We start from the raw sequence: 57375 nt of genomic DNA on the forward strand, positions 1-57375 counted from the left end.
ACGGGCGGAACACAATCCGGCCAGCTTGCGCAACCACTGCACGCTCGCGAGATTGACTCCGCCCTCGCCCTGGACGGTTTCGACGATCACGGCGGCCGGGCTGTCCAGGCCGGAGGAGGCATCGTCGAGGACGCGCTCCATCCATTCGAACGAATCGTCGTCCGCGCCGGACAGATACCCGTCGAAGGGCATCGAGGTGGCGTGCTGCAGCGGCACACCCGCACCTGCCCGCTTGGCGGCATTGCCGGTGACCGACAGGGCGCCCAGCGTCATACCGTGAAAAGCGTTGGTGAAGTTGAGGATCTCGGTGCGGCCGGTCACCTTGCGGGCCAGTTTGAGCGCGGCCTCCACCGCGTTCGCGCCGGTGGGTCCGGGGAACTGCACCTTGTAGTCCAGGCCGCGCGGCTTCAGGATCCGGTCGCGCAGCGACTGCAGCAGATCTCGCTTGGCGACGGTGGACATGTCGAGCCCGTGGGTGAGGCCGTCGCCTGCGATGTACTCGAGCAGCGACTGCTTCAGCACGGGGTTGTTGTGGCCGTAGTTGAGCGCGCCCGCGCCGGCGAAGAAATCCAGGTACTCCCGGCCGGACTCGTCGCGGAGCCAGGCGCCGGACGCGGTGTCGAAGACCGTCGGCCAGGAACGGCAGTAGCCGCGCACATTCGACTCGAGATCCGCGAAAACCGTCATATCGGGGCTAGTCATCGCCATTCCTCCTGAGTGGTGACCGGTGCGATGCGGTACAGGTCCTCGGGCTGATGCCCGCCGGGAAACTGATCCGCCGTGAACAATGTGGTGCGGGTCAGGGCCGCGCCACGACGGCGGGCCAGCGAGGCGAACATGGCGACCGAGGCCGGATTGTCGGGGGCAATGGTGGTCTCGAGCTGCGTGACTCCGCGCGCCGCGGCACTTTCCAGCAGCGCGTCGAGCATGTCGACGCCCAGGCCGTGCCCACGATGGGGCTGATCGACCGCCACCTGCCAGACGAACAGGATGTGCGGCCATGCGGGCCTGGTGTAGCCGATGACGAATCCGGCTATCTCGCCGTCTATTTCAGCGACGATCGAGGTATCCGCGAAATCGCGGCACCACAGCAGATAGGCATAGCTGGAGTTGGTGTCGAGGACCCGGGAGTCCTCCGCAATGCGCCACATTGGTGCGCCGTCGGCGAGCACGGGCTCCCGGATCTGGATGGTTTGCTGGGATATCGCGTCAAATTTGCTGATTTGGATCTGCATGACCACTTCAGCCTGACGGTGAAGTTTTGAGGTCTTCCATGCGAACTCATTGCGATCTCATGACGATCCCATGACTCCGCGGGCCTCACACACCCGCGAATACGCCTATCGCGGCATATCGAGGCGATATCCGAGACCGCGCACGGTCACCACGATGCGCGGCTCCGACGGGTCCGTCTCGATCTTCGTGCGCAGCCGGCGCACATGGACGTCGACCAGCCGCTCGTCACCGAAGAAGCCTTCGTCCCAAGCTCGTTCGAGCAGCAGGGTGCGGCTGAGCACCCGGCCGGGATTCGCCGCGAGTTCACACAGCAGGCGAAACTCGGTGATGGTCAACGGAATCTGCTCCTCGCCCCGGCGCACCACGCCGCCGTCCGGTGAAAGCACCAGCGGCGCATCATCATCGGCGTCCAGGACGATCTCCACCGGCGGCTCGGCCGCCGGATCCTCCGGCAGCCCGCCCAGGTGCGGCCGCCGCCGCAGCGCCCGCATGCGCGCGCTGATCTCCTTGAGCTCGAAGGGCTTGGTCACGAAGTCATCGGCGCCCGCCTCCAGCGCCGCGACCACATCATGGGTGTCCGCGCTCGCGCTGACCACCATGATCGGCACCTCGTGGGCGCGCCGCACCTCGCGAATGCACGTGAAGGCATCCATCTCGCCCACCAGCAGGTCCACGATCATCACATCCGGCGCGCCGTGATTGCGCAGGCGCTCCAGGGCCACCTCGGCCGCGCCTGCCTCGGCGACCTCGTAGCCCTCCCCTTCCATCGCCGCCCGCAGGGCGCTGCGGACCCGGTAGTCGTCCCCCACGATCATCAGGCTCGCGCCCATCATCCATATCCTTTCGTCCGAAGGACGCCGCGAACACGTCCAGCGGACAATCACCGAGCTGCGGTGATCGCGTTCGACTAGGTCGAATACCCGAACCTTAGTTGAACGAAACATCTGGCCATCCCAGGTATGCGAGCTGATAGCTGATGCACATCACTCCGATTGCTACCGGTCAGGCGGGGGAAATACCGAATGGCACCGCCATGATTCCGCATTTGCGCACGTCAAAGCCACTTCGGTCGCATTTGCGACATTGTGAGAACCTGCACAGAGGTTTCGCCGAATCAGGGGTTCGCCGGGCGATCGTGGACCTCGATGTCGATGACCGGGCCCTGGGCGGGGTTCAGCCAGCGCATCACGCGGTCCAGATCCGCGCCTGGAAGCGCTACGCAGCCCGCGGTCGGGGTGCCGTCTCCGACATGGAGGAAGTACGCCGAACCCGCGCCGGCGACGACCGGGGAGCGGTTGTAGTCGATGACGACGGCGTGATCGTAGGCGGGACCGGCCGTGCCCAGGTCCTCACCCGCGGATTCATCGAACGGGCAGGTGCCGGGGGCGCAGGTGTAGTGGGTGTTGTAGAACGGCGATTTGGTATCGGAGACCCACCAATCCGATGTTGTCACTCGGCGATACGGGAGCCTGGTGCCGTTGCTGGGAGAGATGCCGAAAGCCTCTGTCAGCGTCCAGATTCCGGCCGGGGAGCGGGTGGCCGATTCGCTGGTGGCGCCGATGCCTTGCGCGCCCACGTCGGCGTGCAGGGGGCCGATCGCTCGAACCCATTGTGTGCCATCGCGATCCCAGGCGGTAAGAGTGGCTGTGGTGGCAGTGGGGGAATCGGCGGTGACGGTGATGAGCTGATTGGCCGGACCGGTGTACGTGGGCTGTTCCACCGGAGGCTCGGAGTGCTTCTGAGCGCAGCCGGCCACAGCCAGGGCTATGACGGCCAGGGCTGCGATCGCTGGGCGGGGACGGGTTCGACGCATCGTGGTTGCCAGTTTGCCTGAGGTGGCGTGCTCGGGTCGCATGAAACCCGGGGTGGAATTCGGGTCGCTCGGCCTGTCGGCAGGGGTCAGGCGAGGGAGTGTTCTTCGATGGGGGTCGAGAGGGAGGTGCCGTTCAGGTCCAGGTAGAGGTGGCGGTCCGTGACCGAGAGGGTGAGGGTGTTGCGGCGGTCGAGGAGAGCGGTGGCGGCGTCGATGAAGGAACGGTCGAAGGCGTAGAGAGGAATCTGGTCGGCCTGGTGGATGCGTTTGCCGGCGAGTTGGGCGAGGACCTTGGCGGGGTCCCGGTGGGTGTAAATGGCTACACGGTCGGCCAGTTTGCTGGCGCGGTGGATGCGGTCGGCGTCCGGGGCGCCCACGTCGATCCAGGTGGTGAGGCGGCCGGTGAGGTCGCGGATGAGAACCGGCGGCTCATCGGTGGAAGAGACCCCACCATCACTGAACGCGATTCCCTCTTCATACTCCAAGCAATAGGCCAGGATCCGAGTCACCATGTACTCCCCGGTCTCGGAAGGATGCCGCGCAATCCGCAACTCCAACTCCTCGTAGACCCCCCGATCCACATCAGCCAACTGCACATTCACGTTGTAGAGAGTCGCGTTCAGGGCCATAGTCCCTGCAGCCTAAAGCCCACCCCCACCCTCGCCGACAACCGGTTCAGATTCCACCCACGACGAACCACGGCCAGGACTCCACCCACAGCAGACGAACGATCCCGACTCGACTCACCGGAGACGAGCGATTCGGACTCGACCGCAGACGAGCGATTCGGATTCTCTTCGTGGGTTGTCTCTAAAAGGCGATACGTGCAGTCCGTGGGCCGGAAAATACGTCACGGCTCCCAACCGGGCGTCAGCCCAAGTCCGGTAGGGCACGCAACGCAACCACACTTCCCGCTTCCCTGCGCACGCCAGCAGGACACGAGCAGCCGGGTGTCATGCAACCCGAGGACCCCACCTCGAGCAACTGGAAACGATGGAGCTGGCGACCAACTCCCCAACGTGATGTCTCTGATTGACCCGAGCAGTGCCCGAAGGATCAATCCTCTTGGGCGCAATCCACCCGCACCGCCCGCGATACGGCGAATCCTTGCCCATCACAACAGTTTTCCAACCATCGACGCTGTCATTGACCAACGCATGGCAGTGGTCGCAAGCCAGAGCAAGGTTGTTCAGGTCGGTGAGTCCACCATCAGCCCAGTCGACGATGTGGTGCGCCGCGCACATCGAGGCAGGCGCATCACACCCCGGACGAGTGCATCCCCGATCACGAGCAATGAGCGCGAGCCGCTGAGCCGGGCTGGCCAGTCGGCGAGACCGTCCCAGGTACAAGGGCATTCCCTCACCATCGAGCACCACCAGCACCGGCTTCGTGCCCCCGGCCAGCTTCAACGCCTCATTGATCGAGACGTGCCCACCCGACGCGGTGGTGGCCACCCCCGCCCCACGCTCGAGATCGGCCAGGCTCATCGTGATGATCGCCTCCACCGGCAAACCCCGGTGGGAGCCGAGCTTGCCCGGGGCCACACCCGGCTGCAACAACGCGAACAGCGCATCGTGAGTACGCTGCGCCGAGTCACGACGGTCGCGGCGCGCCGCGGCCTCCAGCACATCGGTGTCGATGGATCCGACACCGGCAGTGGGGCTTTCAGCGTCCTGGATATTGCACATGCCCGGCCGTCCGAATTTGGCCAGCACCGCATCCAGCAAGGCCCGCAGCTCGGGAGTGATCCACCCCTCGATCCAGGACATGCCATTCACGCCCGGACGGCACACCACGATCCCGCGCCGCCGCTTCCGATCGGCATCGCTGGTCAGCGTCCCATCCGGGTCGACCCGGGCCAGGATCTCCCGCCCGATCCTCGGCAGATCGTCCGGCCAGCCTTCGCGGGAATACTCGACGAGAATCCGCTCGGTCGCGTCGCGGGTGCCCGCATCGATCTCCTTGGGCAGATGCGTCATAACCTCCACGATGTTCCGCACGTGATCGCGTGAAATATCTCCCGCCTCATAGGCTTCCGCCGCCACCGCCAACACCGGCGGCCGCAGATGCCCCGTGAGCTGCCGGAACTCCCCGCACTGCCTGGTGATCTTCACCCGCACCGACGCGTCATACCGCGACAACCCCAGCGTCTGCCGCAGAAACGGCACCGGATCACCGGCCCCGCTGCGGTCCGGCAGCGACCGATCCATCGCCTCGATGATCAGCCGTGAATCCAGTGCCGACAGCTTCCTCTTGCAGCTCTCCAACCGCTGCATCAACTCCACGACATCGTCATCGGAGAATTGATTCATATCCCCGTGCAGCAGCGAACCCGAAAGAGACCGCACCGCAGCATCGACATCAGCGATGCCACAGCTGTCGAGTGTCTCCCCCTTGATTCCCATGCACTAATTCTACCGCTCTCCACCTATCCATTAGTACCGAATTCCATTCTGATACAAGGCTTTTCAATCCCCATCGCCAAAACGACCGGTCGCTAACGCCGCATTCCGAAGCCGAGCCGGAAACCCCGGCCCCAGCCGAGCGGAAATGTCCTCGTGCCGCAACGGCTCCCGGCAATGCGAGCACACCACCTCGGCGTGCGTATCGTGGTCACACGCCGTGTGATGCAGAACCACCGGTTCCCCGGATTCCGGAGCCAGGTACCGATCCCCCCACGCCATCATGGCCGCGATGACGGGAAAGAAATCGCGCCCCTGATCGGTCAGCCGGTATTCGTGGCGAACCGGCCGCTCCTGATACGGAACCTTGGTCAACAGACCCGCGTCCACCAATCGGTTCAAACGCTGGGTGAGGATATTGCGGCTGAGACCGAGGGTGGATTCGAAATCGTCGAAACGCTTGGCGCCGTAGAAAGCTTCGCGGAGGATGAGCGGCGTCCACCAGTCGCCCAGCAGGTCGACGGTGCGGGCGACGGTGCACGGCCAGTTCGCGAAACTCGTTCGTTTCATGCGGTCACGGTATCCAGGCGGGCGGGGACGTACTTGTGCCAGGGGGTGCCGACCCATTCGTCCCGGTCGTCGAAGGAGGTCAGCTCGTTCGGGGCGGTGCCGGTGGTGACGGAGGTGCCGTCCGGGGCGGCGACCGAGAGCCCGAAACCATTGGGCAGCGACAAGTGCCCCGGGCGCATGCGGTCGGTGGGCTCGACCGGGACCTGCGCGGTGCCGCGCCGGGTCGTCACCTGGACCAGGTCGCCCGCGGTCAGCCCGAGCCGCTCGGCATCGCCGGTGCTGATGCGCAGGGTGCCCGCCGCATCACGCTTGCGCCAGGCCGGGTCGCGGAAGATGGTGTTGGCCGTGAAGGCCCGGCGCTCACCGGCCGAGAGGATGAACGGCCAGTCCGCACTGTCGTCCTCGGTCGGCACGGGCAGGGTGGCGATCACCTCCAGCAGCTCCGGAATCTCCAGCCGGATCACCTTGTCGCGCACCCGGTTCCAGGTCTCCGCGTAATCGTCCTCGGAGATCACGATGCCGTGCTCGCCCGTCAGGATCGCCTCGAACAGCCGCTCGCCCGCCTCCAGACCCGTTCCGTACCCGGCACGTTCGACGCTGGCCGGGAACTTGCGCACCATGTTGTAGGCCGCCGCCCACAGCAGTGCCGCCGAGGCCGCACCGTCGGGCAGCGTCTCCCCCAGCGTCCGATACAGCAGCACGGGAGCGAGTTTCGACCGCGCCGGATCGCCGAGGATCCCCAGGAAGGCCATGGCGAACGCCTCCCGCCCCTGCGCGAGCGCGGCCCGCAGCGGCGCGTAGTCCGCCTCGCTCAGCACACCCGCGGCCTCGACCAAGCGAGCGTGGATCTCGGGCTCGGGCAGCACGCCCGCCGGTGCGGGCAGCACCGGGTGCCGCAGGTGGAAGATATTGCGCGGGAAGTCGAAGTTGAAGAACGTGGCCTCGTACTTCTCGAACTGGGTGGGCGCGGGCAGCACATAGTCGGCCAGGCGCGCGGTCTCGGTCATGGCGACGTCGATGACCACCACCAGTTCCAGCGCTGCCAGTGCCTCGCGCATGCGGGCCGAATCCGCCAGGGAGTGCGCCGGATTCGCGCTCTCGATGAACATTGCGCGGTAACGCGCCGGGTGGTCGGTGAGGATCTCCTCGCTGATCACATTGCACGGCACCAGACCGCTCACGATCTGTGCGCCGGCCACCGGGCTCTTGGGACCCTCGCCCGCCGGATGCCCGCGGTCGTGGCCGAGATTGCTCAGGCCGGTGAAAGCGTATTGGGTGCCCGGCTTTCCGACATTGCCGGTGAGCAGCCAGACCAGCTTCTCGACATAGCTGACCACCGTCGAATACCGGTTCATCTGCACGCCGAGGTCCTCGAGCGCGGCGACCGAGTTCGCGCGAGCCAACCGGTGCGTCGCGGCGGTCACCAGATCCAGGTCGACATCGGCGATGGCGCAGTACTTTTCGATCGGCACCGCTCGCAGCACCGGCAGTACCGCGTCCAGGCCGCTGGTGTGCTCGGCCAGCCAGTCCTCGTCGATCAGGTTGTCGCGCACCAGGATCGCGGCCATGGCTGTCAGCAGGTACACGTCGGTGCCCGGCCGCAACTGCAGGTGGAAGTCCGCCAGCTCGGCGGTCTCGGTGCGCACCGGGTCGAGCACGATCATCGACCGTGCCGGATCCTTGGCGATCTCCTTCAGCACCGTGCGCGCCCGCGGAAACCCGTGCGACTGATACGGATTCTTGCCTATGAAGAACGCCACCTCCGCATGCTCGACGTCCGCGCGCATCGGGTAGCCGGTCATCCGCGCGCCCACCCAGAAGTCACCGGTCTTCTCCTGCGCCAGCGCGCTGGACCGGTACTTCATGCCGAACGCGGCCATGGTCGCCGGGGCGTACGCGCCGCCCAGGTGATTGCCCTGCCCGCCACCGCCGTAATAGAAGATCGACTCACCGCCGAAGTGGTGCCCGACCTCCAGCAGCTTGGCCGACAGCTCGGAAATCGCGGTCTCCCAATCGATTTCCTCGAAGCTGCCGTCCGCACGGCGGCGCAGCGGCGAGGTCAGCCGGCCGGTGTGCCCGTTCTGGTAGCGGTCCAGCTGCAGGGCCTTGTTGCAGGTGTAACCCTCCGACGCCGGATGCAGCTTGTCGCCGCGGATCTTCTCGAAGGACCGGCCGTCCGGCCCGAGCAGCACCTGGATGCCGCAGTTGCACTCGCACAGGATGCACGCCGTAGGCCGCCACTCCGTCATGTGAGGAGCGTAACTCGAGTCAGTTCACTAGCGCTACTAACTAGAGGTCCCTGGCCGCTTCTTCTACAGGTCCTTGACCAGGATTCCGAAGGAGTGGGCGAAGACCGGGGCCAGCTCGAGCAGCTGCGTATTGGTGACCAGCGCACCCGACAGCGACTCGACCCCGCTGGAAATGCCGATCGACCGGGCCTCACGCAGGTCGACCTTCTTCAACTTGGCATTGCGCAGCGACAGCCCGGAGATCTCCGAGCCCGGGAAGGTCACCGAGGTCAGCTTCGCCTCGCTGATATCCACGTCCCGCAGCACGCAATCCACGAACGAGACATCGGTGAGCACCGCACCACGCAGATTCACCGAATCGAACTTGCAGTTGTGGAAACTCACCCGCCGCAGCGCCGACCCGAACGCCTCCACCCCCGACATGGCCGCGAGCACGAATTCCGCATCCATCCAATTGGTTTCGGAGAGATCGGTCCGAATCCAGCGGGTACTGCCCAGCCAGACATCGTTGAATCGCGAATACCGGAAGAAACCGCCGGTCACCGTGGTGGCCGAGATGGCGCACTCGGTGAAGGTCACGCCGCGCAGTTGCGGGTCGTCGAGTGACAAGCCGTCGAAATGGGCACAGTCGTAAGCACCCTCATCGAGCAGCGTCTCCTGCGGTTCCAGGAAACGCGCGAAAGGCAGGTCGGCCAGCTCCCGTGGCATATCGGTTCCTTACCGGGTCGAGGTGAAGATCGGATCGGCACAACGCTCCCGACCGTACTCGAGGCTCACGACAGCCCGGCCACCCATCCGCGCGACCGACCTGGCCTTCGGCCTGCTACTCCTGCCCGGTTCGCGGGGTCAGCACGGCATTCGGCGGTGTACAGTCGCCGGCCGCCAGGGTGGCGAGGAGCTCGCGCAGAGTATGACGCTGGCCGGGCGAGAGGGCGGCGAAGATCTCTTCGGCGGCGTCACGGCGAGCGTCGGACATCCGAGCCAGTACCCGGCGGCCCGCCGCGGTCGGGGTCACCAGGGTGGCGCGGCGGTTGGCCGGATCCGGTTCGCGGGCAACCAGTCCAGCGGCGACCAGCGCGTCGACGACGGTCGTGGCCGAGCGCGGCACGATGCCGAGGTGCTCCGCGAGGGCGGACATGCGCAGCGGTTCGTCGCCGTGCTCGTCGGCACGGCCGATGATGCGCAGCGCGCGGGCCTGGGCCGGGGTGAGGCCGAGCGGCGACAGCCGCGCCGACTGCGTGCGGCGCAATCGTTTGGTGGTGCGCAGGAAGAGTTCGGCGAGGTCATCGTCGGGAGCGACACGCCTCTCGCCCGTAGCACGCGGCTCGTCTGCAGGGCTGCTCGACATGATCCAGAGCATAACTCATTGTCCTCGGAACAATTATGATCCAAACTCAGTTATAGCGCCTGACTCCCTGCGAAAGGAGGCGCTGATGGCTTCACAACCTGAACTTCGCCGGATCGTCCGGCTCTTTCATCCGTATCGCGGGCGCTTGGCCCTGGTCGCGGCCCTGGTGGGTTTGGCCTCGCTGGCCGGTCTGGCTTCCCCGTTCCTGCTGCGCGGCATCATCGACGACGCCCTGCCGCACGGTCGCACCGGACTGCTGACCGCGCTGGCCGTGGGCATGATCGCGGTCGCCGCGTTGAACAGTGTGTTCGGCGTCTTCCAGACCTATATCTCGACCGCGGTCGGCCAGGACGTCATGCACGATCTGCGGTCGGCCGTCTACGCGCGGCTGCAGTCCATGCCGCTGTCCTTCTTCACCACCACCCGCACCGGCGAGGTGCAGTCGCGAATCGCCAATGACATCGGCGGCATGCAGTCCACGGTCACCTCGACCATCACCTCACTGGTCTCCAACTTCACCTCCGTCGTCGCGGCGGTCATCGCCATGTTCGCGCTGGACTGGCGGCTCACGCTGGTCTCGTTGGTCATGCTGCCGCTGTTCGTGTGGATCAGCCGCCGGGTCGGCTCCGAGCGCCGGCGCATCACCGCGGAGAAGCAGCGCAAGCTGGCGGGCATGTCGGCGATCGTGGAGGAATCGCTGTCGGTGAGCGGGATCCTGTTGTCGCGCACCATGGGTCGCTCGCCCGCGCTGGTCGAGGATTTCACCCGGGAATCGCGGGGGCTGGTGGATCTGGAGATCCGCTCCAGCATGGCCGGGCGGTGGCGGCAGTCGACCATCTCGATCGTGATGGCGGCCATGCCGGCGGTCATCTACTGGGCGGCGGGCATGACCGTGGCCCAGGGGCATCCGCTGGTGTCGATCGGCACGCTGGTCGCGTTCACCACGCTGCAGAGCGGCCTGCTGCGGCCGACCGTCATGCTGCTGTCGACCGGCGTCGATATTCAAAGCTCGCTGGCGCTGTTCGGGCGGATCTTCGAATACCTGGATCTGCGACCGGACATCGAGGAGCACGAGCAGCCGACGCCCCTGCTGGAGCAGGTGACGGGCGCCGTACGGTTCGAGCGCGTCGGGTTCGCCTACAACGCGGATCGGAACGTACTGAGCGACATCGATATCGAGGTGCCCGCCGGGTCGAGTCTGGCGATCGTCGGCGAAACCGGCTCGGGGAAGACGACTCTCGGGTATCTGGTGGCGCGGCTGTACGACGTGACGTCCGGCCGGGTCACCGTCGACGGCGTGGACGTGCGGGAGCTGTCCTTCGCCGACCTGTCCGCGGCGGTGGGCGTGGTGTCGCAGGAGACCTACCTGTTCCACTCGTCGGTCGCCGACAACCTGCGCTTCGCGAAACCCGATGCGACAGAGGCGGAATTGCATGCCGCGGCCCGGGCCGCGCAGATCCACGACCACATCATGAGCCTGCCCGACGGGTACGACACCCTGGTCGGCGAGCGCGGCTACCGCTTCTCCGGCGGGGAGAAGCAGCGGCTGGCGGTGGCGCGGGCCATCCTGCGGAATCCGCCCATCATGGTGCTCGACGAGGCGACCAGTGCGCTGGACACCAGGACCGAGCGCGAGGTGCAGGCGGCGATCGACGCGCTGTCCGCGAATCGCACCACCATCACGATCGCGCACCGGCTGTCCACGATCCGGGACGCCGATCAGATCGTGGTGCTCGATCAGGGTCGCGTGGTGGAATTCGGTACGCACCGGGACCTGGTGGAGCGCAACGGTTTCTACGCCGATCTGCTGGCCCGCGACACCTTCGACGATGTCATGGCCGAGGCCGACGTGGTCGGCGCGCTCGAATCCTGAGCCCGGACAGCGGAAAGCCCTGCCGTCCACGTTGACGACAGGGCCTCTTTCTCTCCCTACCAGCCGATATTTCCGCCGAGAGGGACGTTCACCCAGCTGGGCGCGTTCGGGTCGAGGTCGATGTGCTGGGGCAGCAGCTCGCTCTCGTTCAACAGCGGGCGCAGCGGCAGGCCACGCGGGAAGTTGAACGCGAAGACGTCGATGCGCAGGCGGTGGCCCGGCTGCAGGACGGCGTCGGTGGCGGTCAGGCCCAGATCGACGGTGGTGGGCTGGCCGGGGACGAGCGGCTCGCGATCGGCCAGGGTGAGGACCGGGTACGGGTCGGTGTAGTCGCCGTTGGCCGAGCGGGTCGCCTTGTCCTCGTCCACCTTTCGCAGCGACGCGGTCAGCTGGCCGGAGGTCAGCACCGTGGACCTGCCGTCGGGCGCGACGTCGTTGAGCGTCGCGGTCCAGTAGCCGTCCGTGGCGTCGAGCACCGTGTTGAGGTGCACGTTCACCGGCCCGGAGACGAGGGTGGCGTCGGCCACCGGTTGGCTGGTGAAGGTGAGGCCGTTGAGTTCCATCGGCCGCGCGTCCTTGGCGCAGGCGTCGAGGACGGCCGTGACGCCCGCGGTGATCTGCGCCGAATCGCGTGAGCACAGGCTGTTGATGCCGGGCGCGACGGTGAGCCGCTCCGGCCCGGCGGGATCGGCGACCAGGCTGCCGTCGTGCACGCTCATCGGAGCGGTGCCGCTGGGCGCGCCGGACAGGTACAGGCGGCGGTAATCGACGTCGCTGCGCGGGAATTGGTCCGTCGTGGTCCAGGAGCCGCCCTGCTGGAACAGCGTCACCGGGCCGTAGCCGTCGATGCCGTTGTCGATGCCCTTGAGCCACCGGTCGAACCAGGCGCGCTCGAGCACATCCAGGCGCGGCGGGGCCCCGGGTGCGCCGAATCCGCTGCCGGGATCGGCGTGGTAGGTGTCGCCCATGATCAGCTGCTTCTGCCCGGGCGGCAAGGGAATCGCGTCGTAGATGCGCGGTTCGGAGTAGGTGAAGATGTCGTGCCAGCCGCCGTAGACCATGGTCGGCACACGCACCCGGTCCGGATGCCCGAGCCAGGCGGTGCGCAGGCTGCTGTCGGGTTCCAGGATGCTCTTCAGGTTGTCCGGGATCTCCGGGATGGACTGCACGGTCAGCGCCTGAATGATGTAGTCGAAGAAGGTGAACGGGCTCTGCAGGCGGTCGGCGAGCCATTTCCAGTCGAAGGCGCCGGAGAAGATCGAGATCAGATCCGGGAGGAGTTTGAGGCTGTCCACGCCCAGCAACCACGGTGGGATGAAACCGAATCCGAGTGCGCCGCCGGTGGCGAGCACATCGCGCACCAGGTCGCTGCCGGGCTCGACCGGGAAGATGGCCTTCAGCGCGTCCGGCTGGTGTTCGGCGGCCTGCACCTGATTGATCGCCGAGTACGAGATGCCCGACATCCCGACCTTGCCGTCCGACCACGGCTGCTGGGCCGCCCAGTTGATCACCTCGACGCTGTCGAGCTGCTCACGCTCCTGGAAGACCTGCCAGACGCCCTCGGAGAAGCCGGTGCCGCGCACGTCGGCCACGACCTGGGTGTAGCCGGACTGGACCAGCTTCCGGTCGGCGGTGAAGACGCGGGCCGCGCCGCCGGGCACCACCTTCACCAGGTCGGAGAGACCGCCCAGGCCGACGCCGGACAGGTCGAAACCCTGAAGGAAGTTCGACAGCACATCCGACAGGCCGGGAATCGACAGGGCCGAATCCGCGATCATCGATACGAGTTTCGTGTACGGGGTGAGGTTGACGACCGTCGGCAGCGGGGTGTCGACGATGTGGCCGTCGGCGTCCATGGGCCGATACACATTGGCCTTCAGGACGGTGCCGTCGCTCATGGTGATCGGGACGTCCCAATCGATGTGCACGCCAGGATATTTCGGCGGTCCGTCCTCGGTCGCGGTCCAGGCCGCGCCCAGGGATCCGGCGTCCGGTGTGGCGGTGGCCAGCGGCCGGACCAGCACCCCGACGGTGACCGCGGTGGCGAACAGGGCGAGCGCGCCCAGCGTTCGTCCCCTGAACTTGGTGAATTGCATCCCGACCCCGTGGTTGAGGAACCTCTGCGTACCCAACGGTCGGACTGTAATGGCCGACACTCTCGACCGCAATCGTGGCGGGTGTCATATGTTGATCGGGTGAGCACAGCAGCAGGCGAATTGGCGGGACGCGTCGCACTCGTGACCGGCGGCGGGCGTGGTATCGGGCGCGCCATCAGCCATGCGCTGGCCGCCCGCGGCGCCGTGGTCGCGGTCAACTGGGTGCGCCATGAGCAATCGGCGAAAGACACTGTGGCCGAACTGCATTCCCTGGGAGCCACCGCCCTCGCCGTGCACGCCCCGGTCGACGATCCAGTGGCCGTGACCGCCATGGTCGACCGCGTGACGAACGAGCTCGGCCCGATCGGCATCCTCGTCCACAATGGCGGCGTCGCCAGCCGTGGCCGCCTGGTCTCCGACACCGATCCGGTGGAGGTCGAGCGACTGCTGCGCATTCAGGCCATCGGCCCGCACCACCTCACCAAGCTCGTCCTCCCCGGCATGCGCACCTGCGAACGCGGCGACATCATCATGATCAGCAGCGTCGCCGCCCACGCGCTCGGCGCGGCCGGCGCCCCCTACAACATGGCCAAGGCCGCCCTCGAAGCCCTCGCCCACACCCTCGCAAAAGAGGAATCCCCCAACGGAATCCACGTCAATATCGTCGCCCCCGGCCTGGTCGCCTCCGACATGGGCGACCGCCTCACCGCGGCCCTGTCCGGCGGCATCCACCGTCACGCCGCCGACCTCGACGCCACCTCCCCTTTCGGCCACGTCTGCCGCCCCGAAGAGGTAGCCGACGTCGTCGCCTTCCTCGTCTCCCCCGCCGCCAGCTATCTCACCGGCCAACGCATCGTCATCGACGGCGGCGCCTACCCATACCGGCCGTGAACCCGGGATCGCCACTGGCCAGGTCGACGCCAGGGTGCTCCCGGAATGTTCAACACAAGTTCGTGACCAGTCGGTATTCCGTGACCGGAATGCCGGGAAGCATGGTTAGCTGACCATGTGCCTGCCCTCCGACAGGCCGCAACCGACCGATGCTCGGGAGGATCCGTATGCCCACAACAGACAAGGTTTGGCCACAAGGAACTCCGTGTTGGGTCGACTGTTCCGTCGACGATCCCGCCGCTGCGCGGGACTTCTACGCCCAGCTGCTCGGCTGGGACGTGCTCGACAGTCCGCCCGAGGCGGGCGGGTATCTGATGGCGATGCTCAACGGCAAGCCCGCCGCGGGCATCGGGCCCAAGATGGGTGAGGCCGCCATGCCCTCGGTGTGGACCACCTACTTCGCCGCCGAGAATGCCGATGCGGTCGCGGGCGCGGTCACGGCGGCCGGCGGCTCGGTGTTCATGCCGCCCTTCGACGTGATGGACGTCGGGCGCATGTTCGTCGGCGCGGACCCGGGGGGCGCGGTGTTCGGCGTATGGGAAGCCAAGGCGCACACCGGCGCCGGGATCTTCAACGAGCCCGGCGCGTACTGCTGGAACGACCTGCACACCTCCGCGTACACACCGTCGCAGGAGTTCTACAAGCAGGTCTTCGGCTGGTCCTTCGACGAGATCGGCAGCGAGCAGATGCCGTACTCCACCTTCGCCGGCGCGGACGGCCGCCCGATGGGTGGCGCGGCCGACAGCACCGGCCAGCCCGGCGACGGCCCCAACTACTGGCTGACCTGGTTCCAGGTCGCGGGCGCGGACGCCGCGCTGGACAAGGCCAAGGAGCTCGGCGCGACCGTACTGATGGGCCCGTCGGACAGCCCCTTCGGGCGCATGGGCATCGTGTCGGGCCCGCAGGGCGAGGTCTTCGGTCTGATCGACACCACCGTCACCATCGGCTGATCCATCGGTCGACGCCAAGGCCGAGTGGCTCTGTGCCACTCGGCCTTTCGCGTCAGGAGAACAGTCGCGCCACGAACGGCACGGTGTCGGCCAGTGAGGCGAGCATGGCGCCGCTGTGGTCCTTCCCCGCGTAGACGTGCACCTCGGGATGCGTTCCGGCTGCGGCCATGTCGGCGACCAGCTTGGCCGTGAGCGGTGCGGGGACATCGGTGTCATTGGTGCCCTGCCCGATGAACAGCGGCCGGTCGTAGCCGGTCAGCGGGACATCCATGACCGACCGCGCGGTCGGCACGAAATCGCCGTCCGCCAGCGGCCGCGACACCAGCTGGTTCAGCGACACACCGGTGGCGTGCTCGGCCATCGGGGCGAAGCACAGGGTCTGGGCGTCGGTCACCAGCTGCTTGCCCAGCGGGGTCAGGTAGCTGTCGAGGTCGAAGTCCGGGCGGGCCGCCTTCAGGCCGTTGAACACGTAGGTGGTGTAGGCGGTGATGTGCGAGGACCCGATGGGCGGGGTGTTCGGCCCGATCAGGGTCGCGGCGTCCACGATATTGGAGGCCGGGCCGGTTGCCACCGCGCCGCGGTAATCCAATTCGGGCGCATAGCGTGTCGCGAGCGAGGCGGTGAAAACCGCGGCGCCGCCGCCCTGCGACTGCCCGATCGCCACCCACTTCGGGGCCAGCGAGTCGTCCACGGCGCGGGCGGCGCGCACCATGTCGATGGCGGCGTGCGCCTCGGCGCGGCCGTCGAGGTAGGCGTGCACGCCGGGGGTGCCCAGGCCGATGTAGTCGGTGGCGACGATGGCGTAGCCCTGCTTCATCCAGGTGGCAAGGAACCCCATGTCGCGGTCGGAGCGACCGGCCACCGAGGGCGCGCAGTCGTCGCCGATGCCGACGGTGCCGTGCTCCCAGGACAGCACCGGCCAGCCGCCGGGCGGCGGGGTGCCCGCCGGGGTGAAGACCACGCCGGTGGACAGCGCGGGCTGATCGGAGGAATCGCGGGTCCAGTAGGTGAGCTTGCGGGCCGAGCCGGTGCCGTCGATCCAGAGGTCCTGCGCCAGCGCCTCATTGCCGACGACGGCGCCCGGGGCCGTTCCCTCGGCCCGGACGGGCGGGTCGGCCTGGGCGGTGGCGGCGAGCGGCCCGGTGGCCAGCACGGCCGCCGAGACCAGGGTGATCACGGTGCGTCGCGTCATCGGAGGAGTCCTCTCGTATCGTCTCGCTTTGGTGTCACAGTGAGACACTTCGGTCAGACTATCCTGAGAAGTGTCACTTTGAGACACCAGGGTGGATATCGGCAACACGAGAGGGCGGGATGACGGCACCGACCGGGTTGCGGGAACGCGAGAAGGCCAGGGTGCGGCGCGAATTGATCGACGCCGCGCTGCTGCTGTTCGAGCGCCGCGGCTTCGAGCAGACCACCGTGCAGGAGATCGCCGACGCCGCCCAGGTGTCGCGGCGCACCTTCCACCGCCACTTCCCCGCCAAGGCGGCCGTGGTCTTCAGCCACGAGGAGGACGTCATGTCCTATCTGCTGGCCGCCCTGGACCGCCGCCCGCCGCACGAGGCGGTCTTCGTCGCGCTGCGGGCCGCGCTGCGCGAGTTCCTGCTCGACGATGCCGAGGCCGAGCTGCGGCGCCGCCAGGCCGACACCGCCCGGCGGGCGCGGCTGGTGCTGATCACCAATCCGCAACTGCGCCAGGAGAATTTCACCGGCACGTTCGGCCGCCGGAACGCGCTGGCCCGGAGTTTCGCCCGCCGCGGCGGACTGGCCGAGGACGATCTGCGGGCGAAACTCGCCGCCGCGACCTGCTTCGCGGCGTTCGGGGTGGGGCTCGACGACTGGGTGGCGAGCCCCGATCCGTCCCTCGACCGCCTCTACGAGATCCTCGACGGCACCGTCGCCGCGCTGCAGCACGGTCTCGAGATCCCCGCGGCGACGGGCGACGGGCGACGACTGAGGGCTACAGCAGACCGCGCAGCCTCAGGTCCGCGACGTACTTGTCGATGAGTTCCCTTGTCAGGTGCGGGATGTCGCCGTTCGGGCCGAGTTTCGCCTGCTGCACGGCCGTCTGGAAGCGCTTGGCCGGGAGCGCCGCGCCCGCGATGGGCAGGCCGGGGCGGCGGTAGGCGTGCAGTAGCGGCAGCACCGAGTGGGTGCGCTGCTGCTCCGGCAGGGCGCGCAGGGCGGTCTCGAAACGGCCGACCCAGTCCGGGTAGGAGTCGATGCGGTCGATGGGTTGGCCGGATTCGATGAGCCAGTCCACGAATTCGTCGAGGGAGATGCCGTCGTCGTGGGGATTGAGGACGTCGTAGGTCTCGAAACCGGCGGTGACGCGGGCGCCGAGAGCCGTGATGGCGGCGGCGGTGAAGTCCGCGGGCAGGCCGTCGTAGTGGGCCCGTCGCCGCCCGCCGTCGGAATCCAAGGCGTAGAACGACTTCGGGGCCAGACCGGTGGCGAGCACGCTGAGCAGCAGGCGAGTGAACATGTCGGGCAGGTTGAACTGCCCGGCGAACACGCTGTGCGCCAGGATCATGTCGGAGCGGAAGACCGCCACCGGCAGCCCGCACAGGTCGTGCGCCTCGCGCAGCAGCACCTCACCGGCCCACTTGCTGTTGCCGTAGCCGTTGGCGTACCCGTCGCCCACCGTGCGCACGGCGCTGATCTCGCGGATGTCGCCGTCCTCGGTGAACACGGCGGGGTCGATCTGATCGGCGACACCGACCGTGGACAGGTAGGTGACCGGTTTGCGGGTCGCGGTGAGCGCCAGGCGGATCACCTCGGCGGTGCCGACCACATTGGGACCGAACAGCTGGTCGTAGGGCAGCACGTGATTGACCAGCGCGGCCGGGTGCACAATGAAGTCGACGGTCTCGGCGAGCTCCTGCCAAACCGCTTGGTCCAGACCGAGATTCGGTGCGCCGATATCGCCGGCCAGCACGCGCAGGCGACGCCCGGCCAGCTCCCGGTAGCGCCGCAACAGCTCGGGATCGCCGCTGTCGAACACCTCGTCCAGCCGCCGGCGCGCCGATTCGGCGTCGCGGCCGCGAATGATGCAGACGAGGGTGCCGTCGGTGTCGTCCAGGCGCTGCAGCCATTCCAGGCACAGGAACCGGCCGAGGTAACCGTTGGCGCCGGTGAGCAGCACCGTACGCGGCGGCTGCGGCGCGAGCGGCAGACCGGGCGCGGCCGCCAGGGTCGCCGCGTCGACGAACTTGTCGAGGGTAAGGTCGGCGGCGCGAATCTCGCCGCCGCCGTGCACGGTCGACGCGGTGGGACGACCGCCGGCGCCGGACCGTTCGGCCTCGATGCGGGCGGCGAGCCCGGCCAGGTCGCTGGCGGGGCTGACGATCACACCCACCGGCACCTCGACATCGAAGATCTCGCGCAACAGCGTCGAGAACGACAGCGCCGACAGCGAATCCCCGCCCAGATCGGTGAAGTGCGCATCCGCCTGTGGCTCGCCGCCGCCGAGGACGGCGCGGGCGGCCCGGCACACCGTCTCGAGCACCGGCCGGCCGGCGGCCTCGCGGCGCAGCGCGAGCAGCTCGTCCTCCTGCTGCCGCGCCTGCGCGCGGTACAGCTCCTCGAGCCGGTCGCCGTAGCGCTGCCTGAGCTTGGGCCGCAACAGTTTTCCGATGCCGGACAGCAGGCCGTTGTCCTGGGTGAAGGGCTCGGTCTCGATCAGGAACTCGCGCGGGATCTCGTAGGACTCCAGCTCGGCGTCCTTGGCGATCTGCTGCATGGATTCGGTGATGGCCGCGGTCATCTCGGCGGGTTCGAGCGCGAGGGCGGCCGCCGAGGGCACGATGACGGCCAGCAGGTGCGAGCGCTCGCTGGACCCGTGCACGAAGATCTGGGCGATCAGCGGGCTGGTGGCGAAGACGGCCTCCAGCTTGGCCACGGCCACGAACTCGCCCTGCGACAGCTTGAGCACATTGTTGCGGCGGTCGACGTACACCAGATGGTCGGGCCGGACCTCGGCGACGATATCGCCGGTGCGGTAGTAGCCGTCCTCGTCGAAGATCTCGGCGGTCACCTCGGGACGCTTGAAGTAGCCCGGGATCTGCTGCGTCGACTTCACCAGGAACTCGCCGCGCGGGTACGGCTTGTCGGTGGCGAAGTAGCCGAGCTCGGGCACATCGGCCAGCTTGTAGTCGATGACCGGCGGCCGGCGGATCTCATTGTCGATGAGCAGACCGCCGCCCGCCTCGGTGGAGCCGTAGCCGTCGACGAGCGGCTGGCCCAGCACCGAGTTCATGAACTCCTTCATGTCCGCGGAGATGGGCGCGCTGCCGACCATGACCCGGAGCAGGCGGCCGCCCAGGAAGTCCTGTCGCAGTGCGGCTTTCGCGGCCTCGTCGGCCTCGGCGGGGGCCGCGCCCGCGGCGATGCGGCGCTGCACGTCGCTCTGATAGCGCTGGAACACCATGTCGCACACGCGCGGGACGAAGAACGCCTCGGTGGGGCGGGCCAGGCCGAAATCCTCGAACAGGGTCGACATATCGCTGGCCGCCGCGAAATACGCGGTTCCGCCGCGCGCGAAGGTGCCGCTCAGCACCATCCGGCCGGCGACGTGACTCAGGGGCATATAGCAGAAATTGATGACCGGGGCCGGAATGACCGTGGGCCCCAGCCACATACCGGTCGCCAGCCGCTGCGGGTAGATCGCTCCCTTGGGGGTCCCGGTGCTGCCGGAGGTGTAGATGAGCAGGGCGAGCTCGTCGTCGTCGGCGGGCACGTGCAGCGGTACCGCGGGCAGGTCCCGGCCCCGGTCCGACACGGCCGCAAGCGATTCCAGGCTGATCTCGGCTCCCGACTCCGCGATGCGGCGCTGCGCGGCAGCGTAGGTCTCGGCGTGGTGGTCGTCGCCGGGTTCGAAGTCGAAGACCACGATCGATTCCACCGGCGTGCCGCCGAGCACGCAGTCGAGCGCGGGCGCGAGCAGCTCCAGGCTCACCGCCAGCACCCGGGCGCCGGTCTCGGTGATGATCGAATGCCATTGCGCGGCAGGTGAACCCGATTGCAGTGGCACGCTCACCAGGCCCAGCCGGATGCCGGCCAGCTCGACGGCGGTGAAGTCGCCGCTGGCGAAGCCCAGGATGCACAGGAAGTCCCCCACGCGCAGGGGGTGTCGCGGGTCCGCGTGCCAGGCGGCCGCGATATCCCCGGAACGCACCCACAGCTCGCCATAGCTCGTGGTCCGGTACGCGGGCAGCAGCCGCCGGGTGCGCCGCCCGTCGGCGCCGACCACGATCTCGGTGGCCCGCTCGGCGATGGCGGGCCGGTCGGCGTATCCGCCGAAGAGCACCGCCGCCACACCGGCCAGCCCCTGCCCGGACTGCTGAGCCGCGGCCGCGACCTCGGGTAACGGGACCAGCGACCGCACCTGATCATCGGCCATCAGTTCCTCGAACCGCTTCGCGATCTCGGCATGCGCGAGCCGATCCGCGAATCGCTGGGTAAGCTCCGCCCGAACGGCGTCCTCGACCATCAATGGCCTCCCTGGTCTCCGGCGATTACGACGCCACGAATTCGTTCGGGCGTCGGGTTTTCTCCCCATCAATTAGCTTTGCTAACGTTTCCACCATGGGCGGCCGGGAGGGGAAAGTCAAGAACTCCGCGGCGCACCCCCAATCCAGGATGCGCCGCGAATCCGCAGCGTGCTACCGGTAGCCGAGATCGGTCACCGCGACATCGATCAGGTCGGCGATGGCGACCGGCTGCGAGGCGTGGCTCGACGGCAGCTCGGCGGTCCGGCGCGGGCCCAGCCGCTCGGCCAGGCGGCGCTCGTTGTCCGGGTTGATCATGCGGTCCTCGGTGGAGACCTGGCACCAGGTCGGCTTGGCCTTCCAGGCCGGGGCGGTGACGGTGCCACCGAAGATTGAAGGCCGATCAGACCAGAGCGTCGTCCGCGGGGCTGGGTTCGGCGGCGGGCCGGTCGGTGCGGAGCAGCAGGCCGCAGCCGAGAGCGGCCACCGCCATGACGATCGCGCCGAGGACTGCCATGGTGTTCATACCCGAGGTGAAGGCGGCGCGGGCCGCCGAGAGGATGGCGTCCCCGCCGGGCAGCCCGGCACTGACACCGACAGCGCCGCCGAGGGTTTCGTGAATGGTGTGCGCGGCGGCCGGGGGCAGATCCGCGGGCAGGGCGCGATCGACCTTGCTCCCGTACACCGCCGCGCCGATGCTGCCGAGCACGGCGATGCCGAGCGCACCGCCGAATTCGCCGCCGGTCTCGAGCACCGCGGAGGCCGCGCCCGCCCGTTCCGGCGCGACCGCGCCGATGGCCAGATCGGTGACCAGGGTCATCACCACCACCAGTCCCGCGCCCAGCAGGGCGGCCGCCAGCAGCACCAGCACCAGCGAGTGCACCCCGGCCAGCGCCATCACCACGAAACCCGAAGCGGCGATGAGGAATCCGGCCGCCACCACCGGGCCCGCCCCCAGCTTCGGGGCCAGCGCCGCCGCCAGCGGGGCCGCGCCGCCCACCACCACGGCCGGAGCCAGGCTCCACAGCGCCGACACGAACGGGCTCATGCCGAGCACCGACTGCAGGTACTGGGTCACGAACACCGCATTGCCGACCAGGGCGAACATGCCCAGCAACTGCGCCGACACCGACACCGTGTAAGTACGCCGGGTGAACAGCGCGGCGTCGAGCACCGAGTCCGGCACCCGCCGCTGCCGGATCACGAACACCGCGCCCACCGCCAGCCCGGCCAGCAGGATCACCAACCGCCACACCGTGAATCCATTGGCGGCCCATTCCTTGAGCCCGAAGATGATCGGCATGACCGCCGCCAGCGACAGCACCGCGCTGATCCAGTCGAATCGTTCCGCCCGCGCCCCACGGAATTCCGGCAGCATCGCCGGGGCCAGCACCAGCAGCAGCGCCATGGCGGGGATATTGATCAGGAACACCGAACCCCACCAGAAGTACTGCAGCAGTGCGCCACTGAGCACCGGGCCGATGGCCACGCCGCTGCTCATCACGCCCGCCCACACCGCCATCGCCTTGGTGCGGTCGGCGTCGTGGAGGAAGATGTTGCGGATCAGCGCCAGCGTGGACGGCATGAGGGTGGCGCCCGCGATGCCGAGCACGGCACGGGCGGCGATGAGCGCCTCGGCATTCGGCGCGTAGGCCGCCGCGAAGGAGGCCACGCTGAAGCCGGCCGCGCCGATCAGCAGCAACCGCCGCCGGCCGATGCGGTCGCCGAGCGCGCCCATGGTGAGCAGCAGCCCGGCCAGCACGAAGCCGTAGATGTCGAAGATCCACAGCTGCTGGGTGGCACTGGGATCCAGGTCGCGCACGATGAAGGGCACCGCGAAATACAGTACCGAGACGTCCATGGAGACCAGCAGCAGCGGCAGGACGAGCACGGCGAGCGCGCTCCATTCCCGCCGGCCCGCGCGCCGGTGTTCTTCGCTGTTCATTGACTCGACGACCTTCGTTACGGGAGAGGCGAACACCGTCAGCATCGCCGAATCCGCTGGCAGGGCCCTGGTATCGGATTGCCAGCGCACTGACAGCGCACCCGGTCAGCATGACGGGTCGAACTCCCGTGCCCCGATGGGTCACACTCGAACGGCACGTACACGACGATCCGCCCCGAGGAACCATGCAGAACATTCCCGCCGACGCCGTGCGCGTCGAAACCCCCGCGCGCTACCGGATCTCGAACTCCGCGGCGTTCTGGCTGCTGTCGATCGCGCTGGGGCTGCTGCTGTTCGCGTCGGCGGCCCCGTCGCCGATGTATCCGGTATATCAGCAGATGTGGCACTACTCGTCGCTGGTGTCGACGGGTGTGTATGCCGCGAATGCCATTGCGCTGCTGGTGACTCTGCTGTTCGCGGGCTCGCTGTCCGACCACATCGGGCGGCGGCCGGTGCTCATCGCGGCGGTGTTGGTCGAGCTGGCAGGGACACTGGCCTTCGCCGAAGCGCAGTCGGTGACTTGGCTTTTCACCGCCCGCATCGTGCAGGGCATCGCGACCGGACTGGCCACCGGTGCGATCACGGCCACGCTCATCGATCTGCAGCCCGCGGAATCGCGGCTGGGCGCGCTCATGACGAATGTGGCGGCCGGCGGCGGGCTCGCGGTGGGCGCGATCAGTTCCGGGCTGCTGGTGGCCTACGCGCCCGCGCCGACCCGGCTGGTGTATTGGCTGCTCGCGGCGGCGTTCACCGTCATCGTGATCGGCGTGCTGCTGATTCCGGAGACGGTCGCGCCCGACGGGCGGGGCCTGGCGTCACTGAAGCCCAAAGTGTCGGTGCCGCAAGAGGTCCGGGTGGCCTTCCTCACCCTGGTGCCGTCGATCGCGGCCACGTGGGCGCTGGGCGGGCTCTATCTGGCGCTGGGCGGCGCGCTCATGAAGGTGCACTTCCACGTCGGCACACCGCTGGCCGGTGGCCTGGTGGTGGTCGCGTTGCAGGGCACCTCGGCGGTGACCGCACTGCTGGCACGCGACTGGACCATTGATCAGGCGCTGCTGCGCGGGCCGATCCTGCTCATCTCCGGAGTCTCGCTGGCGCTGCTGGGCGCGGCGACGGAGTCGGTGTGGCTGTTCTTCGCGGCCAGTGTGGTGGCCGGGATCGGCTTCGGGCCGTCGTTCTCGGGTGCGCTGCGCATGCTGACCGGCCTGTCACCGGCCGAGACGCGGGCGGAGGTGGTGACCGCGATCTATGTGGTCTCCTACCTGTCGCTCAGTGTGCCCGCGGTCATTGCGGGGCTGTGCGTGCAGCGGTTCGGCCTGGCCGCCACGACCTACGGCTACGGCCTGATCGTGATCGCGATGGAGGCGGTCGCCCTGGCCGGGTCGCTGCGCCACCGCAGTCCGCACACCGCGCTGGCCGGGCATCTGTGCCCGGCGCCGTGCCCGGGTTCGGTCGCGCCGATGCCGCGGGTGGTGTCGGCGCACCCCTGACCGGCGATCGCGGCCGCGGCTTGTTAAGGTGGACAGGTGATTCCCACTCGGCAGGCATGGCGCTGGCTGCACTAGCAGCCCGATGAACCATGACCACGGGCTGTACGCGGCCCGTGATTCCCGACCGGAACACCCAGCTCGTGCAGCCCTCCATGAACTTTCAGGAGTTGTACGTGACCACCCCTTCGGATTCCTTCGCCGCGTCCCGCGAGCGCAGCGACGAGCTGGCCGCCGAGGTGGCCGCGCATCCCGGCCGCTTCCGCGTCCTCACCGGTGAACGGCCCACGGGCAGACTGCATCTGGGCCACTACTTCGGCACCGTCCGGGAACGGGTGCGGTTGCAGGAACTGGGCGTGGACCTGTGGGTGATCGTGGCCGACTATCAGGTCATCACCGACCGCGACAGCCTCGGCCAGGTCCGCGAGAACGTCTACAGTGCGGTGCTGGACTACGCCGCCGCCGGGATCGACATGAGCCGGGCGACCGTGTTCACCCATTCCTCGGTGCCGGCCCTCAATCAGCTCATGCTGCCGTTCCTGAGTCTGGTCACCGAGTCGGAGCTGCACCGCAATCCGACCGTGAAGGCGGAACTGGCCGCCTCGGAGCGGGCGCTGAGCGGGCTGCTGCTCACCTATCCGGTGCATCAGGCCGCCGACATCCTGTTCTGCAAGGGCAATCTGGTGCCGGTGGGCAAGGACCAGCTGCCGCACCTGGAGGTCACCCGGGTCATCGCGCGACGCTTCAACGAGCGCTACGGCCGGGTGTTCCCGGAACCGCAGGCGCTGCTCACCTCGACCCCGGAGATCCCGGGTCTGGACGGCCGCAAGATGTCCAAGAGCTACGGCAATGCCATCTCGCTGTCCATGACCGCGGATGAGACCGCGGCGCTCATCCGCCGCACCGCAACCGATTCCGACCGGCGCATCACCTTCGATCCCGATGCCCGGCCCGGCGTCTCGGCGCTGCTCACCACGGCCGCACTGTGCCTGGGCACCGATGAGCAGACGCTGGCGGACAAGCTCGGCGACGGCGGCGGCGCGGCGCTGAAGAAGCTGGCCACCGACGCGGTGAACGACTTCTTCGCGGGTCATCGGGCCCGGCGCGCGGAGCTGGCCGCGGACCCGGATTTCGCGAGCGGCATTGTGCGCGAGGGCAATCGGCGCGCCAACGAGATCGCCGAACGCACCCTCGACGAGGTGCGCTCGGCGATGGGGACGGTGTACTAGTCAGTGTTTTGAAAGTGGTCTGAGCTGTGGGCGCCGCTGAGCGGCGCCCCACAGCTGGGTGTTTCGGAAAGTGTTGCCTGCGTTGGCGTGTCGGTGATCTGACGAAGGGAGGTCTCCGGTAGGAGCCGTTGCTGCCTCGTGGGCACAGGGCGGGCAGCACCCCGCCGGGCGGCTCGGGCTGGGCGTGGCCGTCGCGGCGGGCGCCGGCGGCGTGCGCATGGAACGAGCAGCAGACTCGATAGCTGTGCCCAACGGGCTGGGCATGGCGGACGCGCGGTCCCCCAGGCAAACCGGCCAGGCCGGGCCCTGTCCCAGCACCCGGTTCGGTAGGCCGTGTTTTGAAAGGGGTGGTGTGGAGGGGTGCTGTGAAGCGGCACTCCTCCACGTGTGAGCTGGAAAAGATTGTCCGCGTTGGTAAATGGGTGAGGTCTCCGGTAGAGGGTTGATCGACCAAGATCCAACTTCACACCGGGGACCTCGTGGCCAGCGTCGCGGTGACGGGGCGCGCGGACCTGACCGACGCCCAATGGGCGCGGCTGGTGCCGCTGCTGCCCCGTGGTAAGAAGGCGGGCCGCCCGTCGGCCGCGAGTTCCGGTGACTGGGTTGGAAGCATGGCGAATCCCGCGAACAACAACGGGTGCTTCGACACGACATCGGCGAGCCAGTCGTTGACCTCGCGGCAGATGCTGCCGGCGAGGTTGGCGTCCTCGAGCAGCTGCACCCCCGGGCTGACGCGCGAGAGCACCTGAAAATCGACCCCGGCTACCTCTATAGCTGTTGAGCATCGAAGCCGTTCCTTGATCGGTTGCTGGTCAGGATTTCCGGCGTGTTTGCTGTCGCGGACAAGCACCGCAGAGCCCATCGGCCGCATCCGGCCCGGCAGGTCCGGCACCCGGCCTGTCGAAGGCCGAACAGGGCCGATGGCAGGGCACAAAGACCTCAGTGAACGCCGGACAGCGCGAGTACTGTCACCGATGAGTGCCTTCGAAACCGAGAATCTCCGATCAAGAAGATCTCATGACCGATATCCGGATCGGTACCGAAGCTCGGGCCGTCGATCGCAGCAGTGACGCAGCTACTGCCGACACCGCTGCGACCGATTCCGGCCCGGCCCGGTTCGCCGAGGTGAACGCAATGGTCGACACGGCGAGTGCCGCGGCGAAGGCGTTTCGCGAACTCGATCAACAGCAGGTCGATGCGATCGTCGAGGCGATGGCCCGCGCCGGGATCAGGGCGGCGGCCGAGCTGGCACGGGTGGCCATCGAGGAGACCGGTTTCGGCGTGTTCGAGGACAAGGTCGTCAAGAACTACGTCGCCACCGAGTTCCTCTACGACTATCTGCGCGATAAGAAGTCCGTGGGCGTTATCGAGGAGGACGTCGAGCGCAGCATCGTTCGCATCGCCGATCCGATCGGAGTGGTGTTGGCCATCACCCCGGTTACCAATCCGACGTCCACCGTGCTGTACAAGGCGATCGTGGCCGCCAAGACGCGCAACGCGATCCTCTTCCGGCCGTCGCCCGTCGCCGTGCGGTCGTGTGAACGCACTGTCGAGATCCTTCGGCGAGCGGGGGAGGCGGTGGGTTTACCGACAGGCGCGTTGCAGGTGATTCCCGACGCCGCCCATGAGGTGACCCACTATCTGTTCAGGCATCCGGGGGTCGACTTCATCTGGGTGACCGGTGGTCGCAAGATCGTCGACCTGGCCAACGCGGCCGGAAAGCCCACGCTGAGTGTCGGTCCCGGCAACGCGCCCATCTACCTGCATCGTACGGCCGACATCAAGGCCGCCGTCGTCGATATTTTGATCTCGAAGACTTTCGACGCATCGGTGATCTGCCCCGCCGAGCAGACCTGCATCGTCGACGACGCGATCTACGACGCCACCGTCGCCGAATTCGAGCGGATGGGCGCGCACCTGCTCACCGAGGAGCAGTCCGATGCCCTCGCGGAATTCGCGTTCGGCTGCGGCGACACGGCCAACCTCGAGGCTCTCGGCCGCCAGGCACCCGACCTGGCCGCCCGGGCCGGATTCGGCGTGGATCCGTCGGTCAAGATTCTCCTCGCGCCGTTGCCGGCTGAGCTCGACCGGCTCGACACACATCCGCTGGTGCGCGAGAAGCTGATGCCGGTTCTCGGGCTCGTGCGCGCCCGCGACGTCCAGCACGGCATTGATGCCGCGGTCCTCGTTACCGAGCACGGCGGCCTCGGGCACACCTCCGCGATCTACGCCAACGACAAAGCCGTCGTCGACGCCTACAGCCTGGCCGTGCGCACCGGGCGGATCCTGGTCAACGCGCCCACCGCGGTCGGGGCTCTCGGCGGCATCTACAACAACCTCACCCCGACCTTCTCCCTCGGCTGTGGCACCTGGGGCGGTTCGAGCACCACCGAGAACGTCAACTACGAACAGTTGCTCAACATCAAGACGGTATCGCATCGGCGCAGCCCGCCCCAGTGGTTCCGGGTCCCGTCGAACACGTTCTTCAATGCGGGGGCGCTCGAGAACCTGCGGGATCTCGACTGCGATAGCGTCGTCATCATCACCGACGCGCCGAGCGAACAGCGCGGCGTGGTGGATGAATTCCGCAGCAAACTGCGCGCCCGGCACATCAAGATCTTCAGCGAGGTAGAGCCGGAGCCGGGCGAGGCCACCATCCGGCGCGGCGTCGAGTTGCTCGAGGCATACCAACCCGACGTGCTCATCGCCGCGGGCGGCGGATCGGTGATCGACGCGGCCAAGGCGATCCGCCTGTTCTACGAGCACCCCGAGAAGGATCTGTCCGAACTCATTTTGCCGTTCCTCGATCCGCGCAAGCGTATGGCCGACTACCCCCAGGATCCGCACACGGTGCGGCTGGTGGCGGTGCCGACCACCGCGGGCACCGGATCGGAGGTCTCCCCCGCGGCGGTGCTGACCTTGGAAGACCGGAAGGAAACACTGGTCGACTATTCCCTGGTGCCCGATATGGCGATCGTGGATCCGCTGCTCACCGTCTCCATGCCGCAGACCCTGACCGCCGACACCGGTATCGACGCCCTCACCCACGCCCTCGAGGCCCTGGCCTCGGTCTTCGCCTCGCCCTATACCGATGCCTTCTGTGTGCAGGCGGCGCGGCTGATCTTCGAGGCGCTTCCCCGAGCCTACGACGATCCCCGGGATCTGCCCGCCCGCACCGATATGGCCAATGCCGCGACGCTGGCCGGCCTGGCGTTCTCCAATGCCTTCGTCGGCACCAACCATGCTCTCGCCCATGCTGTCGGCGTCCGGTTCGGCATCGCCCACGGCCGGGTGAACGGCGTCTTCCTGCCGCACACCCTGCGCTACAACGCCGGCCTGCCGACGAAGTTCATGCCCGCTCCCGGCTACTCGGCCTATGTCGCCCCCGAGAAGTACGCCGAACTCGGGCGGATCGTCTTCGGCGGGCGCGAACCCGGAGAGAGCCGCCGCCGGCTCTTCCAAGGTGTGCAAGACCTGCTCGACCGGCTCGAGATGCCACGGGCACTCCGGGAGATCGGCATTCCCGAGGACGAATTCCTCATGGCCCTACCGGAATTGGCGATGACCGCATTCCAGGACCTGAGCAATCGCACCAATCCGCGGATGCCGCTGATCAGTGAGATCACCACACTGCTTCAACTCGGCTACTACGGGGACGGTGACCATGCCGACCGATAGCGCCACCAGGACCGTGCGGGTCCAGGCCCCGCCGGCGACCGTGCTCGCGACGATCCGCGACCTGAACAGCCAGCCGGAATGGATCCCCGAGATCCGCCGAGCGGAGGTACTGGAGGTGGACGAGCGGACCGGATTGCCGGTGACCGCCCGGTTCACGGCATCCGCGCCGGTCGGCACCGACAGCTACATCCTCAGGTACCGTCACCGAGATGACGGCATGAGTTGGTCCATGGTGCAGGGGCGGTGGCAGACCGGTCAGGAAGGCCGCTACAAACTCGACGAAATCACTCCGGACACCACCTCCGTCACCTATCAGCTGACCATTCATCACAACCTGCCGCTGCCCGGCTTCATCCGCAGCAGAGTCATCAAAGGATTGGTGGACAGCACACTGACCGGTTTGCAGCAGAGGGTCGAATCCTGACCTGTTCCGGCGGCCGGGGCGCGATGGACCTGGAGGAGAGTTCCCCAGCAGGCAGCCTTCCTCGCTTACGGCACCACCACCTGCAGCGATTGCTCGCGCACGACGCCCGCACCGGCGACGGCCTGTTCGACCTGTCGGAAATCACCTCATGGCCGGCGTTGGCCGGCACGAGTACCGCAATCTCTGCCGTCGCCGGGTTGCTCTCGACGACAAGGACCTTGCTGGGCTGAGCCTCTGGGGTTGGCGTCAGCGTGAATTCTGTTGCAGAGTGCGGGAATTGGCTCATGATGATCCTTCGCAGGCGGGTCCCCGACCGTCGAATCCGCAGCGTTTCTCGCGCCGAGGAATCCTGGAATTCGAGGCACGCGGCCTGGTCTGGGCCCGGTAATCCAATCGCTGGGCCAGCCGCCGGATCCTCTGGGCCTGCCGGCGGGAACGCTGGCCCGCCGGGGGCCTGCACATCGAATCGGACCGAGAAGTCCGCCGCAGACCTCGCCAAGTGGGCTGTCTCCTGCACCCACAGGTCCGGACTGCTGCTCAGCGGCAGATACCGGCGTTGCCGAAGGGGTCCGAATGACTCTATGCGACGCCCGGTCGCGGGCGAAGAATGAAACATGACCCGTGAAGGTTCCGAGGTAAGAGGCCATCATGTCCCAAACCCATGAGCTTGTCGAAAGCCTGAACATCAAGAGCAGTCTCACCAGTCAGCAACTCGCCTGCGGCGTGGATGCCCTGCTGGAATGCGAGGAGGCTGTCACGGCGTGTGCGGCAGGAATGTTGTCCGAACCGACCATGGGGCCGATGATCTCGGCCGATCTGGACTGCGCGGACGTCGTGGCGGCCACGCGCAGACTGCTGACCCGGCACACCGGGCCGGATACCGCTGTGCTCAGTGCACAGCTCGAAGCGTGCCTGCTGGCGTGCGAGCGCAGCAGTCAGTTCTGCGGCAACTTCGCCGAGCGGCACGAACACTGTCGCATCTGCAGCCAGGCCACTCGGCGTTGCGTCGAGACGAGCAGAGAACTCCTGCACGCACTCCATCGTTGAGAGGGACCACGAGGCCATCGACTCTCTGAGACGCCGACGCGGGCTGTGGACCCGCCTGGCCGGCGCGGAGAAGGTTGGCGCTGGCCTGCTCGACGCCGCCGTTTTATCTATCAGCTTCAGGAAACGCAGCACTAGCCGACCAAGGCCCCGTAGACCCCGGTCAGGAAGTCGTCGCCGAGCGGGCTGCGCCACTCGGCGGCGATGATGATGTTGGCGGACTGCACGAAAAGCAGTGTCACCAGATCCTTTTCGGGGTCCGCGTACCAGGCGGTGCCCAGGCCGCCCGGCCAGGACAGGGTGCCGACGCTCGGGATACCTCTGCCGGGTTCGGTCTGCATCTTCACGCCGTAGCCGAACCCCTGATCGGCCCAGATGGCCTGGCCCAGCGGCGGATTGAAGGGGGCGGCCGCGTGCTGTTCGGGGGTGAGGTGGTCCCGGCTCAGCGCGGCAACCGTTTCGGCCGACAGGATCCGGACCCCGTCCAGCTCACCGCCATTGAGCAGCATGCGGGCGAAGCGCGCGTAATCGTCCACGGTGGACACCAGGCCCGCGCCGCCGGAGGGGAACAGCGGCTCCTCGCCCCACGCGGTGGTGGCGGGCCGGTCGAGTTCGGTGCGGTCGGGGCCGTACAGCACGCTCAGGCGGTCGCGCTCCGATTCGGGCACCGTGAATCCGGTGTCCGCCATGCCCAGCGGCGTCAGGACCCGTTCGCGCAGCACGGTTTCCAGCGGCTGCCCGGTCACCCGGCTGATCAGGATGCCGAGGATGTCGGAGGCGGTGTGATAGCGCCACACCGTGCCGGGCTGCGCGATGAGCGGCAGCTCGCCGACCCGGCGCAGCCACTCGTCCGGTGCCAGCCGTTCGGCGTTCGCGACGCCGATGGCGCTCGCGATGGGATCGGCGGTGAGCGCGAACAATTGCGGTGCGAGGCTGGAGCGGCCCCAGCCCAGGCCCAGCCGGTAGGTGAGCAGATCCTCCACCGTGATCGGGCGCTCGGCGGGCACCACGTCCGCGGGCGAGCCGTCCGGGTCGCGCATGACGGTGCGGCCGGCCAGTTCCGGCAGCCAGGCGTCCACCGGATCCGACAGCGCGATGCGGCCCTCGTCCACCAGGGTCAGCGCCGCTACCGCGGTGATCGGCTTGGTCATGGAGGCGATGCGGAAGAGGGTGTCGCGCCGCATCGGCTGCCCGGCCGCCCGATCCCGCCAGCCCACCGTGTCCACCTGCACCAGTTCGCCGTGCCGGTAGATCGCGGCCACCGCGCCGGCCACCTCGTCCCGCTCGACGTACCCGTCGAGCACCTCGCTCACCTTCTTCAGCCCCTCGGCCGAAAACCCGTTCACCGCAATCGCTCCCTTCCGTCGACAGCCGGGATCAACCGCCGACGGCCGCCGATATTCCCGGCGGGGTTCGGGTAGTTCTCAGACACCCACGTATGCGGCGAGGTGCTGACCGGTCAGCGTCGAGCGAGCGGCCACCAGATCGGCGGGGGTGCCCTCGAAGACGATCCGGCCGCCGTCGTGACCCGCACCCGGTCCCAAATCGACGATCCAGTCGGCATGCGCCATGACGGCCTGGTGATGCTCGATGACTATGACCGATTTGCCGGAATCCACCAGGCGGTCCAGCAATCCGAGCAGATGCTCGACATCGGCCAGGTGCAGACCGGTGGTGGGCTCGTCGAGCACGTACACGCCGCCCTTGTCCCCCATGTGGGTGGCCAGCTTCAGCCGCTGCCGCTCACCGCCGGACAGCGTGGTCAGCGGCTGCCCCAGGCTCAGGTAGCCGAGGCCGACATCGTGGAGGTGCTGCAGGATCTTGTGCGCGGCAGGGATTTTCGCCTCCCCGTCCGCGAAGAACCCGAGCGCCTCGCTGATCGGCATGGCCAGCACCTCGCTGATATCCCTCCCGCCGAGCTGGTATTCGAGCACCGCCGCCTGGAAACGCTTGCCCTCGCACTCCTCACACACGGTGGCCACGCCGGCCATCATGGCCAGGTCGGTGTAGATCACGCCCGCGCCGTTGCAGGTCGGGCACGCACCCTCCGAATTCGCGCTGAACAGAGCGGGTTTCACGCCATTGGCCCTGGCGAACGCCTTGCGGATCGGCTCGAGCAGGCCGGTGTAGGTGGCCGGATTGCTGCGCCGCGAACCCTTGATCGCGCCCTGGTCGATGGACACCACGCCCTCACCGGCCGGAATCGACCCGTGCACCAGCGAGCTCTTGCCCGAGCCCGCGACACCGGTGATGACCACCAGCACGCCCAGCGGGATGTCGACATCCACCTTCTGCAGGTTGTTGGCCGTCGCGCCGCGGATCTCCAACGCCGCCTTGGACTTCCGGACCGCATCCTTGAGCGCGGCCCGGTCGTCGAAGTGGCGTCCGGTGATGGTGCCGCTGCTGCGCAGCCCGTCGACGGTGCCCTCGAAGCAGATCTCGCCGCCGCCGGAACCCGCGCCGGGGCCGATGTCCACGATGTGGTCGGCGATGGTGATGGTCTCGGGCTTGTGCTCGACCACCAGCACGGTATTGCCCTTGTCCCGCAACCGCAGCAGCAGATCGTTCATGCGCTGGATGTCGTGCGGGTGCAGGCCGACGGTCGGCTCGTCGAAGACATAGGTGACATCGGTGAGCGCCGAACCCAGATGCCGAATCATCTTGACGCGCTGCGCCTCACCGCCCGACAGCGTGCCCGAGGCACGGTCCAGGCTCAGATAGCCCAGCCCGATCTCGACGAACGAGTCCAGCACCTGCTGCAGCGATTCCAGCAGCGGCGCGACCGACGGCTCGTTCAGCTCGCGCACCCAGTCGGCCAGATCGCTGATCTGCATGGCGCAGGCGTCGGCGATGCTGATCTCGCGGATCTTCGAGGACCGGGCCAGTTCGCTGAGCCGGGTGCCGTCGCAGTCGGGGCAGATCTGGAAGGTGACCGCGCGCTCGACGAACGCGCGCACGTGCGGCTGCAGCGAGTCGATGTCCTTGGACAGCATGGACTTTCGGATCTTGGGGATCAGGCCCTCGTAGGTCAGGTTGATGCCCTCGACCTTGATCTTGGTCGGTTCCCGGTAGAGCAGGTCGGCGAGCTCGCGCTTGTTGTACTTCTTGATCGGCTTGTCCGGGTCGAAGTAGCCGCTGCCGATGAAGATCCGCCCGTACCAGCCGTCCATGCTGTAGCCGGGAATGGTGAACGGGCCTTCGTTCAGCGACTTGCCGTCGTCGTAGAGCTGGGTCAGATCGATGTCGTTGACCGCGCCGCGCCCCTCACAGCGCGGGCACATGCCGCCGGTCACCGAGAAGCTGCGCCGCTCCTTGACCTGCTTGCCGCCCTTCTCCACGGTCACCGCGCCCGCACCGCTGATGGAGGCGACATTGAACGAGAAGGCCTGCGGCGAGCCGATATGCGGCTGCCCGAGGCGGCTGAACAGGATGCGCAGCATGGCATTGGCGTCGGTGGCGGTGCCGACGGTGGAGCGCGGATCCCCGCCCATGCGTTGCTGATCCACGCTGATGGCGGTGGTCAGGCCGTCGAGCACGTCCACCTCGGGACGGGCCAGCGTCGGCATGAACCCCTGCACGAAGGCGCTGTAGGTCTCGTTGATCAGCCGCTGGGATTCGGCGGCGATGGTGTCGAAGACCAGCGAGCTCTTGCCCGAACCGGATACGCCCGTGAACACCGTGAGCCGGCGCTTGGGCAGATCGACGGAGACGTCCTTGAGGTTGTTCACCCGCGCGCCGACCACCCGGATCAGGTCGTGGGCGTCGGCGGCGGGCAGGGCGGGCTGCGGGGACTTGCTCGGGGCCATGCGTGTCTCCATCTGTGCGGGCGTACCGGTGGGGCGGAAGAGCGGGTCAGGAAGCCTGCTGGATACGAACCAGATTGCCCGCGGGGTCGCGCACGGCGAAGTCACGCACGCCGTAGGGCTGATCGGTCGGCTCCTGGACGATCTCGACCGCGTCGCTGGCCTGCAGCTTCTCGAAGGCGGCATCGACGTCCGCGGAGGCCAGCAGGATGCCGCCGTAGGTGCCCTTGGCCATCATCTCCACGATGAGCTTGCGCTCGTCCTCGGTGATGCCCGGATCCACGGCCGGCGGGTGCAGCACGATGGAGGTCCCGGGCTGATCGGCCGGGCCGACCGTGAGCCAGCGCAGCCCGTTGTAGCCGACATCCTTGCGGAGTTCGAAGCCGAGCGCATCGCGGTAGAAGGCCAGCGCGGCATCGGCGTCATTGTGCGGGAGGAAACTCGCTGAAATGGTGATATCCATGGCGATCAGGCTAGTTGCGGAGCGCTTGCCTGGGCTTCTCGATTCCTGATCGGTCGGGTCACCTGCTTCTCGACGCAGGAGGGCATGCCCTCGGGGGCATCGGCCATCTGCTGTTTGTACACGCTGGGCGGCACCCCGACCAGCTCGGTGAAGCGGGTGCTGAAGGTGCCCAGCGAGGAGCAGCCGACCGCGAAGCAGATCTCGGTGACGCTCAGGTCCCCGCGCCGCAGCAACGCCATGGCCCGCTCTATGCGCCGCGTCATCAGGTAGGCGTACACCGATTCGCCGTAGGCGGCCCGGAACTGCCGGCTCAGATGCCCGGCGGAGATGTGCGCGTCGCGGGCGAGGGCCTCGACATCCAGCGGCTGCGCGTACTCGCGGTCGATGCGGTCCCGAACGCGCCGCAGCCGCGCCAGATCGCGCAGCCGCTGTTCCTCGTCGGGTTTGCCGGTCACCTCTCGATGGTCGCACGCTGGGCGAATACTGTCGCGACGGCGTACCCGGCGATTTGGGGCTACCCTGCAAACGTTTTGTCAGGTAACAGTTTTGCCTTGACACAAGACATAGCGTGTCGGGGGAACCGGATCGGCCGGGGCCCCGGCACGGATCGACGATGAGGCCGAGCGTGGCCCGAGGACTGGAATCAGCTGTTCGATGAAGCTCTCTGCACTACGTAATAGGACCGCCCTGCGGACCGCCGCCGTCGCGCTCACCGCCGCGTTGTCCGTGGCCCTGGCCACCGGCACCGGCTCGGCCGACCCGGACAAGCCGTCGGCCATCAGCTCCATCCAGAAGGATGGACGGACCTGGCATCTGAAGGTCTACTCCGCCGCCATGGGCCAGGACATCCCCGTGGACGTGCAGCGTCCGGCCGACGAGTCGCAGGCCGCGCCGAACCTGTACATGCTCAACGGCCTCGACGGCGGCCTGGGCACCGCCAGTTGGAACGCCCAGACCAATGCCCTCGGCTTCCTGGCCGACAAGCAGGTCAATGTGATCCAGCCGATCGGTGGCCGCGGCAGCTACTACACCGACTGGATCAAGGACGACCCGCAGCTCGGGCGCAACAAGTGGACGACGTTCTTCACCCAGGAACTGCCGCCGCTGCTCGATGCCGCGCTCGGGTCCACCGGCCTCAATGCCCTGGCCGGCCTGTCCACCTCCGGCACCTCGGTGCTGCAGCTGGCCGAGGCCCAGCCCGGTCTGTGGAAGTCGGTGGCCGCCTACAGCGGGTGCGCGCAGATCGCCGACCCGATGGGCAAGCAGTTCCTCAAGTTCGCCGTGGAGACCTGGGCGGGCGGCAAGACCGAGAACATGTACGGTCCCGACAACAGCCCGCTGTGGACCGCCAACGACCCGGTCATCAATGCCGAGAAGCTGCGTGGCACCCAGCTCTACATCTCCAGCGGCAGCGGCATCCCGTTGATGAAGGACGTCGAGTACTACACCAAGTCCGCTCCCGGCCCGCAGGGTGACATCAACCTGGCGCTGGGCATGATCATCGAGGGCGGCGTCAACGCCTGCACCCACAACCTCAAGGACAAGCTGGACTCGATCAATATCCCGGCGACCTACCAGTTCGACCCGGTGGGCACCCACTACTGGCCGTACTGGGAGACCGCCCTGCACGACTCGTGGCCGCTGCTGGCCTCGGGTATGGGCCTTCCCGCCTGAGTCACAGTTCGCGAGCGCCGCATGCCGTCGATCGGCATGCGGCGCTGCTGTTTTCCGGGGTTGCTACCGCTTGTCCGGGCCCGCCACCGGGGTGGCGGGGTCGGGGACGCTCATCGGTGAGCGGGCGATACGGCCGCCCAGGCGTTCGTTGACCGTGAAGCCGTGGTGGCGGCACCAGGCGGCGAGGATGGGGACCGCGGAGTCGTCGTCGCGGAAGGTCGGCACCAGCTGGCCGACGATGTAGAGGTGGTGGGCGTCGGCGGCGCGGCACAGGTGCTGCAGGACCGCGGTGCCCAGGCCGGTGCCGCGCAGTTCCGGATTCACCGTGATGTTGTCGAGCTTGATGGTGTCGGCGTAGATGTCGAACACCACCTCGACCAGCGGGTCGGCGCGGCGCAGGGATCCGATGTCGAAGGGCACCGGTCTCAGCACGCCGGGCAGGTGGTCGGACAGCCGTTGCCGCGCGGCCTCGTCGGGGGCGGTGCGCGCGAGGGCCAGCACCTCCTCGGTGAGGTCGGCGACCACGGTGCGGTCGCCGACCGCGGCCATGGGCCGGGCCGCCTCGGTGGCGCGGGCCAGGGCGGGCAGGCGGCGGGCCCAGTGCGGGGCGTCGTCGCCGTAGCGCAGGGTCAGGTCGGCGAGGGTGTCCTCGAGGCAGAAGGGCGCGCCGAGGCTGCGCACGAAGGCGCCCGACAGCACGCCCCAGCGGTGGTCCTCGGCGCCGACGCCGTGCACGGCCAGCTCGCGGACCAGGGCGTCGCGACGGGCGGTGGCGCGGGCGACCGGGGAGCCGGGCAGCTGCTGCAGCCAGCGTTGCCAGCCGGTCAGATTGGCGCGAATGCGGGTGGTGGCGATATCAGCGCTCGCGTCGAGATAGTTGCACAGCGCTTGCTGTCTGCGTTCCAACAGCTCCTTCGCCCGCTCTCGCCCGGGCTCGATGGGCGGCGTCCGACCCTCACTCATACTGACTCACGCTAGCGTCCAGTTGACTATGCACTGGTCACCGGCACGCAGAAACTGCGCTACCAGCCGGAACGCGCACCCGCGCCACCGGGGATGCCGCCCGGCCCGGGCCCGTACCCCTGGGGCAGCGGAGTTTGCTGTGGCGCAACCGAATCCAGATCCGTGACCCGGTTCAGCAGCCCGCGCTCGTAGGCCAGGGCCTGGTTGCGCGACCATCCGGTCGAATGACGCAGCGCGGCACGGGCTTTGCGGCGGCGGTGGTAGGTGAGCAGGGGCGCCAGCCCGGCCTCGGTGCCGATGGCGCGGGCGGCCGGGCGGGCGATGAGCGCCCGGAACCAGCGCCGCTCGGTGGTCAGCACCCAGGCGTAGGCGATGGCGAAGATGACCAGGTCGATGAGGATGGGCAGGTAGGTCGACAGCAGCGGCGGACCGGGCGGGCGCGGGGCGTCGAAGAGGACGTGCATGGTGACGGCCAGCCCGTAGAACAGCGCGAAAACGCCCAGCCGCCAGGCCCACGACCGGTCGGTACGGCTGATCATCAGCACGATGCCGACACCGGCCAGCGCCGACATGGCCCAGTGTGAGGTCAGTGCGGTGAAAAGTCGCAGCACCGCCACCAGGATCACGTCCACCACCGGATCCTGCGGGGAGGACAGCGCGGTCTGGGTGCTGTAGAGGCAGTCCTCGGCGATCTGCGCGCCCAGCCCGACCGCCGCGCCGAGCAGCAGGCCGTGCATGGGCCGGGTCAGCCGGCCCCGGAACAGCAGCGCGACCACGGCGATGCCGATGGCCTTGATGTACTCCTCGTCGATGGGCGCGGTGATGGCGGCGCTCCAATTGACGGCGAAGCGGTCGCCGAACAGGTTGGTGATGGCGCGGCTGACGTGGTCGTTGGCCCACATGGCCAGCCCGGTCCACGCCGTGGCGCCCCAGATCGCGCCCATCACCATGGGGGCGACCAGGTGGCGGCGGGCCCGGAAGGGGTCCAGCGCGAACAGGATTCGCCCGATGACCAGCAGGGTGAGGGCGGTGACGGGCAAGGCGGCCAGGGCGGCCGGGCCCGCGAACCACACCTGCCCGGCGGCCTGCAGCACGAACAGCAGCGGCCCGGCCATCACAGCCACGCAGTACACCCAGAACAGCAGTGACCGCGGCTGGAACCAGCTCATGCCGCATCCTTTCCGGCCTGAGCGGAGCCCTCCATGGTTACGCTGCGCTTCCGCCTCCGGGCTTGACCGCTCATGCCTCGACCGCCTTGCTCGAGTTCAGCACGTCCGCGATCATCCGGAGTCCGGCTTCGCGGGTGGTTCCCGTGGCCGTGACGGTCACGCCCACGTCCCCGCTGCTGGCCACCGCGCACACTCCGCCGGTGGTGTCGGGCAGCACGCAGGTGAGCCCGTGGAAGTCGCCGACATCCACCGCTCCCCCGTCGAAGCGCACGGTGACCCCGGCCGCGCGCAGCGGGAGCAGCATGCGCGGGGCGGCGGTGGCGAAGTCGGTGATGCCGTCGACCACCGACACCGACACTCGCTGGTCGCCGCTGTCGGAGGTCAGGACGGCGATGGATTCGTCGCCGGTAGCCCGCCGCCGCATCTGCTCGGGCGCCAGGAAGACCATGGCGTTGGCCGGATTCGCGGCGCCGTGCACGGCGCCGATCCCGGTCGCGATGATCTTGATACTGGTCCCCGCCGCCACCTCGGTCTCGCGAACCGGTACCGCCGATGACAGCAGGGGCGGCACCACGAGGGCGACCGCCAGCGCCCCCACCGCCCCGATCGCGGGGACTACCGAATGCACAAGGCGCACCATGCTTTCCACCCTCTCGGCTCCCTGAGGCAACGCCGGGGAGGGCGGATGCGTTCCGGACGCCCGGGTCGGGGTCCGGGCAGTCGCCCGCCCGGCGCTTGCCGCGAGTTAACCACACCGGCGGGCGCGATCGGGGTCGCAGCGCCGGGCGGGAGCCGGGGTGTGATCGGGAGCGCGGCTAGGAGGTGCGCCCGATGACGGCGTCGGCGATGCTGCGCAGCCCGGACACCGCGGCGGGCGGGAACGGGGCGTGGGCGAGGGTCCGCTGCACGAGCAGCCAGCGCTCACGGATCATCCGTTCCACCGTGGGACGCGCTGTGGCGCTGAGGATCTCGCGACAGAGTTCGGCCCCGTGCAGGTCCAGTCCGGCATTGCCGACCAGGGCGTCGAGCTGGGCGCGCTGCTCGGGGCACGCGTGTCGCAGGGCGAGTGCGAGCAGCGCGGTGTGCTTGCCCTCGCGGAGGTCGTCGATGTTGGATTTGCCGGTCTCCGCCGGGTCACCGTAGACCCCGAGCAGGTCGTCCTGGAGCTGGAACGCCTCGCCCAAAGGCCGCCCGTAGGACGAGAGCGCCCGCGCCACGTCGGGCCCGGCCCCGGCCAGCGCGGCGCCCAGTTGGAGCGGCCGTTCCACGGTATAGGCCGCCGTTTTGTACCGGATGATCTCGAGCGCCCGGTCCAGGTCGCGGGTGGGGCGGCCGGTGGTGAGCAGGTCGAGATACTGGCCGTAGTTCACCTCGGTGCGCATGGCGTCGAGAATCGGTGCGGCAGCGGCATTCTGGGCCGCCGAGAGGCCCGCCGTGTGCAGCAGTTCCTGCGACCACACCAGCCCGAAGTCGCCGATGAGCAGGGCGGCGTGGGTGCCGAAGCGCGCGGCGGCCGGGCGGTCGCCGCGGGCGCCCTCGGCCACGGCCCGGTGCACGGTGGGCCGGTCGCGGCGGGTGGCGCTGTCGTCGATGATGTCGTCGTGGATCAGTACGGCGGCGTGGAACAGTTCGACCGCCGCGGCCACCCGGACCACGGAGTCGGGCAGCTCACCGCCCCCGCCCGCGTACCAGCCGAGCACGCAGAACAGCGGCCGGATCCGTTTGCCGCCCGCGAACAGGAACGCGCGCACCGCGTCGACCACGTCGGGGGGCAGTCCGGCGGTGGCCGCGGATTCGGCCTTGTCGCCGAGGAATTCGTAGAGCGCGGCCTCCACCCGCACCCGGATGGCGGTGCGGTCCAGCGAGGATAGGGCGATCGCGGGCGTACTCACAGGGTGTCCTCCGATCCGGCGTTCTCGGTGAGGGCGACTGCTTCGGCGAGCAGCGCCTCGACGATCTGGTGTTCGGCCACGGTCCGCACCACGCGGCCGCGAACGAAGATCTGCCCCTTGCCATTTCCCGACGAGACTCCCAGATCGGCCTCGCGTGACTCGCCGGGCCCGTTCACCACGCAGCCCATGACGGCGACGCGCAGCGGATACGGGAACCCGTCGAAGGCGGCCTCCACACGCTGGGCGAGGCGGTGGATGTCGACCTGGACCCGCCCGCAGCCCGGACACGACACGATCTCGAGCTGCCGGGGGCGCATTCCCAGCGATTGCAGAATGTGGTTGCCCGCCTTGACCTGTTCGACCGGGGAGGCGGAGACGGAGACGCGGATGGTGTCGCCGATGCCGTCCGCGAGCAGGATCCCGAAGGCCACCGCGGATTTGACGGTGCCCTGCAACAGCGGCCCGGCCTCGGTGACGCCGCCGAGGTGGATGGGATAGTCACAGCGCCGGGCCAGCAGCCGGTTGGCGGCGATCATGGTGCGCGGATCATGGTGTTTCACCGCAATTTTCAGGTCGGTGAAGCCGTGCTCCTCGAACAGGGCGGCCTCGTGCAGCGCCGAGTCGACCGGCGCGGCGGCGGTGGCGGACCCGTGCTTGCTGAGCATGCGCGGGTCCAGCGATCCCGCGTTCACCCCGACCCTGATCGGAATGCCTGCTGCCGCAGCGGCTTTCGCGATCTCGCCGACCCGGTCGTCGAACTGCTCGATATTGCCGGGGTTGACCCGGACGGCCGCGCAGCCGGCGTCGATGGCCGCGAACACGTACCGCGGCTGGAAGTGGATGTCGGCGATGATCGGCAGCGGCGACCTGCGGACCAGGGCGGGCAGGGCGGCGGCATCATCCGGGGTGGGCACCGCGACCCGCACGATGTCGCAGCCCGCGGCGGTCACCTCCGCGATCTGTCGCAGAGTGGCGTCGATATCGCGGGCGGGGGTGGTGGTCATGGTCTGGACCGGGATCGGCGCGCCCCCGCCCACGGGGATGCGGCCGATCCGGATGCGGCGGGTGCGGCAGCGCACCGGTGGCGCCGCGGCGAGGTCGAGCCGGGTGGTGGTCATGGCCGCCTCCGCATCGCGGCGGGGGCGGCGAAGACGACGCGCTCGCGGGCTATCTCGTATTCGCGCACGGTGACCGGGCCCCACCAGCGCAGCGCGTCGATCACCGCGTCCACCAGGGCGGGCGGCGCGGAGGCTCCGGCCGAGAGCCCGATCACCCGGGTGGGCTCGATCCACGCGCCGTCGATGTCGCCGCCGTCGTCGATGAGATGCGCCGCGATCCCCTGCCGCCGTGCGACTTCCACCATGCGTTGTGAGTTGGACGAGTTGGCGGAGCCGACCACCAGGAACAGGTCGCTGCGCGCGGCGACCGCCTCGACGGCGGCCTGCCGGTTGGTGCTGGCGTAGCAGATGTCCGCGCTCGCGGGGCCGTGTAATCGTGGGAAGCGTTGCCGCAGTGCGGCAATGGTGTCGCGGGTCTCCTCCACCGAGAGCGTCGTCTGGGTCAGGAAGGACACCCGGTCGGGATCGGGCACGACCAGCGCGGCCACCGCGGCCGGGCCGTCCACGATGACCGTGGACTCCGGGGCCTCCCCCGCGGTGCCCTCGACCTCCTCGTGCCCGGCGTGCCCGATGAGCACCACGGTGTCGCCGCGTGCCGCGAAACGCTGTGCCTCCGAATGCACCTTGCTCACCAGGGGGCAGGTGGCGTCGACGACGGTCAGCAGGCGTTCGCGGGCATGCTCGCGCACAGCGGGCGAAACGCCGTGCGCGGAGAACACCACGGTGGACCCCACCGGCACCTCGTCGAGCTCCTCGACGAAGATCGCGCCGCGCGCGGCCAGATCCCGGACCACGTGGGTGTTGTGCACGATCTGCTTGCGCACGTAGACGGGCGCGGTGCGGCCCGGCGCGGCGAGCAGCCGCTCGACCGTCACGATGGCGCGCTCCACCCCCGCGCAGAACGAGCGCGGGGCGGCCAGCAGCACGGTGCGCCGGCGCTGCTTCGGAAGCCGCTCCAGTACCGAACCGGCACAGGTGTTCTCGTTCACGACCTCTCCTTTGTCACTTGTTCCGATGGTCGACGAGCTGAGCGAGGGTGCGGAGATCGCCGCACCCGGGCCGGTCCGGCAGTGCGGCCACCGCCGCGCGCATGCGCTGCTGCGCCAGTCTTACGGCGCCGCGCCGACCGCCCGCCTGCTCGACGAGCGTTGTGGCGCTGCCGATCTCGTCGGCCGAGGGCGGGGTGGTCGTATCGAAGAACCGCATCAGCGCCCGCCCGGCCTCGGTGCCGGACTCCAGCGCCAGCACGATCGGCAGTGATCGCTTGCGCCGGGCCAGATCCCCGGCGGGCTTGCCGCTGTGCGCGGGATCGCCCCAGATGCCGAGGATGTCGTCGCTCGCCTGGAACGCCACCCCGAGGTTCCGCCCGAAATGCTCGAAAACGGCGACGGTTTCGGCATTCGCTCCCGCGCTCAGCGCGCCGAGCGCGCACGCGCAGCCGAGCAGCGCGCCGGTCTTGCCCATCGCCATCCGCTCCCACCCGGCGGCGGTGGCCTGGGCGGCCCCGGCGTGGCAGTCCTCGTGCTGGCCGCGGCACATCTCGGTGACCGTGGTCTCGAGCCGGTCGATGGCGGCGACGGCAGCGGCCGGGGGCAGTACCGTCGCAAGGACATTCACCGCCAGCGCGTGCAGGGCGTCGCCGAGCAGCACGGCGTCCGGGACGCCCCAGACCTTCCAGACGGTGGGACGGCCGTGGCGCACCGCGTCGAGATCCATGACATCGTCGTGGAGCAGGGTGAAATTGTGGATCAGCTCGACCGCGGCGGCCGCGCCGGCGGCCTCGGCGGGGACGCTGTCGCAGGCGAGAGCGGCGGAGGTGACCAGTGCGGGCCGGAGCATCTTGCCGGACGCGCCGCGGGTGGCGGCGCCGTGCTCGTCGCACCAGCCGAAGTGGTATCCGGCCATACGCTGGATGGGTTGCGGCAGGGACAGCACCGCCTCGCGCAGCACCGGTTCGAGCACGGTGCGGGCGCGAGCCAGAATCTCGGCGGGGCGGTGCACGGGGGGAACGAAAGCGGTCACGGTCATGGAGACGCTTCTTTCGGTGCGCGAAGGGAATTCGGCTCACACGGTCGGCGTGGGCGTGACAACTCACCGAGGACGCCGACCGATCCTCGAGTTCAGCCGCGCGCTCGAGAACAACCACCGGATTGTGTAACTCGCCGTCGAATTCGGCCTCCTTGCATACGAGACCGGGTCCGCGCCGAATCGGTGCCGGAATGGGCTTGGGCGCACAGCAGCTGGCAGCCGTGTCCGTTCAGCTCCTCTCCACTCCAGATCTGTTGTCCCTGTTGCTTTTCCATCAATCACATGTCCTGCGCCCACCGGCGTTGTCCGGATGGGATTCAGGCGTGCGGAAATGGCAGTAGAAATTGGCTAGCTGAAACGGCTGCATTCTCGGCCCCAGGTACTGAAATGGGAATCCGTGCGCGACAGGCGATTACGAAGCTGCGATATTCTGCGACCGATCGGGCTCCCGAAATTCGGGGCACTGCGGATACGCTGACATCATCGAATTCTACCCTCAGCCGTCGGTATTGGTGAGGTGTTCGGCGAGTGCGCGCAATACCTGCCGGGCCGGCGCGGGCACGTGCATATCGTCAACCGCGTCCAGCGCCTGCTCGCGACGCAGGGCGACCACCTGCTCGATCTCCTCGCGCGCGCCCACCTCGGTCATGATGTCCCGGCACAGCGTGGCCCCGCGCACGTCCAAGCCCGGATTGCCCAGTAGCGCACGCAACTCCACGGCGGTGGCGCCCACCGCCCGGCCCAGCGCGGAGGCGACCAGCGCGGTGTGCCGGCCGTCGCGCAGATCCTCGAGCCGGGAATCGGTACCGGCCCGGTCACCGAAGACCCGGTGCAGATCCTCGGTCAGATGCACTGCCTCCCCCAGCGCGCGAGCGTAGACCGACAGTGCCGCCTGGGCATTCTCGTCGGCCCCGGCAAGGCGGGCGCCCAGCTGCAGCGGCCGTTCGCAGGTGTAGCCGACGGTCTTGTAGCGCACGATCTCCAGGGCGCGTTCCAGGTCGGCGACCGGATCACCGGCCGCGCGCACATCCAGGTACTGCCCGTAGACGACCTCCATGCGCATGGCCGACATGACCGCGCTGGCGGCCGCGCGCTGCCGGGCGCTCAGATGTGCCGAGAACAGCAGCTCGTCCGACCAGGCCAGGGCCAGATCGCCGAGCAGGACCGCGGCCTGCCGGCCGAAGCGCTCCCGATCCGGCTTGTGCGCGAAGCGGGCCGCCATGGCGCAGGACATGGTGGGGAAGCCGCGCCGGGTGAGCCGGCGTTCGATGACATCGCGGTGGATGAGCACTGCGGCGTGCTGCAGCTCCAGCGCCGCGGCCACCCGCACGATGGCCATGGGCAGCCGATCGCTGCCACCGGCGGCGAACCAGCCGAGCACACACAGCAGCGGGCGAATCCGCTTGCCGCCGCGGCAGACGAACGAGTGCAGGGCATCCACCAGGTCGGTCGGTAGCCGCTCGCGGTCCGCTACCCGCGCTTTCTCGGACAGGAAACCCTCGAGGACAGCGTCCACCCGGTCGCGCACCCCGGTCATGTCGTGGGGAACGGTCCATTCGGCGCACACGGGCTCGGCCATGTCGACACACCTCTCCTGGCATCGGATTTCGATCGCGGGACGCGGGGCCGGGCGGTCTCAGTATGAGCAGCCCCCGGCTTCGCCGCGAACGGCCTTGGGCCACAGGCCGCCTCGTGCCCTCGGAAATCCCCCGAAACCTGTTACCCCGACCATGTTCCGACTACTCCCTGCGCGCAATCGAATCCACGCGATGTCGCTGTGAGCTCTGTGATCAATCCATGTGGTCGAAAATGATGTACGCCAATGCGTTTCAGCGCTGCGCCGGAAGTGCGCAGACCCAATCCCGTTAGTCTTCAGCCAATGAGCGAAACGTGACCTGAACCGAGAAAAGTGTAATACGCACGATCGCCGACGGTAAAGCGTTACCGCTCAGCATCGTCGCCGACACACCCGGACGCGGGACGCGAATGCCGCGTGCGACGTGGAGATTCGCACCCGGCATCCGACTCTGGCTCATACGACGAAATCCGCTGTCCCCCTATAGCAGATCGGTCCGGCTACAGCAGATCGGCCAGGCCCTTCAGCGGCCCGGGCAGTCCGGCCACATGCTTCTTGATCCCGGCGGCCACCGGGTTCGGCGTCTCGGCACGCAGCCGGTCCAGCTCGGTCTGCATGGTCCGGACGGACCGGGTGTAGTACTCGTCGACCAGGTCGGCGTCTTCCGAATCGCCCGGCTCGACCGACCAGTCCAGTGCGGGCAGGAAGCTGACGGTCACCGAGGCGGGCAGCGGCAACTGCGGCAGAATCGGCGCGACGCCGAACGGCAGGCCGAGAGTGTACGGAAACACCTTGGCGCGCACCAGCTTGTCGAGCTGCAGTAGCCGTGCGGTGCGCTCACCGCGGCTGAGCACGAAGACGGAGTCGTGGCCGCCGTTGGCGACTGCGGGGATCACCGGCACACCCATTTCGAGGGCGAGCCGCACAAAGCCCTTGCGCTCGGCGAAGTCGATCTTGCCGCGATCGGTCCACGGACGGCACGCCTCCCAGTCGCCGCCGGGGTACACCATGACCGCGCCACCGTCCTTGAGCCCCTTGGCCGCCGACTCGCGCGAGGCCGCGATAACGCCGAACTGGCGCAGGCTGTCGCCGAGAATCGGTGCGCGCAAAAGGATGTCGTGCGCGACGCCGTAGCTGGGCTCGTCCGGGCGGCGTTCCAGCATGGCCATGAAGGTGATCCACACCTCGGGGGCCCAGTAGATGGACGAGTGGTTGCCGATGACCAGGGCCGGGCCGGACGCCGGCAGATTCTCCAGCCCGGTGACCGTCGGGGTGAAGTAGTCGGTGTAGGCCCGCGCCAGGGGCAGCAGCGGGTGGTTCGGGTCGGGAATTACCTTGGTTTCGGTCATGAGCCATTCCTGTCGGTTGCCATGCCGGGGACGGGCGGCACGCAACGACGCCCCACGTCGTCGAACAACGTCGAGCCGAATTGAATTGCCCCCGGGTCACATCCCCATTGATAGCTCCGACGGCCGCGCATGCGCGGTCCGGTTTCGCGTACGGACGTCGCTGCGTTGCGACAGATGCCCGTCACCGTCCTCCTGCCCCACCGACGTTATCAAACCCAAGCGTTTGCTTGGTAGAGAGTGTGCGAATCCCAACATTCATCCGATTCAGGACGAAATCCTTACGCGGCGGTGCTTGCCCGGCGGCGCAATCGGATCGACCATGGCGGGAGTGCCCCGGACGCGACGTTCACAGCGAGGGCGATTCGGGTCACGGCGATTCGGAAGGATGTGCCGATCATGGTGACGATAGCTGGCCCGGCCGACCACCTGGGGGCGATCCTGTTGGCCACGGGCTCGGTACCGGACCAGGTTCCGGACTACAGCCGCACCGAGATCTGGATCGGCTCGGCCATCTTGCTGCTCACTTTGGTGGCAGTGCTGGTCGCGGTGCTGCGCCGGCGCTAGGCGGCGCGCGATCCCTGATGCCCGGCAAACCGTGCAGGGCACCGAGATCCTCGGTGCCCTGCTTTTCGTTCCGTCAGGCCGGAAGCGGACATACGGAATTTTCATGCCAAGATGCGCATATCCGCGTATACATATCTCAGTGCGCCTTCCGGCGACGGAACAACGCGCCCGCGCCCAGATAGCCGATCAGGGCGATGCCCGCACACCAGGCCAGTGCGGTCGGCGCGGAGTCCCCCACCGGCGTATCCATGAGCAGCCCGCGCACCGTCTCGGCGATCGAGGTGACCGGCTGATGCTGGGCGAAGCCGCGCAGCCAGCTCGGCAGCGTGTGGGTCGGCACGAACGCGCTGCTGACGTACGGCAGGAACATGAAGATGAACATGAAGCCGTTGGCCGCTTCGGGATTGGAGGCCAGCAGGCCCAGGGCGGCGGCCGACCAGGACAGCGCCAGCACGAAGCACGCCAGCATGCCGGCCACCGCGAGCCAGCGCAGCGGATCCGCGGTCGGGCGGAAGCCGAGCGCCACCGCCACCAGCACCACCACCCCGGTGGTGAGCAGATTGCGCAGCACGCTCTCCAGCACGTGCCCGGTCAGGACCGCACTGCGGGAGACCGCCATGGCCCGGAACCGGTCCACGATGCCGCTGTGCAGGTCGGTGGCCACCGCCACGGCCGTGGCGCCCGAGCCGAAACCCGTGCACAGCAGCAGGATTCCGGGCACCACATAGTCGATGTAGGAGCCGCCGACATTCATCGCGCCGCCGAAGACGTAGACGAACATCAGCAGGATGGTCACCGGCACCGCGATGGTCATGATCATGGTGTCCGGGCTGCGCAGGGTGTGGCGCAGATTGCGCCCGACCATGGTGGCGGAGTCCTGGACCGAGTGCACGAGAGTGCCCATCACGCAGCGCCTTTCACGGTGGCGCTGGTCAGCGCGAAGAAGACATCGTCGAGATCCGGTGTGTGGATGGCCAATTCGCCGATGGCCACGGCATGGTCGTCGAGATGGTCGAGCAGCTTGCGGATATCGCCGACACTTCCGTCCGAGGGCACCCGCAGCGCCAGCTGCTCGGTATCCGGTTCGGTCCCGGGCAGGGCCCGCACCGCTGCCGCCAGGCCGTGCTCGTCGGCGAAACCGAGTCGCAGGTGGCCGCCCGGCGCCAGCCGTTTCAGCTCCGCCGCGCTGCCCTCGGCGACAATGCGCCCGGCGTCGAGAACCGCTATGCGGTCGGCCAATTGGTCGGCCTCCTCCAGGTACTGAGTGGTGAGGAAGATGGTCACGCCGTCGGCGACCAGACCCCGGATCACCCGCCACAGCTCGCGGCGGCTGCGCGGATCCAGGCCGGTGGTGGGCTCGTCGAGGAACACGATGCGCGGCCGCCCCATCAGGCTCATGGCGATGTCGAGGCGACGGCGCATACCGCCGGAATAAGACCCCGCGCGCTTGCCCGCGGCATCGGTGAGATCGAACTGCTCCAGCAATCGTGCTGTGCGCCTGCCGGTTTCGCTGGACCCCAGACGCAGCAACCGCCCCATGAGGCGCAGATTCTCGGCGCCGGTGAGGATCTCGTCCACCGCCGCGAACTGCCCGGTGACGCCGATGGCCGCGCGCACCCCGTCCGGCTCGCGCACCGGATCGTGGCCGCCCACCCGCACCTGTCCCCCATCGGGCCGGTTCAGCGTGGTGAGGATGCGCACCACGGTGGTCTTGCCCGCGCCGTTCGGGCCGAGCAGGGCGAACACCGTGCCGGCGGGCACGGTCACATCGATGCCGCGCAGCACGGGTTGATCACCGAAGGATTTGGTGAGCCCGGTGACCGCGATGGCGGGTTCGGGTCTGGATGCGCTCATAGAGGGACTCCGATCAGAAACTGTTTATGTCGTACACTTTGTTTATAGGCTACACAGTTTCCGGGATGGCGCAAGATGGAGGCGGAACGACGACAGGAGGTCAGATGAACGGGCCCGACGAACGAGTCCTGCCCAAGGCGGTGAAGCTGCTGTGGGATCTGGACGACGCGGGCAGCCGTGGACCCAAGCGCGGGCTGAGCCTCGATCAGATCCTGGACACCGCCGTGCGGGTCGCCGACGCCGAGGGCTACGCCGCGCTGTCCATGGCCCGGGTCGCCAAGGAGCTCGGGTTCACCACGATGTCGCTCTACCGATACGTCGACAGCAAGGACACCCTCGTAGAGCTGCTGCACGATCGCATCTTCGATGTGACCCCGGACCTGCCGGCCGACGGCTGGCGCGCCGGGCTGGAAGCCTGGGCCTGGGCCGAATTCCACGCCATCCGCGCCCACGACTGGTGGCTGGACATCCCCATGACCTCGCCCCCGCTGGGCCCGAACAATATGGCCTGGCTCGAGGCGGGCATGCGCGTGCTATCCGGTCTCGACCTCGCCGAACCGCTCAAACTGCAACTGCTGGTGAACCTTTCGATCTATGTCATCGGCCGCACCCGCTTCCTGCGGGACACCATCGAGCAGGACAAACAGGACCAGGACTTCACCGCCATCCTGACCGCGGTGCTCGACCCCGGGCGCTTCCCCATCGTCAGTGCCGCCCTCGCCAACCGCGCCTTCGACACCGACGACATGCACTGGGAAGAAGCCGATTTCAGCTTCGCCCTGGATCGGCTGCTGGACGGTTACCAGGTCTTCATCGACAGCCACACCGGAGCCTGATTCCGGTCACTGCCGGATTGCGCTGGGCTGGAACGGCACAGGCCCGTGTCAACCGTGCGTAAACATCGTGCAAATGGACCCGCTACCGCTTGACCGGCCCCGAGCCGAACCCGACCATGGCCTCATGAGGCCCGCACGGCCGGTGCGGGCGGCTCGCGTTACGACGCGATGAGAGATAGACGCATCGTCGTCCTGCTGCGAGGAGGTGAGGGGCATGGCCGTTGTCGCGTGGGCACGTTCCACCACCGCCCTCCCCACGCTGGCGGCCGGGGCGATGGTTCTCGTCCTGGCCGGGCTGACCACTGCCTTCGTCTACCTCGCGGTGCCCGCCGTGGCCGGTCCGGCCGAGCGCCCGCCCGCGCCGATCGAGGTCCACACCGATCCTCCGGCGGTCCCGCCGGCGTGCACCGAGGTCACCGAGGACAGCCCGAATCCGGCGTGCGCGGACACCGATACCGACATCAGCGCCGATCCCGCACCGGCCGACCAGCCGTGACCAGCGAGACCAGCAGCAGCGCCGCGAGCACGAAAAGCGCTGCCACACAGGCCACCAGGCCGGCCCAGCCGCCGGCCGCGTAAGCGATCCCGGCCGCGCTGCCGACCACCGCACTGCCCAGGTAGTACGCGAACATGTAGAGAGAGGATGCCGCGCCGCGATTTTCGGCCAGCGTGCCCACCCACGCGCTGGCCGTGGTGTGCGCGGCGAAGAACCCGGTGGTGAACAGCAGGATGCCGATCAGCACCGTGGTCAGGTGATCGGGGATGGTGATCAGCGCACCGAGGGCCATCAATGCCACCGCGGCGGTGAGGACCCGCGCATGGCCGCGACGATCGGCGAGCCTGCCGGTGTACGCCGAGGCGACCGTCCCGGCGAGGTACAGCACGAACACCGATCCGGCCAGGGCCGCGGGCAATTCGAAAGGACGATGGGTCAGGCGGTAGCCCAGGAAGTTGTAGACCGACACGAAGCTGCCCATCAGCAGGAAGGCCAGACCGAAGAGCGCGATCAGGCCGCGATGCCGCAGTTGCGCCGTGAGATCGCCGACCATGGTGCCGAAACCGGCCGGACGCGCGGCGAATCCGCGCGAGGGCGGCAGGGTGCACGCGAACCAGACCGTGCACGCCGCGGCGGCCAGCGAGACCGCCAGCTCCGCCCAGCGCCACGAGGTCAGCCCGAGGGCGAGCGAGGGAATCAACCGGCCCGCCAGCCCGCCGATGGTGGTCCCGGCGATATAGATGCCCATGGCCGCGCCAAGTCCGGCCGCCCCGATCTCCTCGGCCAGATACGCCATGGCCACCGCGGGCACGCCCGCCAGCGAAACGCCCTGCACGGCCCGCACCGCCAGCAGGGTGTCGAGGGTCGGGCACAGCGGCAGCAGCAGACCCAGCGCCGAGGCCACCACCGCCGAGCCGATCATCACCCGGGTGCGGCCGATCCGCGCCGACAGCGCACCCGCCGGAATGATGGCCAGCGCAAGAAAACCCGTGGTCAGTGAGACGGCGAGGGCCGCGTGCGCGGGCGGGACCGCGAAGGCGGCCGACAGGCTCGGCAGCAGCGACTGGGTGGAGTACATGGCCGCGAACGTGGTCAGCCCGGCTGCGAAAAGGGCTGCGGTGACCCGCTTCTCGTGTGCGCGCCTCGGCCGGCCGGGCCCGGCGGTACTGGTCGGCCCCAGTGTGGCCACGCTGGTCGGCTCCAGCGTGGCCACGCTGGTCAGCTTCTGCGCTGCCGTACCGATCGATTGCGGTGTCGCCGTACCGGTCGGCCCTGACGCGGTGGTGCTGGTGGTCCCTTGCACGGTAGTCATCGGATCCTCTCGGTACGGGGGTGCGGGATCCAGGGTGCGACGCTGACACTTAGAACGGAAATGCATGATTATGGGAGTACTCATACTCTGCCGACATATAGCGAGGAGGCGGCGTGCTCGGCTCGGATCTGGAGTGGTTCACGACACTCGCCGAAACGGAGAATGTCAGCGCGGCCGCCGACCGGCTGCACCTGGCGCAGCCCACGCTGTCGCGCATGCTCGCCCGGCTCGAGCAGCGGCTCGGCACCCCGCTGTTCGACCGGCACGGCAAACGCATCCGGCTCAACGAGTGCGGCCGCCTCTACTACGAGCACGCCCGCCGCGCCCGCGCCGAACTGCACGCCGGGGAGCAGGCCGTCGCCGACCGCATCAATCCGGCCAAGGGAGTGGTCCGGCTGTCGTTCCTGCATTCCTTCGGCGGCCGGCTGGCCCCGCAGCTGATCGGCGAATTCCGGCGCGGCTCGGGGCGGGTCGGCTTCACGCTGTATCAGGGCGCGGCCGAGGTCATCACCCGGCAGGTGCTCGACGGCGAGGCCGATCTGGCGCTGGTGTCGCCGCGCCCCGGCGAGCCCGGCATCGGGTGGCGCACCCTGCTGAATCAGCCGCTGGTCCTGGCCGTTCCGGCCGACCACCGGCTGGCCGCCCCTTCCGGCAAGAGCGGGCAGCGGCCGATCCGGCTGGCCGAGCTGGCCGACGCCGAATTCATCACCATGCATCCGGGATTCGGCATGCGGCGGATCTTCGACGAACTGTGCGCGGCGGCCGGGATCCGGCCGCGCATCGTCTTCGAGTCCAGCGATCTGGTGACGGTCTCCGGACTGGTGGCGGCCGGGCTCGGCGTCGCGTTGGTGCCCGCCGAGGAACCGATGCCGCCGGGGCTGGCCGTCGTCCCGCTCGCCGACGCGGGCGCGTCCCGCGATGTCGGATTGATCTGGTCGGCGACCGCCACGCCGTCGGAGGCGGTGCGGCGGTTCCGCGATTTCGCCGCCGACTGGGCGGCCCGCCGCCACCCCCGGTGAATGCGCGCGCTGTTACGGTGGCTGGACGGTAACTGACCTGTTGCTTCGGACCTTGGGAGCCGCCCGTGCAGCGGTATCGCGCGGCCCTCGACACGGTGGGCGCGTGCGCCGCCGCCGCGATCGCGGGCCTGGCCCTCATCGTGCCCGTCGACACCGGGTGCGCCGCCGACTCGTCGGCGCTGCAGATGACGCTGCTGAGCGTGACCGTGCCCCGGGCCACGGCCGCGGGCGTGATCGTCGCGGTGCTGACCGCGGTGTGCGTGCGCATGTTCGGCTCTCGCACCGCCTGGGGCACCGCCACGGTCGCGACCCTGATTCTGGTCACCGACCACCTGGTGCCCACCCCCTCCGTGACCATGGCCACCGCCAACTTCGTCGATTCGATCGCGGCGGGCGTGCTGCTCGGCGCGGCGGGGGCGGCGGCGCTCGAATACCGGCCGCCCGCAATCGGATACCTGCTCGGGGGGCTCATCGGCGTCACGGTGGGCGACCACATCGAGACCATCGCCGCCGAGCAGGGAACCCTGTCGCTGCTCGAACGCGCCTTCGTGGATCTGCCGCCGGATTGGGTCACCGTACCGGCAACGGGATTGCTGGCCGTGTGCTGTGTCTTGTCCCCGCGCGCGGGGATGGCGTCCTACCCCACCACGTTGAACCTGCCGTTCGCGCCGGTGCTCGCCGCGGCCGTGGTGGTCACCACCATCGACATGGTGTCGGAGCGGCTCACCACGGCGTCGAGCGACGCCGCGGTCATCGTGGCCGGAACACTCGCGGTGCTCGCGGCGGCGGTGATCGCCGCGCTGCTGCTGCCGGAACGCGACGGCACCCTCACCCTGCTCGCGGTGGCGCTCGCCGCGACGGGCAGCGCGATCGCCATCGCGGCCCAGGCGCATTGGAAGCTCGCGCCGATTCTCTCGGTCCTGGCGCTCGGCCTGGCGACGGGCCTGCGGCGCGCGGCGCCGGTCGTCGCCGCCGTCGCGATCGTCGCCCTCGGCGTGTTCGCGCTGCTGGTGCCCGGCGCGCGGCACGATGATTCGTGGAGCGCGCTGATCGGCAGCTGCGCTATTGCCGCGCTGGCCGGGTACAGCTTCGGCGCGGTCACGACCCGAGGCACGGCCGGGACCGTGCTGGCGATCGGCCTGCTGTTCATTCCGACCGCCGTGCTCACGCTGGAATTCCGTGGCTGCGAGGCGTTCCCGCTGCATCCCAACCGGGCCGTCGAATCGGGTGACCGTGCCGCCTGGATGGCCATCGCACTCGGGGCCGGATGCCTGGCCGCCGTCATCGCGCTGCGACGTCTGCGGCCCGAGCGGGTCGAGCAGGATTAGGAGATCCGGTACAACCAGATCCGGGGATCGCCGAGTTCACCGGTCGCGCCCCAGCTGTACGCGTGGGCGATGCCGTCGCCGTTGTAGCCGTGCAGGTAGGCCCGCAGTTCCGTGCGACCCGCGTGCCCGGACACAATGCCCCGCAACACGATCGCGGTCAGGTCGTAGGCCTCGGCGGCATACGCGGTCGGGGCGGAACCGGTGGCGGACCGGTACTCGCCGACGAAGCGTTCGGTGGCCGCCCCGCACTGACAGGCCACCAGGGTGCCGGTGGCCGCCGGACCCGCGAGGGTCCGGAAGTCCGGGTCGTAGCTGCCGTCGCCCAGCACGAAGGTCGCAGTGACACCGGCACTCCGGAGCTTGGTGAGCAGCTGGGCGGCGGCCGATTTGTACCCGGCGTAGAACACCGCGTCCGGGTGCGCCCCGGCGATGGTGTTCACGGCGTCACCCGGATCGCCGTCCGGGTCGATGCTGACCTGGCACCCGGCGAGCGCGGCCGGGCCCAGCCCCGTGGTCACCGAGTCCGCGAGCGAGCCGCCGAATCCGCCGTCGCTGTCGCGCACCACGCAGACCCGGGAGAAGCGCGCGGTGTTCGCCAGATACCGGCCCAGCGCCGGACCCTCCGCATTGTCGTTGGCCAGGCCGCGGAAGAAGCCGGACCAACCCGACTGCGCCAGTAGCGGATTCGTCGCCGCCGGGGTCAGAAACGACAGCCCGGCGGCGTCGAACGTCTTGCCCGCCGCCACCACCTCGCGGGACAGGGTGGGACCGATCACCGCGACGATCGAGGTGTCCGCGGCGATCTGCTCGGCGATCTGCGCCGCCGTCGCCTGGCTGCCCGCGGTGTCGAACCGCCGGACGGCGACCGGGCAGGCCTTGCTCCCGCCCTGGCTCCCACCCTGGACGAACTGGTCGACGGCCAGCCGCACGGCATCGATCACCGTGCGACCCAGGGCGACATCGGTATCAGCGCCCTTCAGGGGCACCGCGGCGGCGATGGAGACCGGCTTGCACGGCAGCCGGCCGTCGTTCGCGGGGTCCTCCACCGAGACGGGGTAGGCGACCTTGTCACCGAGGGCGTCGATCTGGGTGAGCGGCACGAAACCCGGAAACACGGCGGCGTACGGGCCGCCGTTGTTCGCCGGAGGCGTGCTCCTCGACGACCCGGAATCGTGTATCGCCCAGACGATTCCGGCCGCCGTCGCGACCACGACGACCAGCGCCGCCGCACCGGCGGCGATCCAGCGCCCGCGCCCGCCGTTCCGGTTCGGCGGCGGAGCCGGCGGGGACGACGGCTCGTCCAGCACGGTGGCCTCGGCCGCCGGGGGCAGGGTGATGGTGGCCGACACGCTGCCGCTCGGTCCGGTCGACGTGGCCCGGGCGCCGGCGAAGAGAGTGGTCACGGGTGACGCGGCGGCCACCTGCAGCGGCAACATGGTGGACTCGGACTCATCCGACAGTGCCCGCAGCGCGGCGTCGGCGAACGCACGGCAGGAGTCGAAGCGGTCCTCCGGTCGTTTGGCCAGCCCGCGCGCCAGCACCGCGTCGAGGGCGGCGGGCAGCTCCGGTCGCCGGTCGGTGACCCGCGGCGCCGGATGCTGCAGGTGCCCCGCGATGACCGCCGCCGCGGTCTCCGCCTGGTACGGCGTCGATCCGGTGAGCAGCCGGAACAGCGTGCACGCCAGCGAATACTGATCCGAGCGGTGGTCGAGCGCGGCCCCCGACAGCTGCTCCGGGGACGCGTAGGTGATCGTCGCCGCCAGCATCCCGGTCCGGGTGATCTGCGCCGAGTCGTCGCGCAGTCGCCCGATCCCGAAGTCCGTCAGCAGAATCCGCTGATCCTGCCCCGGCACCGAGCGGGTCAGCAGAATATTGGCCGGCTTCACATCCCGGTGGATCACCCCCATCGAATGGGCGTAGTCCAGCGCCTTGGCGGTCTCGCCGATGATGTGGACCGCGTCGTGCGCGGGCAGGGTGAACGGGTCCAGCGCCGCCGCGTCCCCACCGTCCACGTACTGCATGGCGATCCACAGCCGCCCGTCCTCGACCCCCCGATCCTGCACCGCAACGATATTCGGATGATCCAGCCGGGCCACCAGCTCGGCCTCGCGCTCGAACCGGAACCGGGTCTCCCGCTGCGACACCAACTCCCGCGCCAGCAGTTTGATCGCCACCAGCCGAGGCAATCGCGGATGCCGGGCCAGAAAAACGTCCCCCATCCCGCCCCCACCGAGCCGCCGCTCGATCAAATAACCGGCGAATTCCGTACCCGCAAACAACATTCGGCCCTTCGCACCCCGCAACCTCCCCCCGAACCATACCCGCTACACCCCGCAAGAGATCCGATCGACAGCCCCGCCCACCCAGACCTTCGTGACCGGGCTGGTGCCGGAGTTCTCGGCGCTGAGGCCGGGTGATCTGGTGCGGGATTATCGATGTCGACGCGGTGGCGGCACCGGCACCGGGGGATCCGGGTCCGGAGTTCGTGACGCGGCCGGCGGGGTTGTGTGCGGCCGGCGGGGTTGTGTGATGCGGAGTGGGTCGCGCTCGGGGGATCGCGGGCTATTGTGGGCAGTTGCCGTCAGAGTTGATGGCGGGTCGGTGTGGGGGCGGCGACGGCGAGGCGGTTCCGCTGGGAGGGATCGACCGAGCCGGAGGGGAATCGGGTGGGCCGGATCGGACAGGATTCGGGGAAACCCCCGCTGATCTCCCGCAGTCCTGGTGCACAGGCCGTAACCTGCTGTCCCACAGGCGAAGAATGCTCCTGACCGGACACCAGTCCGACCGAGGACACCCTTACCCGCCCTGAAGTGCAGGTTTAGGGTGCGTGTCCGAGCGTTGGTCTTGCGTGAACAGGCGGTAGCGTCTAGGAGGGACCCGGTCGCACACGCGGCCGGGCGCTTCGTCCACGGCAGGTCGGTGGACGGAGCAAGGGCAGGAACGTCGAAGGAGCAGCGGACGTGACGACTACCGGTGGTGCGGGCCAGCGGATCGAAACCGCCGCGCAAACACTGTGGGAGGCACCCGATGTGGTGTCCGACGGCAAGGAGTTCGGCCCCACCGGACGCCCGGTTCGCGAGATTCCGGAACCCCACGAAGCCGATCACAGTGGCCCCGCCCTGATCGTCGCCATGTGCAATCAGAAGGGCGGCGTCGGCAAGACCACCTCGACCATCAATCTCGGTGCGGCGCTGGCGGAATACGGGC

49 protein-coding genes and 1 pseudogene (2 of these 50 running past the window's edge) are annotated in these 57375 nt (G+C 68.7%); 17 read left to right on the top strand and 33 right to left on the bottom strand.

Annotation, left to right across the window (positions count from 1 at the left end; all coding sequences use genetic code 11):
- From ectB to ACFXHE_RS35340, 10 genes are all read right to left on the bottom strand, one after another.
- A protein-coding gene (ectB, locus tag ACFXHE_RS35295) for a diaminobutyrate--2-oxoglutarate transaminase (protein ID WP_379388997.1) crosses the window boundary here: on the bottom strand, nt 1-702 show its 5' portion. 573 nt of this gene lie to the left of the window's left edge; only the first 702 of its 1275 coding nucleotides appear in the window; the start codon lies at nt 700-702; the stop codon falls past the left edge of the window.
- Nucleotides 699-1151: a diaminobutyrate acetyltransferase gene (gene ectA, locus ACFXHE_RS35300; protein ID WP_379388998.1), complete on the bottom strand. Its 453-nt coding sequence runs from the start codon at nt 1149-1151 to the stop codon at nt 699-701. Before ectA ends, ectB begins: the two co-directional genes overlap by 4 nt.
- A gap of 189 nt (nt 1152-1340) precedes the next feature.
- Nucleotides 1341-2066 (bottom strand): response regulator transcription factor, encoded by a 726-nt coding sequence (locus tag ACFXHE_RS35305; protein ID WP_379388999.1) that lies wholly within the window; start codon nt 2064-2066, stop codon nt 1341-1343.
- A gap of 284 nt (nt 2067-2350) precedes the next feature.
- Nucleotides 2351-2956 (bottom strand): L,D-transpeptidase, encoded by a 606-nt coding sequence (locus ACFXHE_RS35310; protein WP_379389000.1) that lies wholly within the window; start codon nt 2954-2956, stop codon nt 2351-2353.
- A 179-nt stretch (nt 2957-3135) separates the two neighbouring features.
- Nucleotides 3136-3678, bottom strand: coding sequence for a YaeQ family protein (locus tag ACFXHE_RS35315; protein WP_379389001.1), 543 nt, complete (start codon nt 3676-3678; stop codon nt 3136-3138).
- 324 nt (nt 3679-4002) lie between these two features.
- Entirely contained in the window at nt 4003-5325 is a 1323-nt protein-coding gene (locus ACFXHE_RS35320; RefSeq protein ID WP_379389059.1) for a DUF222 domain-containing protein, read from the bottom strand.
- A 192-nt stretch (nt 5326-5517) separates the two neighbouring features.
- Nucleotides 5518-6021 (bottom strand): helix-turn-helix domain-containing protein, encoded by a 504-nt coding sequence (locus ACFXHE_RS35325; RefSeq protein WP_354844746.1) that lies wholly within the window; start codon nt 6019-6021, stop codon nt 5518-5520.
- Nucleotides 6018-8270: a molybdopterin-dependent oxidoreductase gene (locus ACFXHE_RS35330; protein ID WP_379389002.1), complete on the bottom strand. Its 2253-nt coding sequence runs from the start codon at nt 8268-8270 to the stop codon at nt 6018-6020. Before ACFXHE_RS35330 ends, ACFXHE_RS35325 begins: the two co-directional genes overlap by 4 nt.
- A 63-nt stretch (nt 8271-8333) precedes the next feature.
- Entirely contained in the window at nt 8334-8978 is a 645-nt protein-coding gene (locus ACFXHE_RS35335) for a pentapeptide repeat-containing protein (protein ID WP_379389003.1), read from the bottom strand.
- Nucleotides 8979-9093: 115 nt separating this feature from the next.
- Nucleotides 9094-9618 (bottom strand): MarR family winged helix-turn-helix transcriptional regulator, encoded by a 525-nt coding sequence (locus tag ACFXHE_RS35340; RefSeq protein WP_379389004.1) that lies wholly within the window; start codon nt 9616-9618, stop codon nt 9094-9096.
- An 85-nt stretch (nt 9619-9703) separates the two neighbouring features.
- On the opposite strand from ACFXHE_RS35340, the gene ACFXHE_RS35345 reads away from it, so the two are divergent.
- A complete protein-coding gene (locus ACFXHE_RS35345; RefSeq protein ID WP_379389005.1) occupies nt 9704-11491 on the top strand; it encodes an ABC transporter ATP-binding protein in 1788 nt (595 codons plus the stop codon).
- Between the two features lie 56 nt (nt 11492-11547).
- Here ACFXHE_RS35345 and ACFXHE_RS35350 read toward each other — a convergent pair whose 3' ends face one another.
- Nucleotides 11548-13587 carry a CocE/NonD family hydrolase gene (locus tag ACFXHE_RS35350; RefSeq protein WP_379389060.1) on the bottom strand — a complete coding sequence of 680 codons (2040 nt, stop codon included), beginning with the start codon at nt 13585-13587 and terminating at the stop codon, nt 11548-11550.
- 99 nt (nt 13588-13686) lie between these two features.
- Between ACFXHE_RS35350 and ACFXHE_RS35355 the strand changes: the two genes are divergently transcribed.
- Together ACFXHE_RS35355 and ACFXHE_RS35360 are read left to right on the top strand one after the other, a co-directional pair.
- Nucleotides 13687-14478, top strand: a complete 792-nt coding sequence (locus ACFXHE_RS35355; RefSeq protein WP_379389006.1) for an SDR family NAD(P)-dependent oxidoreductase — start codon at nt 13687-13689, stop codon at nt 14476-14478.
- A 167-nt stretch (nt 14479-14645) separates the two neighbouring features.
- Entirely contained in the window at nt 14646-15428 is a 783-nt protein-coding gene (locus ACFXHE_RS35360; protein WP_379389007.1) for a VOC family protein, read from the top strand.
- 52 nt (nt 15429-15480) lie between these two features.
- On the opposite strand, the gene ACFXHE_RS35365 is transcribed toward ACFXHE_RS35360, so the two are convergent.
- On the bottom strand, nt 15481-16620 hold the full coding sequence (locus tag ACFXHE_RS35365; protein ID WP_379389008.1) for a lipase family protein: 1140 nt from the start codon (nt 16618-16620) through the stop codon (nt 15481-15483).
- Between the two features lie 119 nt (nt 16621-16739).
- Between ACFXHE_RS35365 and ACFXHE_RS35370 the strand changes: the two genes are divergently transcribed.
- Nucleotides 16740-17435 carry a TetR family transcriptional regulator gene (locus ACFXHE_RS35370; RefSeq protein WP_379389009.1) on the top strand — a complete coding sequence of 232 codons (696 nt, stop codon included), beginning with the start codon at nt 16740-16742 and terminating at the stop codon, nt 17433-17435.
- Here the strand turns inward: ACFXHE_RS35370 and car are convergent.
- From car to ACFXHE_RS35385, 3 genes and pseudogenes are all read right to left on the bottom strand, one after another.
- Entirely contained in the window at nt 17389-20919 is a 3531-nt protein-coding gene (gene car, locus ACFXHE_RS35375) for a carboxylic acid reductase (RefSeq protein ID WP_379389010.1), read from the bottom strand. The two genes, ACFXHE_RS35370 and car, sit on opposite strands and share 47 nt — an antisense overlap.
- Nucleotides 20920-21091: 172 nt before the next feature.
- Nucleotides 21092-21313, bottom strand: a pseudogene (locus ACFXHE_RS35380) (alpha/beta hydrolase); the annotation flags it as partial.
- 7 nt (nt 21314-21320) lie between these two features.
- Nucleotides 21321-22862 (bottom strand): MFS transporter, encoded by a 1542-nt coding sequence (locus ACFXHE_RS35385; RefSeq protein ID WP_379389011.1) that lies wholly within the window; start codon nt 22860-22862, stop codon nt 21321-21323.
- A 185-nt stretch (nt 22863-23047) separates the two neighbouring features.
- Between ACFXHE_RS35385 and ACFXHE_RS35390 the strand changes: the two genes are divergently transcribed.
- Nucleotides 23048-24352 carry an MFS transporter gene (locus tag ACFXHE_RS35390; RefSeq protein ID WP_379389012.1) on the top strand — a complete coding sequence of 435 codons (1305 nt, stop codon included), beginning with the start codon at nt 23048-23050 and terminating at the stop codon, nt 24350-24352.
- A 152-nt stretch (nt 24353-24504) separates the two neighbouring features.
- Nucleotides 24505-25578, top strand: a complete 1074-nt coding sequence (trpS, locus tag ACFXHE_RS35395; RefSeq protein ID WP_379389013.1) for a tryptophan--tRNA ligase — start codon at nt 24505-24507, stop codon at nt 25576-25578.
- Between the two features lie 463 nt (nt 25579-26041).
- Here trpS and ACFXHE_RS35400 read toward each other — a convergent pair whose 3' ends face one another.
- Nucleotides 26042-26470: a hypothetical protein gene (locus ACFXHE_RS35400; RefSeq protein ID WP_379389014.1), complete on the bottom strand. Its 429-nt coding sequence runs from the start codon at nt 26468-26470 to the stop codon at nt 26042-26044.
- Between the two features lie 125 nt (nt 26471-26595).
- On the opposite strand from ACFXHE_RS35400, the gene adhE reads away from it, so the two are divergent.
- The 4 genes from adhE to ACFXHE_RS35420 all read left to right on the top strand — a co-directional run bounded on the left by adhE (nt 26596) and on the right by ACFXHE_RS35420 (nt 30727).
- The gene (gene adhE / locus ACFXHE_RS35405; protein WP_379389015.1) at nt 26596-29256 is read left to right on the top strand and encodes a bifunctional acetaldehyde-CoA/alcohol dehydrogenase; all 2661 of its coding nucleotides are present in this window, start codon (nt 26596-26598) and stop codon (nt 29254-29256) included.
- Nucleotides 29243-29680: an SRPBCC family protein gene (locus ACFXHE_RS35410; protein ID WP_379389016.1), complete on the top strand. Its 438-nt coding sequence runs from the start codon at nt 29243-29245 to the stop codon at nt 29678-29680. Before adhE ends, ACFXHE_RS35410 begins: the two co-directional genes overlap by 14 nt.
- 23 nt (nt 29681-29703) lie before the next feature.
- Nucleotides 29704-29910: a hypothetical protein gene (locus ACFXHE_RS35415; RefSeq protein ID WP_379389017.1), complete on the top strand. Its 207-nt coding sequence runs from the start codon at nt 29704-29706 to the stop codon at nt 29908-29910.
- Nucleotides 29911-30328: 418 nt separating this feature from the next.
- Complete coding sequence (locus tag ACFXHE_RS35420; RefSeq protein WP_379389018.1) at nt 30329-30727, top strand: hypothetical protein; 399 nt, start codon at nt 30329-30331, stop codon at nt 30725-30727.
- Between the two features lie 131 nt (nt 30728-30858).
- Here the strand turns inward: ACFXHE_RS35420 and ACFXHE_RS35425 are convergent, their stop codons facing one another.
- The 4 genes from ACFXHE_RS35425 to ACFXHE_RS35440 all read right to left on the bottom strand — a co-directional run bounded on the left by ACFXHE_RS35425 (nt 30859) and on the right by ACFXHE_RS35440 (nt 35445).
- Nucleotides 30859-32070 (bottom strand): serine hydrolase domain-containing protein, encoded by a 1212-nt coding sequence (locus ACFXHE_RS35425; protein ID WP_379389019.1) that lies wholly within the window; start codon nt 32068-32070, stop codon nt 30859-30861.
- Nucleotides 32071-32148: 78 nt separating this feature from the next.
- The gene (locus tag ACFXHE_RS35430; protein ID WP_379389020.1) at nt 32149-34530 is read right to left on the bottom strand and encodes an ATP-binding cassette domain-containing protein; all 2382 of its coding nucleotides are present in this window, start codon (nt 34528-34530) and stop codon (nt 32149-32151) included.
- Between the two features lie 46 nt (nt 34531-34576).
- Nucleotides 34577-34990 carry a VOC family protein gene (locus ACFXHE_RS35435; RefSeq protein ID WP_379389021.1) on the bottom strand — a complete coding sequence of 138 codons (414 nt, stop codon included), beginning with the start codon at nt 34988-34990 and terminating at the stop codon, nt 34577-34579.
- A gap of 5 nt (nt 34991-34995) precedes the next feature.
- The gene (locus ACFXHE_RS35440) at nt 34996-35445 is read right to left on the bottom strand and encodes a helix-turn-helix transcriptional regulator (protein ID WP_357000421.1); all 450 of its coding nucleotides are present in this window, start codon (nt 35443-35445) and stop codon (nt 34996-34998) included.
- A gap of 199 nt (nt 35446-35644) precedes the next feature.
- Between ACFXHE_RS35440 and ACFXHE_RS35445 the strand changes: the two genes are divergently transcribed.
- Nucleotides 35645-36664, top strand: coding sequence for an alpha/beta hydrolase (locus ACFXHE_RS35445; protein ID WP_379389022.1), 1020 nt, complete (start codon nt 35645-35647; stop codon nt 36662-36664).
- A 63-nt stretch (nt 36665-36727) separates the two neighbouring features.
- Here the strand turns inward: ACFXHE_RS35445 and ACFXHE_RS35450 are convergent, their stop codons facing one another.
- The 9 genes from ACFXHE_RS35450 to ACFXHE_RS35490 form a co-directional block, all read right to left on the bottom strand.
- Nucleotides 36728-37627: a GNAT family N-acetyltransferase gene (locus ACFXHE_RS35450; RefSeq protein ID WP_379389023.1), complete on the bottom strand. Its 900-nt coding sequence runs from the start codon at nt 37625-37627 to the stop codon at nt 36728-36730.
- Between the two features lie 59 nt (nt 37628-37686).
- The gene (locus ACFXHE_RS35455) at nt 37687-38796 is read right to left on the bottom strand and encodes a PrsW family intramembrane metalloprotease (protein ID WP_379389024.1); all 1110 of its coding nucleotides are present in this window, start codon (nt 38794-38796) and stop codon (nt 37687-37689) included.
- A gap of 70 nt (nt 38797-38866) precedes the next feature.
- Nucleotides 38867-39436 (bottom strand): hypothetical protein, encoded by a 570-nt coding sequence (locus tag ACFXHE_RS35460; RefSeq protein WP_379389025.1) that lies wholly within the window; start codon nt 39434-39436, stop codon nt 38867-38869.
- A 175-nt stretch (nt 39437-39611) separates the two neighbouring features.
- Entirely contained in the window at nt 39612-40688 is a 1077-nt protein-coding gene (locus ACFXHE_RS35465) for a polyprenyl synthetase family protein (RefSeq protein ID WP_379389026.1), read from the bottom strand.
- Nucleotides 40685-41806, bottom strand: a complete 1122-nt coding sequence (gene ispG / locus ACFXHE_RS35470) for a flavodoxin-dependent (E)-4-hydroxy-3-methylbut-2-enyl-diphosphate synthase (protein WP_379389027.1) — start codon at nt 41804-41806, stop codon at nt 40685-40687. The genes ACFXHE_RS35465 and ispG overlap by 4 nt, the downstream gene beginning before the upstream one ends.
- On the bottom strand, nt 41803-42795 hold the full coding sequence (ispH, locus tag ACFXHE_RS35475; RefSeq protein ID WP_379389028.1) for a 4-hydroxy-3-methylbut-2-enyl diphosphate reductase: 993 nt from the start codon (nt 42793-42795) through the stop codon (nt 41803-41805). The genes ispG and ispH overlap by 4 nt, the downstream gene beginning before the upstream one ends.
- 13 nt (nt 42796-42808) lie before the next feature.
- Nucleotides 42809-43834, bottom strand: coding sequence for a polyprenyl synthetase family protein (locus ACFXHE_RS35480; protein ID WP_379389029.1), 1026 nt, complete (start codon nt 43832-43834; stop codon nt 42809-42811).
- Nucleotides 43835-44330: 496 nt separating this feature from the next.
- Entirely contained in the window at nt 44331-45413 is a 1083-nt protein-coding gene (locus tag ACFXHE_RS35485) for a polyprenyl synthetase family protein (RefSeq protein ID WP_379389030.1), read from the bottom strand.
- A 497-nt stretch (nt 45414-45910) separates the two neighbouring features.
- Complete coding sequence (locus tag ACFXHE_RS35490; RefSeq protein WP_379389031.1) at nt 45911-46759, bottom strand: lysophospholipid acyltransferase family protein; 849 nt, start codon at nt 46757-46759, stop codon at nt 45911-45913.
- A gap of 396 nt (nt 46760-47155) precedes the next feature.
- Here ACFXHE_RS35490 and ACFXHE_RS35495 point away from each other — a divergent pair, with 396 nt between their 5' ends.
- Nucleotides 47156-47323: a hypothetical protein gene (locus ACFXHE_RS35495; RefSeq protein WP_379389032.1), complete on the top strand. Its 168-nt coding sequence runs from the start codon at nt 47156-47158 to the stop codon at nt 47321-47323.
- A 136-nt stretch (nt 47324-47459) separates the two neighbouring features.
- Here ACFXHE_RS35495 and ACFXHE_RS35500 read toward each other — a convergent pair whose 3' ends face one another.
- Both ACFXHE_RS35500 and ACFXHE_RS35505 read right to left on the bottom strand, forming a co-directional pair.
- A complete protein-coding gene (locus ACFXHE_RS35500) occupies nt 47460-48227 on the bottom strand; it encodes an ABC transporter permease (RefSeq protein ID WP_379389033.1) in 768 nt (255 codons plus the stop codon).
- Nucleotides 48227-49177 carry an ATP-binding cassette domain-containing protein gene (locus tag ACFXHE_RS35505; RefSeq protein WP_379389034.1) on the bottom strand — a complete coding sequence of 317 codons (951 nt, stop codon included), beginning with the start codon at nt 49175-49177 and terminating at the stop codon, nt 48227-48229. The genes ACFXHE_RS35500 and ACFXHE_RS35505 overlap by 1 nt, the downstream gene beginning before the upstream one ends.
- A gap of 104 nt (nt 49178-49281) precedes the next feature.
- Between ACFXHE_RS35505 and ACFXHE_RS35510 the strand changes: the two genes are divergently transcribed.
- Nucleotides 49282-50013 (top strand): TetR/AcrR family transcriptional regulator, encoded by a 732-nt coding sequence (locus ACFXHE_RS35510; protein ID WP_379389035.1) that lies wholly within the window; start codon nt 49282-49284, stop codon nt 50011-50013.
- Between the two features lie 214 nt (nt 50014-50227).
- Complete coding sequence (locus ACFXHE_RS35515; protein ID WP_379389036.1) at nt 50228-50509, top strand: hypothetical protein; 282 nt, start codon at nt 50228-50230, stop codon at nt 50507-50509.
- Here the strand turns inward: ACFXHE_RS35515 and ACFXHE_RS35520 are convergent.
- On the bottom strand, nt 50475-51731 hold the full coding sequence (locus tag ACFXHE_RS35520; RefSeq protein WP_379389061.1) for an MFS transporter: 1257 nt from the start codon (nt 51729-51731) through the stop codon (nt 50475-50477). The two genes, ACFXHE_RS35515 and ACFXHE_RS35520, sit on opposite strands and share 35 nt — an antisense overlap.
- A 203-nt stretch (nt 51732-51934) precedes the next feature.
- Here ACFXHE_RS35520 and ACFXHE_RS35525 point away from each other — a divergent pair, with 203 nt between their 5' ends.
- Both ACFXHE_RS35525 and ACFXHE_RS35530 read left to right on the top strand, forming a co-directional pair.
- The gene (locus tag ACFXHE_RS35525) at nt 51935-52840 is read left to right on the top strand and encodes a LysR family transcriptional regulator (RefSeq protein ID WP_379389037.1); all 906 of its coding nucleotides are present in this window, start codon (nt 51935-51937) and stop codon (nt 52838-52840) included.
- Nucleotides 52841-52905: 65 nt separating this feature from the next.
- Nucleotides 52906-54168: a hypothetical protein gene (locus ACFXHE_RS35530; protein WP_379389038.1), complete on the top strand. Its 1263-nt coding sequence runs from the start codon at nt 52906-52908 to the stop codon at nt 54166-54168.
- Here the strand turns inward: ACFXHE_RS35530 and ACFXHE_RS35535 are convergent.
- Nucleotides 54165-56450 carry a bifunctional serine/threonine-protein kinase/ABC transporter substrate-binding protein gene (locus ACFXHE_RS35535; RefSeq protein WP_379389039.1) on the bottom strand — a complete coding sequence of 762 codons (2286 nt, stop codon included), beginning with the start codon at nt 56448-56450 and terminating at the stop codon, nt 54165-54167. The genes ACFXHE_RS35530 and ACFXHE_RS35535 overlap by 4 nt on opposite strands.
- Before the next feature lie 708 nt (nt 56451-57158).
- Between ACFXHE_RS35535 and ACFXHE_RS35540 the strand changes: the two genes are divergently transcribed.
- Nucleotides 57159-57375 carry the 5' end (the start) of a ParA family protein gene (locus tag ACFXHE_RS35540; protein ID WP_379389062.1) on the top strand. Its footprint extends 680 nt past the window's final position, so 217 of the gene's 897 nt are visible here — the first part of the coding sequence; it begins with the start codon at nt 57159-57161; its stop codon lies beyond the right edge, outside the window.

This window comes from Nocardia sp. NPDC059229 (genome assembly GCF_042754165.1).
In the GTDB taxonomy this organism is placed as follows: domain Bacteria; phylum Actinomycetota; class Actinomycetes; order Mycobacteriales; family Mycobacteriaceae; genus Nocardia.

Bases quoted from the DNA above. Each gene is read 5' to 3' on its own strand.
- ACFXHE_RS35505 (WP_379389034.1), bottom strand. From the start codon at position 49,177: ATGAGCGCATCCAGACCCGAACCCGCCATCGCGGTCACCGGGCTCACC.
- ACFXHE_RS35305 (WP_379388999.1), bottom strand. From the start codon at position 2,066: ATGGGCGCGAGCCTGATGATCGTGGGGGACGACTACCGGGTCCGCAGC.
- ACFXHE_RS35450 (WP_379389023.1), bottom strand. From the start codon at position 37,627: ATGAGTGAGGGTCGGACGCCGCCCATCGAGCCCGGGCGAGAGCGGGCG.
- car (WP_379389010.1), bottom strand. From the start codon at position 20,919: ATGGTCGAGGACGCCGTTCGGGCGGAGCTTACCCAGCGATTCGCGGAT.
- adhE (WP_379389015.1), top strand. From the start codon at position 26,596: ATGACCGATATCCGGATCGGTACCGAAGCTCGGGCCGTCGATCGCAGC.
- ectA (WP_379388998.1), bottom strand. From the start codon at position 1,151: ATGTGGCGCATTGCGGAGGACTCCCGGGTCCTCGACACCAACTCCAGC.
- ACFXHE_RS35360 (WP_379389007.1), top strand. From the start codon at position 14,646: ATGCCCACAACAGACAAGGTTTGGCCACAAGGAACTCCGTGTTGGGTC.
- ACFXHE_RS35515 (WP_379389036.1), top strand. From the start codon at position 50,228: ATGGCCGTTGTCGCGTGGGCACGTTCCACCACCGCCCTCCCCACGCTG.
- ACFXHE_RS35350 (WP_379389060.1), bottom strand. From the start codon at position 13,587: ATGCAATTCACCAAGTTCAGGGGACGAACGCTGGGCGCGCTCGCCCTG.
- ACFXHE_RS35510 (WP_379389035.1), top strand. From the start codon at position 49,282: ATGAACGGGCCCGACGAACGAGTCCTGCCCAAGGCGGTGAAGCTGCTG.
- ACFXHE_RS35485 (WP_379389030.1), bottom strand. From the start codon at position 45,413: ATGGCCGAGCCCGTGTGCGCCGAATGGACCGTTCCCCACGACATGACC.
- ACFXHE_RS35480 (WP_379389029.1), bottom strand. From the start codon at position 43,834: ATGACCGTGACCGCTTTCGTTCCCCCCGTGCACCGCCCCGCCGAGATT.
- ACFXHE_RS35445 (WP_379389022.1), top strand. From the start codon at position 35,645: ATGAAGCTCTCTGCACTACGTAATAGGACCGCCCTGCGGACCGCCGCC.
- ACFXHE_RS35340 (WP_379389004.1), bottom strand. From the start codon at position 9,618: ATGTCGAGCAGCCCTGCAGACGAGCCGCGTGCTACGGGCGAGAGGCGT.
- ACFXHE_RS35535 (WP_379389039.1), bottom strand. From the start codon at position 56,450: ATGTTGTTTGCGGGTACGGAATTCGCCGGTTATTTGATCGAGCGGCGG.
- ACFXHE_RS35420 (WP_379389018.1), top strand. From the start codon at position 30,329: ATGTCCCAAACCCATGAGCTTGTCGAAAGCCTGAACATCAAGAGCAGT.
- ACFXHE_RS35495 (WP_379389032.1), top strand. From the start codon at position 47,156: ATGGTGACGATAGCTGGCCCGGCCGACCACCTGGGGGCGATCCTGTTG.
- ACFXHE_RS35385 (WP_379389011.1), bottom strand. From the start codon at position 22,862: ATGAACAGCGAAGAACACCGGCGCGCGGGCCGGCGGGAATGGAGCGCG.
- ACFXHE_RS35390 (WP_379389012.1), top strand. From the start codon at position 23,048: ATGCAGAACATTCCCGCCGACGCCGTGCGCGTCGAAACCCCCGCGCGC.
- trpS (WP_379389013.1), top strand. From the start codon at position 24,505: ATGAACTTTCAGGAGTTGTACGTGACCACCCCTTCGGATTCCTTCGCC.
- ACFXHE_RS35320 (WP_379389059.1), bottom strand. From the start codon at position 5,325: ATGCAGCGGTTGGAGAGCTGCAAGAGGAAGCTGTCGGCACTGGATTCA.
- ACFXHE_RS35365 (WP_379389008.1), bottom strand. From the start codon at position 16,620: ATGACGCGACGCACCGTGATCACCCTGGTCTCGGCGGCCGTGCTGGCC.
- ispG (WP_379389027.1), bottom strand. From the start codon at position 41,806: ATGACCACCACCCGGCTCGACCTCGCCGCGGCGCCACCGGTGCGCTGC.
- ACFXHE_RS35460 (WP_379389025.1), bottom strand. From the start codon at position 39,436: ATGGTGCGCCTTGTGCATTCGGTAGTCCCCGCGATCGGGGCGGTGGGG.
- ACFXHE_RS35415 (WP_379389017.1), top strand. From the start codon at position 29,704: ATGGACCTGGAGGAGAGTTCCCCAGCAGGCAGCCTTCCTCGCTTACGG.
- ACFXHE_RS35435 (WP_379389021.1), bottom strand. From the start codon at position 34,990: ATGGATATCACCATTTCAGCGAGTTTCCTCCCGCACAATGACGCCGAT.
- ACFXHE_RS35430 (WP_379389020.1), bottom strand. From the start codon at position 34,530: ATGGCCCCGAGCAAGTCCCCGCAGCCCGCCCTGCCCGCCGCCGACGCC.
- ACFXHE_RS35500 (WP_379389033.1), bottom strand. From the start codon at position 48,227: ATGGGCACTCTCGTGCACTCGGTCCAGGACTCCGCCACCATGGTCGGG.
- ACFXHE_RS35410 (WP_379389016.1), top strand. From the start codon at position 29,243: ATGCCGACCGATAGCGCCACCAGGACCGTGCGGGTCCAGGCCCCGCCG.
- ACFXHE_RS35315 (WP_379389001.1), bottom strand. From the start codon at position 3,678: ATGGCCCTGAACGCGACTCTCTACAACGTGAATGTGCAGTTGGCTGAT.
- ACFXHE_RS35490 (WP_379389031.1), bottom strand. From the start codon at position 46,759: ATGACCGAAACCAAGGTAATTCCCGACCCGAACCACCCGCTGCTGCCC.
- ACFXHE_RS35455 (WP_379389024.1), bottom strand. From the start codon at position 38,796: ATGAGCTGGTTCCAGCCGCGGTCACTGCTGTTCTGGGTGTACTGCGTG.
- ACFXHE_RS35330 (WP_379389002.1), bottom strand. From the start codon at position 8,270: ATGACGGAGTGGCGGCCTACGGCGTGCATCCTGTGCGAGTGCAACTGC.
- ACFXHE_RS35335 (WP_379389003.1), bottom strand. From the start codon at position 8,978: ATGCCACGGGAGCTGGCCGACCTGCCTTTCGCGCGTTTCCTGGAACCG.
- ACFXHE_RS35345 (WP_379389005.1), top strand. From the start codon at position 9,704: ATGGCTTCACAACCTGAACTTCGCCGGATCGTCCGGCTCTTTCATCCG.
- ACFXHE_RS35325 (WP_354844746.1), bottom strand. From the start codon at position 6,021: ATGAAACGAACGAGTTTCGCGAACTGGCCGTGCACCGTCGCCCGCACC.
- ACFXHE_RS35370 (WP_379389009.1), top strand. From the start codon at position 16,740: ATGACGGCACCGACCGGGTTGCGGGAACGCGAGAAGGCCAGGGTGCGG.